Genomic DNA, 57,671 nt, shown 5'->3' on the forward strand with positions numbered 1-57,671 from the left:
TTTCCTGCTTCGATGACTTGAAGCTGACACTTTCGAAATCGTTTAACTCTTTGAATCTCAAGGAGTTTTCCGTTTCGACTGCGCCGGAAGTGGGGCGAATTATAGGCCGATGGAATTCTGAGTCAAGTGCTATGTTTGCTTTATTCGCAAGAAGTTCAAAAACTAATCCGCAACTTGATGCGCACTATATTGCACAACCTTGATTACTTGAGCATCATGCCCTTCATCACCAGACTGTCTATCACTCTTAGGCCACCCTTAAATGACCAAGCAGCCTCAAAGCCTTGCATCAGTTCTTTTCCCCGTTGGCTTACTTCTGATAGCCATGGCGTCTATTCAATCAGGCGCCTCACTCGCCAAGAGCATGTTTCCGATCGTGGGCGCACAGGGTACAACGACCCTGCGTCTTATCTTTGCCAGTTTTATCATGCTGCTCATTTTGCGCCCATGGAGGGCCAAACTCACAGCCAAGTCCTTAAAGACTGTGATTGTTTATGGGATAGCGTTAGGCGGAATGAATTTCCTCTTCTATATGTCACTGCGAACGGTACCTCTCGGTATTGCAGTGGCACTCGAGTTCACAGGCCCCTTGGCCGTCGCCATTTACGCGTCCCGCAGGGCGATCGACTTCGTCTGGATTGCACTTGCTATCACAGGCCTTCTACTGCTGATTCCTGTTGGCGAAAGCACTCACAGCATTGACTTGATTGGCGCCGGTTATGCCTTAGGTGCTGGCGTTTGCTGGGCACTGTACATCTTGTTCGGTCAAAAAGCGGGAGCGGACAACGGCGTGCAGACTGCCGCACTCGGCGTGATGATTGCAGCGCTTTTCATTGCTCCGATTGGAATCGTCCATGCAGGAGCAACTTTACTGACTCCAAGCCTGATCCCTATCGCTATCGGCGTGGCAATCCTGTCGACCGCATTACCCTATACCCTGGAAATGGTGGCACTTACCCGCATGCCTACCCGTACGTTCGGCACACTGATGAGCATCGAACCCGCTTTTGGCGCGCTGTCAGGCCTGCTTTTTCTCAACGAAATACTGTCTTTCGCCCAATGGATGGCCATTCTGTGCATCATCATGGCCTCAGTCGGTGCAACGTTAACCATGCGCGGCCACACAAAACCTGTGACCAAAGCCGAATGACAATCTAATCACTACAACCGCTGGTAATTGACCTTCATTTAAGCGATGTTTGATCACCGTGAGAGTCAATTGGGGCGGTTCTGGACAGGGAGATCTATAAATAGCCACGGCAAAGGCAGTTCGGCACCCACATCCGCAACCCGACGCTAACGCTTAAGGACAGGAATGAAACGCTTTTTGATAGGTTTGGCAGCATTGGCAATAGCAGGCTGTGCAGCAACCTCAGAAACCACTGTAAAACATGGCAAGCGAGGCATGCATATCAACTGCTCAGGTTTGTCGTCTTCATGGGACAAATGCTATGCCGAAGCAGCACGCTCCTGTGGCGAAAAAGGTTTCCGTACCATCGCAAAGTCAGGCGATTCTGCCGAAGAGCCCGGTGATTACCCCTTCGGCTTGAATCCAGCGGGCTACACCAGCCGCAGCTTGATCATCATCTGTAAATAAAACAGCCAGGCAATTCAGCCACGCAACTTTTTGATCGTTTGCGTGGCCACTCTCGTTATAAAACCGGTTTGGCCACAGCCTCAGTGCGCGCGTTCAGCCATTTCAGAGCATCGCCTGCAAGCAACGGCGACAAGCGCTCACGCACCTCTGCGTGATAAGCATTGAGCCAATTCAACTCCTCGCACGTCAACAAATCAGCGTGAAGGCAACGCGTGTCAATCGGGCACATCGTGAGCGTTTCAAACCTCAAGAAGGTACCAAACTCAGATACTCCCGCCTCCCTGTTCAAGACCAGGTTTTCAATCCGCACGCCCCAGCGGCCCGGCCTGTAAGTACCCGGCTCGATGGATGTAATCATGCCCGGCAGCATGGCGGTATGTGGAGCAGCAGCTGCCTGATAGGCGATCACTTGCGGGCCTTCATGTACATTCAGAAAGTAACCAACCCCATGCCCAGTTCCGTGTCCGTAGTCGACGCCGTCCGCCCAAATGGGTGCGCGCGCGATCGAATCCAGTAAAGGCGACAAAATACCTTTCGGAAAATGGGCCCTGGACAATGCGATCACGCCTTTAAGCACACGGGTACAGTCATGTTTTTGCTCATCACTGACATGGCCCACCGGAACCATCCGCGTGATATCGGTTGTGCCGCCTGAATACTGCCCTCCAGAATCAATCAGCAGCAGCCCGTCTCCCTCGATCACAGCATGTTCCTGCTGGGTCGCGTGATAGTGAGGCATTGCACCGTTTGCGTTAAAAGCTGCAATGGTATTGAAGCTCAACGAAACAAATCCCGGACGCCGAGCCCGCGCCGCCGTCAGTCGCTCATCAATGGTCAACTCGGTAATACGCTCGCGACCCCAAGCCGACTCCAGCCACGCAAAGAATTCGCACAGCGCTGCACCATCCTGCTCCATTGCCTGGCGGATATGCACTGCATCATCAGGACTCTTTTGGGCTTTAGCCAGCGTGGTCGGGTTTATCCCCTCAACCAGCGTAACGCCCTTGTGCACATTGGCAATCAACCCGCATGTGACCCGCGCGGGATCGAGCAATAACCGCGTTGACTCAGGCAATGCAGCCAACGCCGCTGCAATGTCTCTATAGTCACGTAGCGTCACGCCTTCACGCTGCAACGTACTCCGGAGTTCTGGACTCACCTTGTTCAGATCAACAAACAGGGAGGCTTGTCTTTGCTCAATCAATGCGAACGACAGGAAGACCGGATTAAAGGAAACGTCCGACCCTCGAAGGTTAAAAAGCCAGGCGATATCGTCGAGGGTCGCAATAAAGTGCGCATCGGCATGACGCTGTTGCAGCGTTTCACGCAATTGAGCCAGCTTTTGTACCCGACCTACGCTCGCCCAAGGTGCAACATGTTCATACAACGGCTGAACAGGCAGTGAGGGACGATCCTCCCAAGCCAGATTTAACAGATCGATATCGGTACGCAAGTTCGCACCGCGCTCTTTCAGCCTGTTCTCCAGCGTGCGTGAAGGGGCCAAGGCAAGCACTGAGCCATCGACCGAGACGGTTTCCCCCTTGGGGGTTTGCTCGGCAAGCCACTCAAGCGGCCCCGGTTGACCGGGCATCAATTTAACCAACTCGATACCGCTGCCTGCGAGCTCTTTGGTTGCTTGCTCCCAATAGCGGCTATCGGCCCACAAACCTGCAAATGTCGGCGTCACGATCAATGTGCCGACTGACCCCTGAAAACCCGACAACCACTGCCGCCCTTGCCAATACGCAGGCAAGTACTCCGATAGATGAGGATCGGCGGAAGGCACCAGCAACGCGTGGACTCCATGCTCGCTCATGACTGACCGGACCCGTGCCAGACGCTGCACAACCGATCCCTGATTCAACAACTGAGTACTCATCCTCTCTCCTGCAGGTCAATGGTCATTGTTATGAAGCCCCGATCATGTATCAGCCACTAAGGTTGAGCAACTGCCCAAAACGGGGCGGCGACCTGAGTCGCAGCGTGGATAGCCCTGGCCAGAGCATCGACATCTTCATCTGACGTAAAGCGTCCGAAACTCAAGCGAATGGTGCGCGCGGCCTCATTGGCATCTAATCCCAAAGCGAGCAGTACATGGGACGGCGCATGACTGGCTGAATTGCACGCCGAGGTTGACGAATACGCCACGGCAGCCCCCAGCACAGTACTGTCAAAATTGCCTTCAACAAATGTGAGGCTCAGGGTGTGAGCAATACGATGAGTCTGACAACCGTTACACCTCAACCCTGCAATACCGGCCAATTGACTCAGTAAACGCTCGCGCAGCCGAGCGATATGAGCCAGCTCTTCACTGAACTGCTGGTCTGCCAGCGCAAACGCTTTCCCCATCCCGGCAATCTGATGAGTGGCCAACGTGCCTGAGCGCAGGCCAAATTCATGACCACCACCATGCATCTGCGCCTGTAGCCGGTCCTGCGCCCCGGGACCAACGTACAAAGCGCCAATCCCTTTTGGCCCGTAAATCTTGTGCCCTGAAAAGGACATCAAATCCACTGGCCAGCGGCTGAGGTCAATCGCTAGCTTTCCTGCACCTTGTGCAGCATCCACATGAAACAGAGCCCCATGCTCCCGAACCTGTTGCCCGATGGACTGAATATCATTGACTGTTCCCAGCTCGTTGTTCACCAGCATCAAGGAAACCAGCAGGGTATCTTCGCGCAACGCATCCCGGACCTGCTGGGCACTGATCAGCCCGTTAGAGTCAGGCTTCAGCCAGGTCACATCAAAACCTGACTGCTGCAAAAACAACGCTGTGTCCAATACTGCCTTGTGCTCGATTTGACTGGTAATTATGTGCCCACGCGTCAAGCCACTGCCCAATACCGCACCTTTGAGTGCCAAGTTGTTGGACTCTGTAGCCCCGGATGTCCAGACAATCTGTGATGCCTTGGCCCTGACCAGCCGGGCGACGTGTTCCCGCGCCTGCTCAACCACAGCTCGCGCCTGGCGGCCATATACATGGGAACCTGAAGCTGGATTCCCGAAGTTGCCATCAAAACCGAGGCATTCAACCATTACCTGAATGACCCGAGGATCGGCGGGCGTAGTCGCTGCGTAATCGAAATAAAGAGGTCGCTTATCCATTGTGAACATCCACTGATCGAGTTCCGGCATCAGGCATTGCTTGATAACAGAGGCTGAAGGCAAACAGGTTTGAGGGCCTTTACAAGTACCCGATCGAAGCCTGCGAAAAAAGAGACGCGTATTAGAAAAATCGTAGGAGGTTTCCCAAATTCAAATTTTGCACGGCAATGACCTTTATAAAGCGCCAGAACCCGCATCTTGCGCAAGTCTTATATGCAATAAGGATATATAAATATGGAATTAGGTTAGTTTACGGAATATGTAAAGCCTCTTATAAAGCTGTTTCCGGCTTACCTTTTGTGGGCAAAGCCCCCTATAGAAGGCGTTGTCGATGCAGCTTTTAACATTACCTCCCACACCCTCTCTGGCCACCTCAATCCGGGCCACTGCGCAGGTGTTCGAAGATCCGTCCTCAAAAGCCTTGCTGGTCCATTTGCAACATATTGCCCCAAGCGATGCCAGTGTTCTGATCATGGGTGAAACCGGTACAGGCAAAGAGCTTGTTGCACGGCACATACATCAACTCAGCACGCGCCACCAGCAACCGTTTATAGCGGTGAACTGCGGTGCATTTTCAGAATCCCTGGTTGAGGCCGAGTTATTTGGTCATGAAAAGGGAGCCTTCACAGGCGCTCTCAGTGCAAAGGCCGGCTGGTTTGAGGAAGCCAATGGCGGAACTCTATTTCTGGACGAAATTGGCGATTTGCCTCTGCCCATACAGGTGAAGTTACTGCGGGTACTGCAAGAACAAGAAGTGGTGCGCCTCGGCTCACGTAAGAGCACGCCCATCAACGTGCGCGTGCTCGCAGCCACCAACGTCAACCTGGAACACGCCATTGAAGCCGGGCATTTTCGCGAAGACCTCTACTACCGCTTAAACGTCGTCAGCCTCTGCCTGCGCCCCTTACGTGAGCGACCGGGCGACATCTTGCCGCTGGCACGCCACTTTCTGCACACGTATCGCCAACGCTTGGCCCACGGTCCGACCTCCCTAAGCGCGTGCGCAGAAAGCGCACTGACTGACCACCCATGGCCAGGCAATATCCGCGAATTGGAAAACGTTATGCATCACAGTCTGCTATTAAGCCGCCAGGCCACCATGACAGTGGACGACCTGCGCATGCCGCAACCACGCAGCAAGCGAAGATCACCCGCCTCCGCCGCCCCGCCTGATTCTGCCAAAGAGTTGTTGCAACGGGCCTTGCGCAAGTTGTTTGAAGAGCATAACGAAGCGCTGCACGAAACCGTCGAAGACGCCCTGCTACGCGCCGCCTATGACTTCTGCCATCACAATCAGGTGCACACGGCAAAACTGCTGGGGCTCAGCCGCAATGTCACCCGTACCCGCTTGATCAAGCTTGGAGCATTGACCGTCAACACCCGTCGCCTTGAAACCGCGAGCACGTTTTAAGTCATCAGCAGCCGCAATGGGCAGCGGCTTCAAAAGATGTCAGGTCGTGCCGTCCAGCAAGCACCGTTCAGCTTGCGGCTTACGCAGCCAAGGTTTTACGCGCAGACCCAATACTGGATTCCCTCCTGAACATGCAGAAACCCGACGAGGATCAGGCACACGGCCAATGCCTTAAACGCCACGGTTATTGAATGCCTGTTGCCTGAGCAGCACATAGCAAATCGTCGACATGCCTGTCGCCGCCCTGTCGGGTTATGGGTAAGATGTTGGCCTTCCCGCGCAACTGCGCTGTACGTCCCGCCGAATTAAGTCGATACCATGCCTTTTGAACTCAGCGTAGATTTGACCACCCTCGCCATTCTGGCAGCCGTGGCCTTTGTGGCCGGTTTCATCGATGCCATCGCCGGCGGTGGCGGCCTGCTCACCACGCCTGCATTGCTCACCGCAGGGTTGCCGCCGCATTTGGTCCTGGGCACCAATAAGCTCAGTTCGACCTTTGGTGCCGCCACGGCCAGTTTCACTTTTTACCGGCGCAAACTGTTTCACCCACGCGAGTGGAAACTGGCGATTTTCGGCACATTGGTCGGCGCACTGATCGGCGCCATCGTCGCCCATTACATGCCTGCCGAGTGGCTCAACAAAATGCTGCCGGTGATTGTCTTCGCTTGCGGCCTATACCTGCTGTTCGGCGGCACGCCCAAAACACCGATCGACAACGATGCACCAATCAAAAAGAAGTGGCAGTTGCCTCAGGGTTTCAGCCTAGGATTCTACGACGGTGTTGCGGGGCCCGGCACAGGGGCGTTCTGGACCGTCAGCAGCATGCTGCTTTATCCGATTGATCTTGTGAAAGCCAGCGGGGTAGCCCGCAGCATGAATTTCGTCAGCAATATTGCAGCCCTGTCGGTGTTTATCTTTTCAGGGCACGTGGACTGGGTTATCGGCCTTAGCATGGGCCTTGCAGTGATGGTTGGCGCCTTCTTTGGCGCCCGCAGCGCAATCAGCGGCGGGGCCAAGTTCATTCGTCCGGTATTCATCACCGTGGTACTGGGGCTGACTGTACGTCTAGCCTGGCAGCACTGGTTCGGCCAAGCCTGAACGGCGCGCCACATACAGGTCGATGAGGTAGCGCGCGATTGAGCGCGAGGCCGGCAACGGCGGCAGTTGATGCACGTTGAACCACTGCGCATCTTCTATCTCATCGGCCTGCGGGACGATCTCTCCGCCTGCATACTCCGCGTGAAAACCCAGCATCATGGAGTGCGGGAACGGCCAACACTGGCTGCCCACATACTGGATGTTTTTGACCTCAAGTTGCACTTCTTCACGCACCTCGCGAATCAGGCACTCCTCCGCCGACTCCCCCGGCTCGGCAAACCCCGCCAAGGTGCTGTAGACACCGGGGACAAAGCGCGGTGAGCGTGCCAACAACACCTCATCACCCCGTGTAATCAGCACGATCATGCTCGGCGAAATGCGGGGATAACTGCGCAACTCACAGGGTGCGCAGTACATCGCGCGCTCCCCGGGCACTTGAGTCGTCGCCCGGCCGCAGCTCCCGCAGAACCGATGCTCGCGAGCCCACGTAGCAATCTGGGCCGCATAGCCCAATACCTTATAAAGCGTGTGATCGCCTTCCAGCATAAAGGCGCGCAACCCTTGCCAGCGACAGCCCTCCACCTCCACCGCACGTTCCAGCTCCAACACATACACCGGCTCGCCATCCAGATGACCGATCCCGTGTTCGGCCATCACCGGCAGCGGTTGTGAGCCAAGCCACTCACGCGAAAACAGCGGTCCATTATCGTTAACCAGAAAGCCTTCCGGGCTGCGCGCCACGGCAAGGCCGCCCGGAAGGTTGCTGTCCAGTACTGCAGTGGTCCAACGCGGTGTCATACAAGGTCCTTGTCAGGGTTAAACGCTGACGCCGCGCAGGCGTCAGTCGAGGAATTGCGGCGCTTTCTTGGACATGTGCGCCGTCATGGCTACCCGCAAATCAGTGGATTGGAGCATGGCTGCGTTCCAGGTGGCGACGTATTCCAACCCGTCGTCCACCCGATGGTCACGCATGTAACCAATCATTTGCTTGGTCCCTCCGATCGCAATAGGCGACTTGCCAGCAATCTCACGCGCGATGCCCATCACCCCGGCAAGCAGCGCCTCGTGGTCGGGGTAAACACGATTAACAAGTCCGATGGCACGTGCTTCTTCGGCACTTACCATACGCCCGGTGTAGGCCATTTCGCGGAGCATGCCATCGCCGATGATGCGCGGCAAACGCTGGAGAGTACCCACGTCGGCGGCCATCCCCATGTCGATTTCCTTGATCGAAAACTGCGCGTCTTCGGCGGCATAGCGCATGTCGCACGCGGCAATCAGATCAATTGCACCGCCCAGGCAGTAACCTTGAACCGCCGCCAGTACAGGCTTGCGACAACGATCCACGGCATTGAAGGAGTCTTGCATCTGCAAAATTTTGCGACGCAGCAGACGCGCATTGCGCCCGACGTCCTTGCCCATTTCGTTGGCAACCGAAGCCAGCAACATGAGATCGATACCCGCCGAGAAATGCTTGCCGGCACCACTGATGACCACAGCCCGAATAGCATCGGTTTCGTCGATCCAGCGGAAAATGTCGATGATTTCGGTCCAGAACGCGGCATTCATCGCGTTGACCTTGTCCGGTCGATTGATCCGCACGTGAGCGATATTACCGTCTAACTCAACCTCAAACGCCTGGTACTTGGACATCACTTGAATCCTTTGTTAAGTGCCGTTGCCGGACAATAAGCCAAGGACTATAACAAGCCACAAACCTCGCTAGCAGGCCGCGATCCTGCCAAACGCCGGACAAAATGACATGCTCCACGTTACGTGTGTTGAAGAATGAACCGCTCTAGCGCTTGAGCCACACCGTCTTGCACGTTGGTGCCTGTGACGTGGTCGGCCTGCAGCCGGATGGATTCATCCGCTTGCCCCATGGCAATGGAAAGCCCGGCCCTTTCAAACATAGCGGGGTCATTGCCCCCGTCACCGATAGCCATGGTCCGCGACAACGGCACATTCAGCCGCTGCGCCAGTGCTTTCAGCGCTTCGCCCTTGTTCGCCTTGAGCGCAGTGATATCGAGATAGAACGCCTGAGAACGGCTGGCCAACGCCTTGCCTGTCAACTCGCGCTGCAGGCGATGCTCAAGATCAATCAGCAGTTGTACGTTGTGACTGGCAGCCACGATTTTGTCGACGCGGTGCACATGAGGTTCGAAGCTGTCGACCCACACAGGCCCATAGCCGAGCGCGCTCTTCTCGTGCGCCACCATCGGCCCGTTTGGGTCGCGCAAATACCATTCATCATCGGCGAACACCCAAAGATCAACCGGGTGCGCTGCCAAAACCTTCAAACTATGGCGCACTGCTTCCACTGGTAAGTGGTGAGATTCCAGGTAGCGTCCATTAGCATCCACCAACACCGCGCCATTGAAGGCAGCCGTGGGCAATTTAATGTCGAGTTGTGCGATCTGGTCGAGCATCGCACGAGGCGGGCGTCCCGAGGCCAGCGTGAAATACACCCCGGTTTTCTGCAACTGCCTGACCGCCTTGACGGTTGCCTCGCTGAGGGTATGGTCCGGGCGCAGCAACGTACCGTCCATGTCACACAGCACCAATTCAATTGAATCGTGTTTCACGTCACTCATCCTATGTTCAGCCACACCCGGCCATCACGGGCCAGCAGGTCTTTAGCTGCTTCAGGGCCATCTTCGCCAGCCCTGTAGGATTGGACTTCAGTGTGCTCACGCCAGGCGTCCAGAAAAGGCTGCACGCCTCGCCAGCCGTTTTCGATATTGTCAGCACGCTGGAACAGCGTCTGATCGCCTGTCAGACAGTCGTAAATCAACGTTTCGTAACCCGAGGAAGGCTGGATCTTGAAGAAATCCTTGTAGGCAAATCCCAACTCGATCTTGGCCATTTTCAGGCCCGGCCCCGGCCGCTTGGCCTGCAAGTCAAACCACATGCCTTCATTGGGCTGGATCTGAATCCGCAAATAGTTGGGCTGCATGCGCTCAACCTCAGTGTCACGGAACTGCGCATAGGGCGCAGGTTTGAAGCAGATGGCAATTTCCGTGTCCCGGGCACTCATCCGCTTGCCGGTACGCAGATAAAACGGCACGCCCACCCAGCGCCAGTTATCGATCATCACTTTGAGGGCGACGTAAGTTTCCGTCGTGCTGTCGGGCGCTACATTGTTTTCTTCGCGGTAACCCGGCACCGGCTTACCACCCGACTCACCTTGGGTGTACTGCCCGCGAACCGAGTTTTTGCGCGCGTCCTCAATTGACCACGGACGAATCGCACCGATCACCTTGGCTTTTTCGCCCCGCACCGCATCTGCGCCGAACGCCGCGGGTGGCTCCATGGCCACCATGGCTAATAGCTGAAACAGGTGATTGGGCAACATGTCGCGCAACGCACCCGTGTGTTCGTAAAAACTGCCACGTGTCTCGACCCCCACGGTTTCGGCCGCGGTAATCTGCACATGGTCAATGTAATGATTGTTCCAAAAGGCTTCGAACAGCCCATTGGAGAAACGGCTGACCAAAATATTCTGGACAGTCTCTTTGCCCAGGTAGTGGTCAATCCGGTAGATCTGCTTCTCGCTCATCACCTGCAGCAGGCAAGCGTTCAACGCCTGAGCTGTTTCCAGATCCGAGCCAAAGGGTTTTTCAATCACGACCCGGCGAAATGCATCCGGGGCTTCGTTGAGTAACCCGCTGGCCCCCAGACGCTGCGCCACTTCGCTGAAGAAGCGCGGCGCAGTGGCCAGGTAAAACACCGCATTGCCCGTGCCGCTTGAAGCAATCTTCTGCTGCAGCGCTGCGTAAGTGCTGTCGTCGAGAAAATCGCCTTGCACGTAGCTGATGTTTTTTGCCAGCGAGGCCCATAACTCGGGATTCAAACCTTGGCCATCAGGATGATCGACTTTGCTGGAGGCTTCAGTACGGATGAAATCCTCCAGTTTTTTGGCAAAGCCTTGATCACTGATCGCATTGTGGTCTACGCCCACAATGCGCAGGCCATCGTCCAGCAAACCGTCACGACTCAAGTTGTACAGCGCAGGCATCAGCAAGCGCTTGACCAAGTCACCGTGCGCACCAAACAGAAACAGCGTGGTGGGCGGTGCTGGCTTGGCGTCGGGTTGGCTGGACAGGTCGGTCATTTTTTAGGGGTCTCCACATGGCCACCGAAACCAAAGCGCATAGCCGACAACATCTTGTCGCCGTACAGGCTTTGTTGACGGGAACTGTAACGGGCAAACAAAGCGCTCGACAGCACAGGAACCGGCGTCGATTGCTCCATGGCCGCTTCAATGGTCCAGCGACCTTCACCACTGTCAGCCACGGCGCCCGAGAAACCGTCCAGCGGCGCGTCGGTTGCCAGCGCATCGGCTGTCAGGTCCAGCAACCAGGACGACACCACGCTGCCACGGCGCCAGACTTCAGCGATATCAGCCAGATTCAGGTCAAAGCGCTGATCTTCCGGCAAGTTTTCGGAAGCCTTCATTTTCATCACATTGAAGCCTTCGGCATAAGCCTGCATCAGGCCATACTCGATACCGTTGTGGACCATTTTCACGAAGTGCCCCGAACCGGCAGGGCCCGCATGGATGTAGCCACGTTCGGCACGGTCATCGTCAGAGACACGGTCCTTGGTCCGCGGGATATCCCCCATGCCCGGCGCCAACGTAGCGAACAGCGGGTCGAGGTGCTTAACCACCTCAGTGTCACCGCCGATCATCATGCAGTAACCGCGCTCCAGGCCCCATACACCGCCGGATGTGCCGACATCCACGTAACGGATGCCTTTGGCGGCCAGCGATGCGGCACGGCGGATGTCGTCTTTATAGAACGTGTTGCCACCGTCGATGATGATGTCATCGGCGTCAAGCAGTTGGCTCAGGGTCTCGATGGTGTCTTCGGTGGGTGCACCGGAGGGCAGCATCACCCACACTGCACGTGGCTTGGACAGGCCGTCGACCAGCGCCTGCAGGTCGGCAACACCGGTTGCACCGTCCTTTTCCAGCGCGCTGACGAAATCGGTATTGCGGTCAAAAACCACGGTGGTATGCCCATTGAGCATCAGACGCCGTGCGATATTACCGCCCATACGGCCCAATCCAATAATTCCCAACTGCATGTACTGATGCTCCAAACACAAAATAAAAAAGGGTTACAACACTCTAGTGCAGCGATGCTTAAAGTGCCTCGCTGAGGATTAGTCCTAGCGCATGGCGCATAGTTTCGCACATGAGAGGTAACAGATTCCCTATTCAATACGTTCTGGCGACGGATGAAGGCACGCTGACAACAAAAAATATAAAAGTTCACTTCGCCAACAAAAGAAATCACAATTCACCCCGGCAGTGACCCACGACCCGCAGCGGGCCGTTCGGGTACGCGATCGAAGATGTCAAAAACGAGGTGAACCATGACCACAGTACTGTCCGCACGACCCGCGCAAACCCTCTATGTCACGATCCGTCGTGATGAGTTGCGTCAGCTCAAGGACGAACACGCACAGCTACTGCAACAGGTCGAGCAGTTACGCCAGCAACTGGCCCTCGGGCAATCGTCACTGTCCCTTGCGCACAAGACCGCGCATCTGAACTGATACCTGCCTGCCAGGGCGAGTGAATACTCGCCCTTTTCGCGACAAAGTTTTCACATCCCCTTGTTGATACTTGCCCCCTTGAATGCTGCTCAACTCTTGATGCAGCGCTGACGCGTTGGCCGCGCCTTGCTGTGCCAACCATCCAAGTGGTTATCAGCTGGAGCGCTGTATGGGGATGTTCAAACGCGGCACCACCTCGGTTAAAAGTTTCGACTGGGCAGGCCTGGGTTGGCTGTTTCTGTTCTTCTGGTACTTTTCCGGAATCACTCAACTGCTGATCCAGCTGACAGGCACCTCAGGGTTTTCGGGGTTCCGTCAGGCATTCGTCATGAGTGCAATCTGGCTGGCTCCGATGCTGCTCTTCCCTGCCCGCACCCGCTTGCTCGCCGCGATTATTGGGGTTGTGTTGTGGGCTTGTTCGTTAGCCAGTCTCGGCTATTTCTTCATCTATCAGCAGGAATTTTCCCAAAGCGTCATCTTCATCATGTTCGAATCGAACATCTCTGAAGCAGGCGAATACCTGACCCAATACTTTGCCTGGTGGATGCTGCTGGCTTTTGTGGCGCATACCGCTGTGGCCATCTTCCTGTGGACGCGTTTACGTCCGGTGTACCTGCCCCGCATTCAGGCATGGGCCGCTGCCGTCGGTATTTTGGTCGCCATCGTGGGTTACCCGCTGATCAAGCAAACACTCAAGCACGACACCCTGGCCGCGGCGATGGAAAGCTTTGAAAGTCGCGTTGAACCTGCGGTGCCATGGCAGATGGTCGTGGCGTATCGCCGTTACCTCGAGCAACTGGACAGCATGCAGGGCATGTTGGCCAGCGCCAGCAAAATTCCGCCGCTGACCCACCTCAAAGACAGCGAAGCCGGTAAGCCCGCGACCCTGGTGCTGGTGATTGGCGAGTCCACCAACCGCCAGCGCATGAGCCTGTACGGCTACAACCGTAAAACCACGCCCAATCTTGATGCACTGCGCGATCAGCTGTCGATTTTCGACAATGTCGTGACCCCGCGTCCGTACACCATCGAAGCCCTGCAGCAAGTGCTGACGTTTGCTGACGAAGAAAACCCGGACCTGTACCTGAGCACGCCGTCGCTGGTCAGTGTGATGAAGCAAGCTGGCTACAAAACGTTCTGGGTCACCAATCAGCAGACCATGACCAAACGTAACACCATGCTCACCACATTCTCCGAGCAGGCGGACGAGCAGGTCTACCTCAACAACAACCGCAATCAGAACGCCCGTCAGTACGATGGCGATGTGTTGGAGCCGTTTTCAAAAATCCTTGCCGACAGCGCGCCGCGCAAATTGATCGTGGTTCACTTGCTGGGCACGCACATGAGCTACCAGTACCGTTACCCGCCGACCTTTGACAAGTTCACAGACCGCACGGGCGTGCCTGCGGGCCTGACCGATGACCAGGTGCCGACTTACAACAGTTACGACAATGCGGTGCTGTACAACGACTTCGTAGTGTCGAGCCTGATCAAGGACTTCGCCAAGACCGACCCCAACGGCTTCCTGCTGTACCTGTCCGACCACGGCGAAGACGTGTTCGACTCGGTCGGCCACAGCACGCTTGGGCGTAACGAAGCCAAGCCGACGGCCCCGATGTACACCATTCCCTTCATGGCCTGGGCCAGCCCGAAATGGCGCGAAAACCACCCGTGGAATTTCACCCGTGACCTGAGTCGTCCGTACAGCAGCTCTCAGTTCATTCACACCTGGACCGACCTGGCCGGTCTGTCCGCCGATGAGCTGGACGATAAAAAGAGTCTGGTCAGCGACCAATTCGTCGCGCGCCCGCAACTGATCGGCGACCCGTACTCGCGCCCGCAAAAAGCTTTGATTGACTTCAGCCTCATCAAACCCAAACACCCGGCGCCCGGCGAAATCGCCAAGCAATAACCCGTCAGCGAGGCGGCCATGCCGCCTCGCTGACGTTGCGTTCCGCAAAGACATACGTTGAGATAAGAAGCCTTCTCATTTGGACGATTTGCACCCTTATCGCTTTTTCACAGGGCTGCCCCTCAAATGAGCGAAACCCTTCAATCCAAATGTTTGTTCCAGAACAGCATGCGCCCGTAAGCCGGATCCAGTTGGCCGTCGCTAAAGCCAAACTTGCGGTAAGACCCCTGCGCCACCGGGTTGCCTTCAAGTACCTCCAGGGTGATTTTGCAGCAACCGCGCTCACGGGCGATGGCTTCAACTTTCCCCAGCATTTTCTGGCTCAACCCCAATCCCCGAAAGGTACTAACTACCGACACGTCGTGTACGTTGACCAGCGGTTTGCCCGCAAAAGTTGAAAAGCCTTCAAAACAGTTAATCAGCCCTGCCGCCTGGCCATCCACAAACGCCAGCACGCTGAACGCATGCGGGCGCTTGGCCAGCTCAGCAGGCAATGCTTGCAACACCGCGTCCGATAACGCTTCGCCGCCACCCATTGGATCCTGGGCGTAGTGGTCGAGCACCTCCCTGACGGCCTGCGCATGAACAGGATTCAAATAGTCCGCTTGCACCACTACGATGTCTGACATACCACCGGCTCCTCTATGAGACCGCTTAAGAAGACCGGGACATTAACGCGGCCAGCGTCAGGCCGACAAGCCTCGCGAGGAAGCGGCGCCTTGCACATCAATGGCCTGCATCAGGGCGTTGAGTTGCTCAAGGATGGCGGGCGCACTGTCATACAGCAGCACGTGCTTGAAGTGCACTGACTCTTTACGCGCTTCGGGGCAGTCCAACCCCGCCAGATTCGCCATGCGTTGGCTGATGAGTAACACATCAAACGCATGTTTCTCGGCATCCCTCAGCCCCAGCAGGGCTTCAATGCGGTCCAGTGGCGCAATGCGGTAATAGCCCAATCCGTTAAGCGCCCTCTCTATCTTCAGAGCCTCTGTTCGCTCTGTATCGGCGATCAAGATTCGTAATGATTTAGTTGGCATTTCAGTTGAACCATCAGCAAGTGTGTCGTTGGAATGTTCTACCGGCGCCACACAGCTCTGCGTCACGGCAACAGCAAGATAAGTACAGCCCGCAGCATTTCAAGGGACCGCTTGTCTTTTCAAGCGGGTCAATCCTCTTGCTCCAGATAAGTCGCCAAGACCTCATCAAGCCTTTCCATGCTGTCATGCAGAGCGTCTACATACTCGGTCAGCAAGGGCGCATGACTGGCAGTACACGCCGCTTCAAGGCGCTCACAGCATTCAATGACAACCCGCGCATCAATTAGCCGCGCACCGCCCTTGATCCCATGCGCAAGCGCCATCAACCCTTTGCGATCATCTGCCACAAACAACGCCAGCAGCCGGGCCATGTCCTGATGATTACTCCCGACCAGCGCCTCCAGCATTTTTTGCACGTGTACTCGATTGCCCTGAGTTGTTTCGAGCAGGTACCTCAGGTCTATTTCAGACTGAGCGGTGAGTGGATCGGCCTCTTTACTCATCGCGCGCGAGGCCAGACAGTCGCTTAAATCTTTGAGGCTGATGGGTTTGAACAAACAGTTATCCATCCCGACTTCCAGACAACGCCCCACCTCTTCGGGCTGGGCATTGGCCGTGAACCCCAGGATCAAGCAAGGGTTGATCCCCAATAGCCGTTCTTGATCGCGTATGGCACGCGTCAGCTCATAACCGTCCATAACTGGCATGTTGCAGTCAGTGATGACCACGTCAAACGACCCCGCACGCCACGTTTCAAACCCCTGCGCACCATTTTCTGCATCGATCACTTGATGGCCCAGATAGCGCATCTGTTGAGCCAGCAACATGCGGTTCGCCGGGTAATCGTCCACCACCAGAATGGTTAACGAATGGCGTTGTACCGTTTGCGGGGCGGGTTCAACGCTGGTTGCCATGGGTTCCAGGCGCGGGACCTGCAACTGCACTTCAACTTGGGTCCCCATGCCCACTGCACTTTGCAAACGCAACGTACCGCCCATCATTTCGCAGAGGGTTCGGCAAATAACCAAGCCCAAGCCTGAACCGCTGCGGGCGGATTGGGTGTTGTTGCTGGCCTGGACAAACGGACTGAACAAACGTGACTGATCGGCTTCAGAGATGCCCATGCCCGTATCGCTGACGCGCACGCATACGCTGAGTTCAGACGGGTCACTGCCCTGGGTCACGCTCAAGACAAGTCTCACTTCACCGTTATCCGTGAACTTGATGGCATTGCTCAGCAGATTGGAAATAATCTGTTTGAAGCGCAGCGGGTCCATCCACACCTCGGTATCGGGTACCTCGCACACAATTTGACTGACCAGACTCAGGCGCTTTTGACGCGCCAACCCGTCAAACATACGCAACACAGACGCTATCAATGCCTGCACGTCCGCCCGCTCAGGACTCAAAGACAAGTGCCCGGACTCAATGCGTGCGATGTCCAGAATATCCCCAATCAGCGCCAGCAACTCTTGCGCCGAACTGGAAGCCACCTCAATAGCAAAACGGTCCAGCACACCCTGCTCGGCTTTTTTCATGGCCAGTTCGAGCATGCCGATCACGGCATTCATGGGCGTTCGAATCTCATGGCTCATGGTGGCCAAAAACGTGGTTTTCGCGCGATTCGCTTCATCGGCACTTTGTTTGGCGGCTTGCAGTTGCTCCAGCAAGTGCTGTCGTTTAACGACCGCGCGACGCAAATAGGCAATCCAGCACAGCGCCACCGCCAACAAAACAGCCGCAATCGCAAACCCTTGAAGAATCGCAGCACGGTTACGCAACCAATAACTGTCTGTTTCTGGCCCGGTGGTACGCCAGCGCTGCGTCAAGGTGGCCATTTCTTCAGGGCTGATACTCAACAGCGCCTTATCGAGAATGGAGCTCAATTCAGATGAATGGCGCGCCGTGGCGAAACCGATCTGCGCAGGCTGGGTGCCTACCGTACTGGTGATGTGCAATTGTTCGCTGAAATGGCGTGAAATCATGAAACGCGCGCTGATTAACGCATTCACCGCCGCATCGGCCTGACCTTGCGCCACCATGTTCATGGCTTCCCACGCATTTTGCGCCTCGACCACCTGAACCTTGGGGTAGTGATGCAAAACGAAATCGCGCAGTACATTGGCCCGTACCATGGCCACGCGCTGGCCGGCCATCTGGTCAAGGGTCGCCGGGCTGCCCGGCCCCACCCGCGTGACCAGTACAAACGGCGTTGTGAGATAAGGCCGCGTAAAGCGCAGCTGCCCTTCACGGACGGTGCTGGGTGTGAAGGCCCCCATCAGGTCGGCCTCCCCCGTGACCACCTGTTCGATCAATTCTTCAACCGACTTGCCGGTCACCGGTTCGAACACCAGCCCGGTTCGAGTGCTGATATTGCGTAATACATCGGCACTCACACCTTTGAAAGTGCCCTGCTCATCAATAAACGACAACGGCAGGTAGTGGTCGTTAATGGCCACTTTCAGTCGCGGGTGTTCATTCAACCAGCGCTGTTCATTGCTGCTCAGGTTCAATCGCCAATGGCCGCTCACCTGAGGCCCTTCGGAACTCCAGCGGCGCAGGATCGTCATGCGCTCGCTGGGCGGAATGGCGGACAGGGTCGCGTTAACAATGCGCAGCAGCCTGACGTTTTCGCGTTCCAGTGCAAACGAATAAGGCGTCACCTCGAGACGCGAGAAGTCCGCCAGTTGCACATTGTTCAGATAATTTCTGTTGATCAGGTAATTGGCCCCAATGAAATCGCCCAGGTAGACGTCTGCCTGCCCGAAGGCCACCGCGCCGATCGCGGTCAGGGTCGACGGGTACAGTTGCAGCGTGGCCTTGGGGTAGAACGCCTGGACTTTTTGCGGCTGCAAATAATGATCCAGCAGTGCCACCCGCAGTCCCGCCAGATCGGTGGGCAAATGACCTTTGCGCGCAGTTTGCGTCACCAGCGTGGGAGCGTCTTCGGCATACGCCTGGGTCAACTTGAGGGTGGAATCCTGGGCTTCAAAATCATTGGCACTGCCCAGAAGGTCAACTTCCCCCTGCTTGAGGGCTTGCACAGCCAGCGGTCTCGAGGGATAGCGCTTGACGTCAATAGCAATGTGCAACAACTCCGAGAGCAGCTCAGCGTAGTCAGCCGTAATGCCTTCAAGGTACTGCTCATCTTCGGTGAGCTCGAAAGGGACGTTGTCAGGGGCAGACACCCCCAACTTCAAGACACCCTTTTGCTGTAACCAGCGCTTATCTGCAGCCTCCAGCACCACGTTGTAGTCTTCAACATTCGAACGCCCCAAAAGCTGCAACGTCTGGACTGAAACCTCTGCATGCGCCTGCGGCCATCCGAACATCAGCAGCAACACGCCCACCCGGGCCTGGAGGATGAACGTGTTCATTCAGATCAGGTTATTACGTTTGGCAAACTCGGCCAGGTACACAACCGACTTCATGTTCAACTTTTCTTTCAGGCGTGACTTATAAGTACTGATGGTTTTACTACTGAGCGTCATGTTGTTGGCAATTTCAATGTTGCGCTGGCCTCGCGCAAGCTTGATCAAAATTTCTAACTCGCGGGGGGATAACAGCTGGATCAACTCTTTTTCAGACACGCCGCAGTCGCTGGTGCGCACCGAGCTATCACTCAAATCAGGAAAAAAAGTGTAGCCCCCCAAGACAACCTTCACCGCCTGCAGCACCTCGGACAGCCCCTTGGTTTTGGTGATAAAACCGGTCGCTCCGGCGCTCATGCAACGCTTTGAATAATGCAGCGCGGGCTGGGAAGTCAGTACCAGGATACGGCTTTGTAGCCCTGAGAGGCGTATGCGTTTGATAACTTCAAGACCATCGAGCCCGGGCAGACTGAGGTCCAGAATGATCAGATCAATAGAATGTTCGCGGGCAAGCTGGACAGCATCAATTCCGCTGTCTGTTTCAGCCACCACGTGATAGCCATGGTTGCTCAACATTGCGCTGACGGCAGAACGGATCAACGGATGATCGTCAACAATCAAAATTTTAGTCATGCGTACCCCAGCCAGTGGCTTCAATGCCGGTGTACACCGAGCGAAAAATATCGTTTTGAATGGACACGATTCAATATCAACTCAAACAGACAATATTATTGAGACATAAACTGAGTATAGGAAAAATCCTACAAAGCGCTCGTACCCATCTCAACACTTGCTGGCTGCCCGGCTTTAACCTTCATCCAGCCAAGCTGCAAATAATGGCTAATTAAAAGCCTTGGAGAGGAAGGGCATTGGTGACTCTTGTTGTAAGAATTCCCTTAAGAAGTCATTCGTTATCCCGGATTTACTCTGTGGTACTCGGGCTCCAAAAGGCTTGAACCACCAACGTGGAGGTGGAGATGCGTGCGACCAATGCGTCCAGCTCGTCACCGTCCACTGACGTGGCGACCAGTGTGCATTCAATCTCGACATCCTCCTGACCAAACGCGTGTATATCCAGATCCCGCGCCGGGTAATTGCTGCGCTCAAGCTCGGCTTCCAGCAAGGCGAGTACGGCTTTTTGCTGATGACGGCGCGCTATGACATAGACCATGTAAGTGACTTCAGACGAAATAACGTCCAACGGCTGACGGTTAATGTTGTTCACAATCGGGCGCAACAAGGTGTTTGCCGCCAACACAAACAACGTGCCCAGAAGGGCCTCGAGAATCAGGTCGGCTCCTGCACAGGCGCCCACGGCGGCAGAAGCCCATAACGTGGCGGCCGTGTTAAGCCCGCGCACATTGCCTTCTTCACGCATGATGACGCCGGCGCCCAAAAAACCGATGCCGGACACCACATACGCCACCACCCGCACGGCGCCTTCGGCACCGCCCAGGCGGTTGGCCATGTCGACAAAAATGGCCGCCCCCACCGCCACCAGCACGTTGGTGCGCAAGCCTGCGGTGCGTTGGCGGTATTGACGCTCGAAACCGATCAATCCGCCCAACACAAACGCTGCGCTAAGGCTGACCAACGTGTCGACCAGTGAAACCAGGTTGATATTGTTGAGTGCTTGCATAGCTTTCATCCTTGACTCAATCGCTGGATATCATCGCCGCCTTACCAGGCGGCGATGGAAGAACACTGACGTTACTGCCAGCCGAACTTGCGGATGTAAAACCCTTTCACCGCCTGGGTCAGCCCCATGTACGCCAGCAAAATCACAGGCAAGAACACGAAGTACAACGGTGGCAAAGCTTCAAGCTTAAAGTAGCTGGCCAATGGCCCCATTGGCAGGAAAATCCCGATGGCCATGATGACCCCCGTCATCACCAGCAACGGCGTGGCGGCGCGACTTTGCAGGAACGGAATCTTCGGCGTGCGGATCATGTGCACGATCAGGGTTTGAGTCAGCAGGCCAACCACGAACCAGCCCGACTGGAACAGCGTCTGATGCTCGGGGGTATTGGCCTGAAACACGTACCACATCAAGCAAAACGTCAGGATGTCGAAGATCGAGCTGATCGGTCCGAAGAACAGCATGAAACGTCCGACATCCGCCGGCTGCCAGCGCTGTGGTTTTTTCAACAGGTCGTCATCGACGTTATCGAACGGGATCGCAATCTGCGACACATCGTAGAGCAGGTTCTGTACCAGCAGGTGCATTGGCAGCATCGGCAGGAACGGGATAAAGGCGCTGGCCACCAATACCGAGAACACGTTGCCGAAGTTCGAGCTGGCGGTCATTTTGATGTACTTGAGCATGTTGGCGAAGGTGCGACGCCCTTCCAGCACGCCCTCCTCCAGCACCATCAGGCTCTTTTCCAGCAGGATGATGTCAGCGGCCTCCTTGGCAATGTCCACGGCACTGTCGACCGAGATCCCGATGTCGGCGGTGCGCAAGGCCGGGGCGTCATTGATCCCGTCGCCCATAAAACCGACCACATGGCCATTGGCTTTGAGCAAGCGCACGATGCGCTCCTTGTGTGTGGGCGTCAGCTTGGCGAACACATTGGTGGTTTCCACTGCAACCGCCAGTTCAGCATCGCTCATGCGCTCAATGTCATTGCCCAGCAACAAGCCCTGCTGGTCCAGCCCCACTTCCCGGCAGATTTTCGCCGTCACCAACTCGTTATCACCGGTCAGCACTTTGACCGCCACGCCGTGCTCAGCCAAGGCTTTAAGCGCAGGCGCCGTGCTCTCCTTGGGCGGATCAAGGAATGCCACGTAGCCAATCAGGGTCAGCTCCTGCTCATCCGCCAGGGTATAAGTGTCGCGCCCCGGCTCCATTGAGCGCGCCGCCACCCCCACCACCCGCAACCCTTCTTCATTGAACGCTGACGTGACGCGGCGAATGCGCGCCAACAGTTCATCCGTCAGAGCTTCTTCCGAGTCGCCATGACGAACCTTCTTGCACACGGACAGGACTTCTTCGACAGCGCCTTTGCAAATCAGCACGTGCGGGCGGTCTTGCTCGGCCACCACCACCGACATGCGACGGCGGGTAAAGTCAAAAGGGATTTCGTCGACCTTGCTGTAGGCCGTGCCTACGTTCAACTCACGGTGCACCTCAACATGCTCCAGCACTGCGACATCCAGCAGGTTTTTCAGGCCGGTCTGGTGATAGCTGTTCAGGTAAGCCATTTCCAGCACGTCGTCGGACTCTTGCCCCCAGATATCCACGTGACGGGCGAGGAAAATTTTGTCCTGGGTCAGGGTCCCGGTTTTATCGGTGCACAACACATCCATTGCACCAAAGTTCTGGATCGCGTCCAGCCGTTTGACGATGACCTTTTTACGCGACAGAAACACAGCGCCCTTGGCCAGCGTCGAGGTAACGATCATGGGCAGCATTTCGGGGGTCAAGCCCACGGCCACCGACAGTGCAAACAGCAGGGCCTCTGGCCAGTCGCCTTTGGTGAAACCGTTGATGAACAGCACCAGCGGCGCCATCACAAACATAAAGCGGATCAGTAACCAGCTGACTTTATTGACACCGGTCTGAAACGACGTCGGGCCACGGTCCGTGGCGCCGACCCGTTGGGCCAATGCACCAAAATAGGTGTTGTTGCCGGTGGTCAGCACCACGGCAGTTGCCGCACCGGACACCACGTTGGTGCCCATGTACACGATGTTTTCCAGTTCCAGCGGGTTGCGAGTGTCACGGTCTGCCTGGTGCGGGAATTTTTCCACAGGCATGGATTCGCCGGTCATGGCGGCCTGGCTGACAAACAGGTCCTTGGCGCTGAGCACGCGGCAATCTGCCGGAATCATGTCCCCGGCCGACAACACGATCAGGTCGCCCGGCACCAGTTGCTTGATCGGCAGCTCGATGCGTTGCGCGCCCTTGATGTGCAACGACGCCCCATAAAACTTGCCAAACACCGGCGCCGCATCGGCGCTGAAGTCGCGGCGCATCACTGTGGCGGTGTTACTGACCATGGCTTTGAGCGCATCTGCGGCCTTGTTGGATTTGGCTTCCTGCCAAAAGCGCAACACCGTGGACAAGACCACCATCGTGCCAATCACCACAGCGGCCTGGACGTCATCGGTGGCCAGCGACACGGCCGCCAGCAGCGTCAGCAACAAGTTGAAGGGGTTTTTATAGCAGTGCCACAGGTGCACCCAACGGCTCAAGGGCTGTTCGTGCTCTACCTCGTTAAGCCCGTGTTGCTGGCGCAGTGCCTGGGCTTCGACCTCGCTCAGGCCATCGGTGTGAGTACCGAGACTGTCGATCAACTGCGCGCTGTCGCGGTGGGCGGCCGCCACCAGGGTTTGCGCCAGGGTGGGCGGCACTTCGCGGCTGACCGTGGTGTCTGTCACGCTGTCCAGCAATGCCAGGCGGCGAAAGTGCCGTGCAATGTGACGCGTACGCAGAAAACCTGCGAAAAATTCTTTCAGGGTGAGTTTCATCGTGCTACTCCTGCGCCGCCTGCGCTCACCCTGATCGGGGCTTACGCAGGCGGCCTTAATCTCGAACCGTCATTCATGGTGTCAATACTCGTATGCAGGTCGGATACCTGCGTTTAACGGGGCAATCGCCCCCGGCCCGGCAATGCAGGTCGATGATGGCGACGGCGGATTGGCATAAGGGTGTGGCCCATGGTGAGTCCTCTGACTTACAACGTCAGCGGTGTTCCACGGCAGGTGCAGACGAGCACAGGCGCTACGCCGCAAACGCGGGGCATGGGCCTGCTTCCTGAGGCAACCGGCCTGGCGAAAGGCGTTGGTCACACAGGTTTAAGTGTCGAAGAGAGGGCTTGCCGGATCAGGTCACAGGGGACCGGTTCTAGACGCCATTTCTCGCTGTTCAGCAAGAAACGGCAGGGGAATCTGCGCGTTAACTTGCCGAATGTTTGCCAGTCTTGAAGACCGGCCGACTACTGTCACTCGAACTGGTACCCACTGAGGGACTCCGCTATGGATGAAAACGCCGGCAGCTTACGCCTGACGCTTTAGAGAGTAAACCGCAGGCATACGTCCGTGCGGTAAATCGGAAAACCCTTCAGGAAGGGTTCAGATTCCAGTGAGGGTTCAAGTGCCCCCCCCTGAACCCTCAACCGCAAAAGCCCCTTCAATGAGTGACACAGCCCGTTTGTTTAAAGGCTATACAGCCGCCAACAGCTGCTCGGCGTTGAGGTGGCTTTGGGTATGGCGTTTAACGTGGGCATACAACGACGCGGCTATTTCCTCGGAACGAATCGCCAGCACCGACAACAAGGTGTCGCTCAATCCATGGCTGGCCTGGCAAAAGCCCTGCATGTAAATCCCGGCTTTGCAGCGCTGGTCGGTGACAATGCGGTAATCGCGGTCCACCTCGAAGTCGCCCAGGTACTCGGCCAGCGGTGCCAACAAATGCCGGTGCAACTGGCGCTCATAGCCTGTGGCCAAAATCACCGCATCGTACTGCTGCGCGCTGAGGTCACCCGTGGCGGTGTTGCGCAGCGCCAGGGTGATGCCCTGCGCATCTGCAACGGCCCCTTCAATACTGGTCAGGCTACGAAACGCATGGCGGGCAATACCCGACACTTTTTGACGGTAGAAAATCCCGTAAATACGCTCGATCAGGTCAATGTCAACCACCGAATAGTTGGTGCTCTGGTACTCGGTAATCAGGCGCTCACGTTCGGTGGTGTTCTGTTGATACACCAGGTCGGTAAACGCCGGAGAAAACACTTCGTTGACGAACGGGCTGTCATCGGCCGGTTTGAGGGCCGAGCCGCGCAGGATCAAATCCACCTGCGCCGACGGGAAGCAGTCATTCAAATCAATGAATGCTTCGGCGGCACTCTGGCCACCGCCAATGATCGCGATACGCATGGGCTTGCCGCTCACGCAAGGTTGCGCAGCCATGCGCTCCAGGTACTGCGAGTGATGGAAGACGCGGCTGTCACTGTTGAGTGCCTTGAATGCTTCAGGAATACGCGGTGTACCACCGGCACTGACCACCACCGAACGCGTCGTGCGCACGTGCTGCTGGCCTGACATATCGCGGGAAATCACGCGCAGCGCCTGGACCTGTTGCTGATGCAACACCGGCTCGATGGCCAACACGTCCTCGCCGTAGCGGCTTTGGGCCTCAAAGTGCGACGCCACCCAGCGCAGGTAGTCATTGAACTCCATGCGGCACGGGTAAAAGGTGCCGAGATTGATGAAATCAACCAGACGACCGTGGGCATTGAGGTAATTGACGAACGAGTACGGGCTGGTCGGGTTACGCAATGTGACCAAATCCTTGAGGAAGGAAATTTGCAGCTCACTCTGGGTGACCAGCGTATTGCCATGCCAGCGGTAGTCCGCCTGCTTGTCCAAAAACAGCACATCCAGCGGGCCTTGCACCTGCCCGCGTTCTTCCAGGGCGATGGCCAAGGCCAGATTGGAAGGCCCGAAACCAATGCCGATCAGATCATGAACGACGGCCGAAGCGATTGCCTGTGTCATTTCCAGTGTCCTCTGGATTACCCCTCAACAGGGGGGAGAAAAAGCCCATGACCCGATTGCGCTGTGGCAGCACGGCAGGTCGTCTGTTGAGTAGGAACGAGACTACAGAAATAAAATTTAGGCGTTGTCCCACTGCCGAATCCGTATCCGGCAATGCTTCATGGCGTTGACAATATGCTTTTCGACCACGCTGCGGGAGACACCGAGGCGCTCGGCAATTTCCGGATGTGACAAGCCTTCAAGCTTGCGCAGCAAGAAACTGTCGCGGCATGCCGCAGGCAATTCATTCAGCGCACGCTGCACCATTTCCAGACGCTGGCCCTGCGCCAGGGTGGCGTGAGGGGATGGGCTGTAAAAGCGCTCGTCGGTGTCCAGCGCCTCAAGTGGCTCGATCTGGCGCAAGGTGTTGCGTCGATGCCCGTCGATCACCAGGTTGAGGGCCGTGCGGTACAAAAAGGCCCGCGGCTGCTCAATCGGCTCATCGCTGGAACGCTCAAGAACGCGTACATAGGCGTCATGCACCACATCTTCGGCGGCCTGCGCATTGCCCAGTCTGGCACTCAAAAAGCTGACCAGCTCGCGGTAGTAGTTTTCCAACGTAACTCCTGACCGCAACCGGTGCGGCAACTTTCCATGAGCGCTGAAACAAGGCCGAATCAGATGGCGGCATGATGATGGCACTTAAGGGGACGTAATTTATAGTAATTCTCATATAGATTTAAAGTCCGGCTGTTGAGACGAACAGGAAATATTCAGAAATAACCTGTTCTGCCCCGCCTTAAATTCGTTGTTCAGCTCTACGTCTACTCAACAGCTCCCCGTAACTGTCAGCTCGTGACAGCGTTAGCTGTAGGGCATTTCGGCTCGACGACCTGACGACGGGCCAAATCCCATTGGCCGGAACCCTGCATGAAACGCCCCCGACAGACCCGCCACGCTGTACTGATCGCATTTTCTTCACTGCTGGTCGGTGCCTTTGTTGCCTGGCCCTTTCTGACACCCGGCCGCGAAGCGTATGACACGGTGACGGTGACGCGCGGCAACATTGAAAACAGCGTCACGGCACTTGGCACGCTGCAACCACGTCAGTACGTGGATGTCGGCGCTCAGGCGTCCGGGCAAATCCGCAAGATCCACGTCGAGGTCGGCGCCGAGGTCACGCAAGGTCAGCCGCTGGTGGAGATTGATCCGTCGACACAAACCGCAAAGCTCGACGCCAGCCGCTTCGCCATTGAAAACCTCAAGGCTCAACTGCACGAGCAGCGCGCCCTGCATGATCTGGCGCGGCAGAAATTCCAGCGCCAGCAGCGCCTCGCCCAAGGCGGCGCCACGCGCGAAGAAGACATACAAAGTGCCCAGGCAGAGGTGCGCACTACTCAGGCGCGCATCGACATGTTCCAGGCGCAGATCCGTCAGGCCCAGGCCAGCTTGCGCAGTGACGAAGCCGAATTGGGCTATACGCGCATCTTTGCGCCCATGTCCGGCACTGTCGTGGCCATCGACGCCCGCGAAGGACAAACCCTCAATGCCCAGCAGCAAACGCCGCTGATCCTGCGGATCGCCAACTTGTCGCCCATGACGGTCTGGGCCGAAGTCTCGGAAGCCGACATCGGCCACGTCAAACCGGGTATGCAGGCCTATTTCACAACATTGAGCGGCGGCAACCGGCGCTGGACCAGCACTGTGCGGCAAATCCTGCCCGTGCCGCCCAAGCCCTTGAACGAGGCCAGCCAGGGCGGCGGCAGCCCTGCCAGTTCAGGCAAAAGCGGCAGCGCAAGGGTGGTGCTGTACACCGTGCTGCTCGATGTCGACAACACCGATCAAGCGCTGATGCCCGAAATGACGACCCAAGTGTTCTTTGTCGCCGATCAGGCCCGAGATGTCCTGCTGGCGCCCATCGTGGCCCTGCAAGGCAGCAACGACGGCGATCGCCAGACAGCCCAGGTGGTGGCCAAAAACGGTGACATCGAAGCCCGCCAGATCCGCACCGGTATCAGCGACCGCTTGCGCGTACAGATCCTTGAAGGGCTCAACGAGGGCGACCACCTGCTGATCGGCCCCACCCCCGGCGACGGAGGTTAAATGACCACGCCCCTGATTGAACTGCATGCCATCCGCAAGGTGTACGGCGGCGTCGACACCCCGCAGGTGCAGGTGCTCAAAGGCATCAGCCTGTCGATCCATGCCGGCGAATTCGTGGCCATTGTCGGTGCCTCGGGTTCCGGCAAGTCGACGTTGATGAACATCCTCGGTTGCCTCGACCGCCCGACCTCCGGGCGCTACCTGTTTGCGGGCCAAGACGTGGCTGGCCTCGACACCGATGAACTGGCCTGGCTGCGCCGTGAAGCGTTCGGCTTTGTGTTTCAGGGCTATCACCTGATTCCCTCTGCCTCGGCCCAGGAAAACGTCGAAATGCCCGCCATTTATGCCGGCATACCTGCCGCCGAACGCCATGCCCGCGCGGCTGCCCTGCTGTCGCGCCTGGGCCTGGCCGAGCGCACCGGCAACCGGCCGCACCAACTGTCCGGCGGCCAGCAACAACGGGTTTCCATCGCCCGCGCCTTGATGAATGGCGGGCACATTATCCTGGCTGACGAACCCACCGGCGCACTCGACAGCCACAGTGGCGCCGACGTCATGACGCTGCTCGACGAACTGGCCAGTCAGGGCCATGTGGTGATCCTGATTACCCACGACCGGGAAGTCGCGGCACGGGCCAAACGCATCATCGAAGTGCGCGATGGCGAGGTCATCAGCGACAGCGCCCACGGTGCACAACCGCTCACGGACACCCCCAACACCCTGCAGGCCATCGACCTGCGCCAGCGCCTCAATCAAGGCAGCGAAGCCCGTGGCGCCTGGAAAGGCGAGCTGCTGGATGCCGTCCACGCGGCCTGGCGGGTGATGTGGATTAATCACTTTCGCACCGCCCTGACCTTGCTCGGTATCGTCATTGGCGTGGCGTCGGTGGTGGTGATGCTGGCCGTGGGTGAAGGCAGCAAGCGTCACGTCATGGCCGAAATGGGCGCGTTTGGCTCCAACATCATCTACCTGAGCGGCATGTCGCCGCGCCCACGGGCGCCGCTGGGGATTGTCACGCTCAATGACGTGGCCGCGCTGTCCACGCTGCCGCACGTGAAGATGATCATGCCGATCAACGGCGCCGAGATCGGTGTGCGCTATGGCAATGTCGATCACACGATGTACACGGGGGGCAACGGTATCGACTTCCCGGCCATTTTCAATTGGCCGGTGGTGCAAGGCAGTTTTTTCACCCAGGCCGACGAGGATGCCGCGGCCGCCGTGGCCGTGATCGGCAAGAAAGTGCGGGAAAAGGTACTCAAGGACGTGCCCGACCCGATCGGGCGCTACATCCTGCTGGAGAACGTACCGTTTCGCGTGGTGGGGATTCTGGCCGAAAAAGGCGCCAGCTCCGGGGATTCTGACAGTGACTCGCGCATCGTGGTGCCCTACTCCGCGGCCAGTGTGCGCCTGTTTGGCACCCACAACCCTGAGTACGTGGTGATCGCCGCGGCCGACGCGAGCAAGGTCAATCAGACCGAAAAAGCCATTGAGCAATTGATGCTCAAGTTGCACGGCGGCAATCGTGATTTCGAAATCACTAACAACGCGGCAATGATTCAGGCCGAAGCCAAAACCCGCAACACCCTGTCGTTGATGCTCGGCTCGATTGCTGCGATCTCGCTGCTGGTGGGCGGCATCGGGGTGATGAACATCATGCTGATGACGGTGCGTGAACGCACCCGTGAAATCGGCATTCGCATGGCCACCGGGGCGCGCCAACGCGACATCCTGCGCCAATTCCTCACCGAAGCCCTGATGCTCTCGGTGGTGGGCGGTGCGACCGGGGTCGGCCTGGCATTTATCGTCGGCGCCGTGTTGTCTCTGTGCGATGTCGCAGTCGCGTTCTCGTGGGTTGCCGTCCTCGGCGCCTTTGGCTGCGCACTGGTAACTGGCGTCATTTTCGGCTTTATGCCGGCCCGCAAAGCTGCCCGGCTCGACCCGGTCACGGCCCTGACCAGTGAATAAACAATTGATGAAGCCGTCCTTGAGTGTGTTCTCCGTGTGCCTGTTACTGGGCGCCTGCAGCCAGAATCCTGCAGGCGACGATAAGGCCGTGGTGCCACCGGCGACGTGGCAATCCGCAGCTGTCCGCGCCTCTCTAACCGTCAGCCAACAGTGGTGGCAACAGTTTGGCAGCCCCGAATTGAATCGCTTGATTACCCGGGCCCAAGCGGACAGCTACGACCTCGCGGCCGCCGTCGCCCGCGTGCAGCAAGCCCACGCCAGCGCCGTGATTGCCGGTGCGCCGCTGCTGCCGGAGGTCAAATTCAGCGGCAGCGGCAACCGGGAGAAACTCCTGCGCGGCAAAGGCTACAGCCAGCTGGATGCCACCGATGACAATAAAGCCGTGGACTACTTTGATGCCAACCTGACCGCCAGCTATGAAGTGGATTTCTGGGGGGGCAAAGCCGCTGCCCGGGACAGTGCCGTACAGGCGCTTCGGGCCACCGAGTTCGATCGTGCAACCGTAGAACTGACGCTGCTCAGCAGCGTCGCCAATGGTTATGTGCAGACCCTGGCCCTGGAGGAACAACTGCGTATCGCCCGCCTCAACCTCGCTAACGCTCAACGGGTGCTCAAGGTGGTGCAAACGCGCCATGACGCAGGCTCGGCCACGGGGCTGGAACTCGCCCAGCAAAAGAGCCTGGTGGCCAGCCAACAACGGCAGGTGCCGCTTGTGCAACAACAAGCCCAAGAAGCACGCATTACCTTGGCGGTGTTGCTGGGCAAACCCGTGCAACAACTGCACCTGGGGGAGACGTCTTTCGCCCGCCTGCACTGGCCAACCCTCGGCAGCGGCGTGCCCAGCGACTTACTCAGCCGACGCCCGGACATAGCCAGCGCCGAAGCCAAACTGGCGGCGGCACACGCCGACATCACGGTCGCGCGTGCTGCCATGCTGCCCAGCCTGACCTTGAGCGCCAGCCTGGGCTCGGGCGCCGACCGCTTGAGTGACGTGCTGCGCAGCCCGTTTTATAACCTTGCGGCAGGGCTGGCCGCGCCGATCTTCAACAACGGCCGCCTGAGCGCCGAACGTGACAAAGCCAGCGCCCGCCAGCAGGAACTGCTCTACACCTACCGCGCCAGCATCATCAGCGGGTTTGCCGATGTCGAAAAAGCCCTGAACAACGCTATCGGGCTGGACCGCCAACGCCAGTGGCAAGACGAAGAACTCAAGCAGGCGCAACAGGCGTTCGACATAGCCCAACACCGCTATGAAGCCGGGGCGGAAGTGTTGCTCACGGTGCTGGAAACCCAGCGCACGCTGTACCAGGCGCAAGACCTGCACGTGCAACTGCGCAGGGCGCGCTTGCAAGCCAGCATTGCCTTATACAAAGCACTCGGCGGGGGCTGGCACGCCAAGTAAGTTGTGCCGGCATTCACTTTTTTCTGAACGCTTAACTATGTATCCCCAAGGCGGGTTCATTGCGCCTTATTGTTTCGACACCCAGCGATGTGCGCGGTGTTGAAACACCCCAATCATGACGTTGCACGGCGACCCATGATCCCGCTGACATTTATCCCCCACGCGCAGCGCACATACATTTCGTACAGCACCCAGTTAAATACTCAGCACATTGCGCGCACGAGGCATGACCATGAACGCCACCCCTGATAAAAACGTTGACTTAACTACCCTGCCAAACACGCTCGCTTGCCAGCCATGGGAATTACTTATCCCGATTGAAGGAAGCGGTATTAACAGTGGTGTTTCAGCCGTTGAATTCAAAGGCAAACTCTATGCGTTCTATCTCAAATCAAACCCCGGGCAACCGACGACAATCGGTTATGCCACCTTGTCCAAAAACATTAAAAACAGACTCTTTGTAGAAAGCCTTGATGAACTCACTGCCAAGGACGTGGCTCACTTCAGACCCGCCGTTACGGTTTACGACGATCATTTATTTTGCTTTTTTACAGCCACCGACCAAACCCTGCGCTATCACGTATTTACGGGAACCGACTGGTCCGCTGTGGATACCGTGCCCTATACGTTAACTGCCGACGCACCCTCTGTCGCCACGCACGGCAACCGCTTGTATTTGGTGCTGCGCGGAACCGTGGGGAATGTGTTCTATCACAACGTGTTCGAAAACTTCAGTTGGGGCACGAACATCCCCAGCTATCACATCCTTTTCAACGACAGCCCGTCACTGTGCATGTATGAGGAAAAACCCCACGTGGCAATCAATGGCCTGGATGGACAACTGCATGTATTTGTATTCACCGACAATCAATGGCGACCTGCTTTAAGGCTTTCTCAACGCAACCTATACGGCGCGCCCGCACTGCATGCGTGGGCAAAATTCATCGTTACTGCCACGCGCAGTAGCGTCACCCACCGTTTTTTAACCGAACTTATCCACCCTCCCGCAGCCAGGCCGCAGCTGTACAAAACAGCTGGCCCTTACGTGTCGCCTCCGTGCCTGACGACCTACGACCATGATTTATATTTACTTGGACAACGGCCGTGCAATGACTTGGGTATTTCGCGGTTTAACCCTGATTAAAATCCCGGAGTGAACCGTCATTCCCGCCCCCTCTTCACGCGAACGGAAACTAACCGTTGCCGCCCCCCAACTTGCAGCCAAGCCAAAAAGACGCCCCATGAATCATTTATCCAATAACAATTCAGATGCGCCAATACACAATTCGGGTTGCCCAACCTGGGAATTGATCATGCCCATTGAAGGCACGGGTATTTCCAGCGGTGTGTCGGCCGTCGAGTTCAAAGGTAAGTTGTATGCGTTCTATACCCGCCATAAAACCCCTGACGCCGTGACGCTGGGTTATGTTGTGCTGAACAAAAACGCGGACAACGACTTAAGACTGGAAAGTATCAATGAGCTACCGGCCCCGCAAGTTGCGCATTTTCGACCGGCCGTGACGGTGTACGCGCAACACCTGTATTGTTTTTATACCGCGACCGATCAAACCATACGCTTGCTTAACTATTCAGGCGCTGAGTGGTCATCGACTGAGTCAGTGCCCAACGTATTAACGTCTGATGCACCTTCTGTCGCAAGTAATGGCGCTAGTTTGTACCTCGCCTTGCGCGGCACACGGCAACACGCGCTTTACCACAAGGTTCTGGATCACACCGGCTGGCAACCGCATGTACTTGATCCTGATATAGACACCGCAGAAAGTCCTTCACTGTGCATTTACGAGAACGTGCCTTATGTGGGAATAAGAACCCCGGCCGAGCAACAACTTATATGCCGTTTATCCAGCTACTGGCACCCCATACACCTCTCCAAACAGCGCGGCACCTATGGCGCTCCGGCACTTGCTGCACACGATAAATGCTTTTTTTCCGCGGCTCGTCTGCGCGACAGCAACCAGTGCACCATTGACAGGTTTCAACCCAAGCAGGGGATGGAGCACGTAGACAAAACTGCAGGCGCTTACTTGTCACCACCCTGCCTCACACAGTACTCGGACGATCTTTATTTGATCAGTCAGCGGCCTTGCAATGATCTCGCCATTTTAAAATTCAACCCCGACTGATACCTGATGTACCCCTCATGCCGATTGGCTGCGAGGGGCTTATATCGCCAGGTGCCGGGCATACCAGGGACGACGTGGAACCTTGCGCTGCAACGTGTCCAGCACCTGTTCATCAGCGAAAGTAATACGTAACGCCAGCTTCATGGTCTCAGGGTCCATTTCCACCGTTTTGCCCTCTGCCAGCCCCGGCGTGGTGCTGCAACCATGGGTGATGGGCCCCAGCCAGGGATCGCCCACTTCCACCCAGCGGCCCGGCGCAAACCACGGCACACCGCTGACGTCCACGCAGGTCACTTCGCCCGGGTGAAAACGCTGGTGGGCGCGGTACCAGTCTTCAAGGCGGTCATCGATCCAGCCGTGAAAGCACCAGAACACCGGATTGACGTGGGAGGAAAACGGATCACCCAAAAAGTCATTCTCGGGGGCGTACCAACGCGCGGAAAAATCGGCCGGATCACGAGCATAGGGCACAGGCGCCCCATTGGACGGGTCGCGCGGCACAGAAGCCCAGCGCATGTGCAGCCAGTCGTGCAGCCCCAGCTCAACCTCCGAACCGAACTGGCCGAGGGTCAATCTCGACAGGTAACGCGGATCGCGATACCGCGACTCCCACACCTCAAAATTACTGTGGAAGGTCTCAGGCTGTTTGATGTCGCTCAACCATTGGGTATACAGCGCGTCGCCCTCCGCCAGCCAGGTCGGTGGCAAGGCGCTGCCGTCGTGGTTGTCAAAGTAACGCGCAAACCCCGCGCGGTCGCGTTCCAGCTCCGGCTGGGGCAACGGGAGCGCGGACCACGAGGGCAAATGCTGCATCGAGCGCGCCGTGCGCAACATGTGTCGGTGCATGAAAAAGAAATCCACCCCCGAGCCATTGCGGTCCTTGCGTGGCCCCCGGGCGTCGCGCTCCTTGTTGCGCTGACCGGGCTGCCAGCCGATGCCGCGCAGGGCATTGCGCTTGGTCTCGGACAGGTCGTGCCAGGTGTCGCGTGAGGCATGCCAAAGCTGGTGAAAAAGCCGATGCTGCGGCGACACCAGCCATGCCAGCAGGGTCGGGTTCAGGCCGATACGCGCGCGGGCTTCAGGAAAGGTGCACTTGAGCGCGACAAAGTGGTTGTCCTGCTCGGGCAATGCCAGCGGGCGATCCAGACGCTGCACCCGGCCACTCAAAGTGCCACTGCCCGCATTGCCATACAGGCCCCACACTTCATCAAGGCTGAAACTCAATTCGTAATCGGGTAGCCCATGAGCAGCATCACTGCGGGTCAGGCGCCAGTGCATGCGCCGGGCTTGGGGCTCAACCAGATCGCCCAGGATGCGATAGCGCGGGGTCTGCTCGCTGTGCAACACCTGAGCCGTGTCCAGAAAACCCCGGACCCCTCGCCCCCGCGGCGCAATGTCCAGCCACACTTCGAGGTCGCCGGACGGCAAACCGTGCAGCCCGGCATCCTGGCCGCTGAACCGGATCGTCCATAGACCGCGCAACTGATCGGCCAGTTGCTGCCCGGCCGTGTCTGCCAGATCGACCGTTGCCTCGCCAGGGGTGATCGGTTCGTCCACCCGTGTCAACGCGCGATGTCCATAGAACGCTGCAGGCGCGGCAGCCCCGGTGATCGCTAAACCTGCGATGAACCCTCGTCGAGAAATCGTCATTGCCCTACCTGTCCCAGCCTGAATGCAGGCGTTATCCAAGCTAGAACGTGTGCGCATCGACGAAATTTAGGCCTCGGGCCCGGGTCACCCAGCAGGAACTCCCACGCCTGAACGAACTCAGTGATTCATGACCTGTGCTCAAGAGAGCTTTGCCTCAGGACGGGTGTTTCACCCCCACAAGGGCAGCGATACTCACCCTCATTCTTACGACCTCCAAGGAGTTATCCATGACAGTTCCAGCCTTCGGCCTCGGCACTTTTCGACTTAAAGGCCAAGTGGTGGTCGACTCGGTTAAAAATGCCCTTGAGCTGGGTTACCGCGCTGTGGACACCGCGCAGATTTACGAGAATGAAGCCGATGTCGGCCAAGCCATTGCCGAGAGTGGCGTGGCACGGGATCAGCTGTACATCACCAGCAAGATTTGGGTCGATCATTTCAGCCGCGAAACATTGGTTCCGAGCCTGAAAGAAAGCCTGAAGAAACTGCGCACCGACCACCTCGACCTGACCCTGATCCACTGGCCTTCGCCGGCTAACGAAGTGCCTGTCAGCGAATTCATGGCCGCGCTGCTGGACGCCAAGCAACAGGGGCTGACCAAAGAAATCGGTGTGTCCAACTTCACCGTCGCGCTGATGAAAGAAGCGATTGACGCAGTCGGCGCCGAGCACATTGCGACCAACCAGGTCGAACTGCACCCGTACTTGCAAAACCGTAAGGTGGCTGAATTCGCCAAGAGCCAAGGTATTCACATAACGTCCTACATGACGCTGGCCTATGGCGACGTGTTGAAAGACCCGGTCATTCAACACATTGCAGAGCGGCACAACGCCACCCCGGCGCAAGTCACGCTGGCGTGGGCCATGCAACTGGGTTATTCGGTGATTCCGTCGTCTACCAAGCGCGCCAACCTTGAGAGCAACCTCAAGGCGTGCGAGCTGACACTGACCGAAGCCGACATGCAGCACATTGCAGCGTTAGACCGTGGCCATCGTCTGACCAGCCCAGAACGCCTGGCGCCTGAATGGGACTGAACCGAAGGGCAGCAGCCTCGTGCTGGCCAGCGCTGTCAGTGAACGCCGAACCGCTGCAACTGCATCTCCCGCAACCGGCTCAAGGTGCGGCGAAACGCAAATGACAGATAGCCCTGTGTGTACAGCTGCTCCATAGGTACGTGCGCCTCGATGCACACGGGCACTTTGCGGTCGTAACACTCATCGACCAGCGCAATAAAACGCCGCACGCTGTCGTCATACTTCGACAGCTGCGGCAGCTCCCGATCCCCCGCCTCGACTTTTACCGCGCCATCCTCAGTACCGCGTGCAATCTTGCCTTCGCGTTGTTCGGCACTCAGGCAGGGGACTGCGCTGAGTACAATGACCTTGAAACGGTCACACAACACCATGAATTCGGTGGCCGCCAACGGCTGTTCGCAGAGCGCATGAAAGCTGCACCACAGCACGCTTTCACTGGCGCCCAGAACATCAAGCGAGCGATGCCCGAGCACAATCGGTTGATGGGTGCAAGCCCGCCCTTGCGTCAAGTGCTCGAACAAAGGCCCCATGACGCTGGGGTGCCCCACAGGCGTTACCCAATAACGCTGTTCGGCGATGCCCGGGTGCAGGCGATGATCCTGGGCTCCGTCCACCGAAACCACATCCATGTGCTTGAGAATCGCGGTAATCGCCGGCGTAAAGCGCTCACGGTTGAAGCCGTGGCCGTACAACTGCTCGGGCGGCTGGTTGGAAGTGCACACCAACACCACGCCTTCATCGAACATCACCTGAAACAGACGGCCGAGAATGATCGCGTCACCGATGTCATTGACGAACAGTTCGTCAAAACACAGCACCCGCACCTCTTGAGCCAGGCCTTTCGCCAATGCAGTGAGCGGGTCTGCCGTCCCGATCAACTGAAACAAACGCTGGTGCACCCACTGCATGAAGTGATGAAAATGCTGGCGTCGAGCTGGTACGCGCAGGCTCTGGAAAAACTGATCCATCAACCACGTTTTGCCACGCCCGACCGGGCCCCACAAATACACCCCTTTGACGGGGTTCACGTCCCGATTCAGTTGCTCATGGCAGCGCTGCAAGGCCTGCACCGCGCACCACTGCGCGGGGTCGTGAACAAAACCGTGTTGTGCAACGGCCTGCTCCCAGGCGCTGAGGGGGGAATCCACGTGCATGCGATGGCTGGCTCCAGAATCTGACGGGCCAGTATGCCAGCAAGGCCTCGACGACGCGCCCTTGAAAATGGGCTCGACGTCACCACATTGTTACCCATGCGGTAACACAGCCTTTTGCCATCAGGGCTTTTTCAGAAGTTTGAACGGCGTAAACTTGGCGACATGTAATACACAACCTATGCACTTTCCAACCGGTACTTCGTACGGGCTTATTGAATAATCAACGGGCGCCGTAACTTCTTCCCGCCCCATGGCAAATGAAGTCAGTCAGTGTTACCCCTTGATTACTTTAGAGGCCACATAAATGAAACAGTTAATTGCTTTACTTATGGCTGGCATGGCGACTGTTGCCATGGCCAGTGAAACAACCCAACCATCGCAACCCGAAGTTGAACATTATTCCTACGGGTCGACATTGGACATTGCCAACGTCATCAGTTTGTCGACTATTCCAAAAGTGTGTGAAGTGGTACCCGCACAGATGACGTACGAAGACCACCAAGGTCAGCGTCACACCGTCGAATACCAAGTGATGGGCGACGGCTGCAGCACCCACTAAACCCGTGCGCTGCCCCCATGGTTGCACGCACGGATGCGACCCCAAGCCCCCTCTTCGGAGGGGGCTTTTTAGTGCGCGTGGGAACCCCCCCATTGTTACCAATCCGGAAAAACTGCTTGGCGATCTTTTGACTTTAATCAATACAAGGGGGCGGTATTCTATGTACATCCCTGGACGAAACAGTGAAACAGGGCACGGTACTTCGTGTTACGCCATACCGACTTAATGACGTAACAACTTCTCCCGCCTGCACGGCAATGGAAGTCAGTGATACGTGATTGTTTTAAGGTCTTAAATAAATGAACCGTTTGATCGCACTTGCTTTGATGGGTATTTCGACACTGGCCGCTGCTGAAGATATTCAAGTGGCACAGGCCCAACCGGTGGTTGAACAGTACACCTACGCTACCGATCTGGACGTTGCCAAAGTTATCAGCGTGACGCCCACTGCCGATGTATGCGAAGTGGTTCCGGCGCAAATGACCTACGAAGACCATCAGGGTCAGCGCCACATTCTTGAGTACCGCATCATGGGTAACGGCTGTTCGAACGGCTAAGACCGGCACAACAGGGGCAAATTGCAAACCAAGCCTCCGGTATTCGGGGGCTTTTTAGGGCGCGTCAAGCGCACTGGCTTGGAGCCCGGCCCTGACGTGCAGGACCGGGCTTTAGAGGCAGTTCAGACGCTGAAGAATCAGTCTTTTTTCTCTTTGATGATTGTCCCATTGTGATCAAACGTCGTTTCGACCTCTACTTCGACACCGTCGATCTTCTTCACGCCTTCAGCTTTCCAGATACCCGTCGCCGGGTTTTCCAGTTCGATTTTCTTGATGGTGATGTAGCCATTTTTAGTCTTGAGGACTTCAATGGCTTCTTTGGAGAACGCCCAGTTTGCATCAGGCGCCGCCATCGCAGCGCCAGCGCTCAACAGAACAGCAGCAGTGATTGCAGCAGTAAGGGTTTTTTTCAACATTGTCTTAACTCCATTAATTGATGTTGCGTCTGTTACGTAGCTTGCCGCAGTAAACGTAGCAGAGAAAAAACCAGCCATGAGGGTGAAATGACATGCTTTTGACATGCCTCATGTTCTCGTTCGCTCTGGCACAGGGGTAGAATGCCCAAAACCAGGAAGAGCCAATGAGCGAAACACCCCTCACCGAAGCCCAATACGATGCCATCACCGAGGCCGCTGCCCAGTGGTGCATGCGTTTGCATGAGCCCGATTGCACAGATCAGGAACGTAAAGCTTTCACGGTGTGGCTGAACGCCGACCCCCTGCACGCGTTTGAATACGAAGCGATGCAAGATATCTGGGAGGTCAGCGAACACTTGCCCAAGCCCGAGCCTGTTGGGTCGCAGGTGATTGCCTTGGTGCAACGTCCTCGCCAGCCCGCCTGGCAAAAACTGGCCATCGCAGCGGCTATCACCTTGCTGACCGTTCCGGTCGCGGCTTACAGCGGCTGGGAATTGGGCTGGGTGCCCAACGCCTACGAGCACGTGCAGGCGGATACCACTTTGCGCACGGTGACCCTGCCGGACGGCAGTGAAATTGAGCTCAACCTGGGCACTGAACTGACCTACGCCAACTACAAAGACCAGCGCCGGGTCACGTTGAGCAAAGGTGAAGCTTTTTTTAAGGTCAGTCATGACGCCACGCACCCGTTCGTGGTTCAGGCGGCCGAGGGCCGTGTACGCGTAACGGGCACTCAGTTCAACGTCTGGATGTATGAAGATCAGGTCAAAGTGACGTTGCTGGAAGGCTCGGTGCTGGTCACCAGCAATAAAAAACTCAGTGGCGACGGGCTGCGGCTGGAACCGGGCATGCAAGCCCGCTACAAGGCTGGCGACTATGCCGCACAAATCAGCCAGACCTACGCCAACTCGCCGGATCTGGCATGGCGCAACGGCAAGCTGGTGCTGGACAACCTGACCCTGGCCGATGCCCTGCCCCTGATCAACCGCTACCTGAGTACGCCACTCGTGCTGGCAGACAGGGCCACCGGCGCCCTGCGCGTGGGCGGCGTGTTCAACACGAAAGAAATCAACAGCCTCGTGACCTCCCTGCCGAAGGTGTTACCGGTCTACCTGACCCTGAGTCAGGACGGTAAACCGGTCCTCAACGCCCTGCCCCGCGGTTAACGGCTCTGCCGGATCTGAATCAGTTGGTAGTTCGGATCAGCCTTGATCTGCGCCTCGGTGAAGGGCAAGGTTTGCCAGTGTTTTTTCGAGAACGCTTGCGTCTGATCCGCAGCGTGTGGGGACGTCGGGTCGCTTGACAGCGAGAACGCCAGTAAGCCTTGAGCCTGCGGGCCGTTTTCGTCGAAGGTCACCGTTTGCAAATAGCTGGTGCCGCTGACCACCTCTTGCTTGCCACCCTCCCCCGGCACGCTCTGCATGGCGTTATAAACCCCCAAAGTCGCCGGGCCGCCGTGGATCGGGGTGCGCTGGTCACCCACGCTGACACCTTGAATCTGGCCCCACGTCATGTCCGCACTCAACCCTGCTTCAGCCACCTGCGCGGCCGAGGCCTTGAGCGCTTCGTGTACGGCTTGGCGCACGGCCGGTTGATCGATATTCAGCCCGCGCGGCGTATGCTGCGGATCGTGCGCACTGAAGGGCACCCGCCACACATCCGGCACCTCGAGCAGGCGCGCCATGAGGTGCTCGAAATGCAGCAGGCCGATGCCGCTGTCCAGGTTCGCGTGTTGATCCCATGCCTTGAGGCTCGCACACACTGCAACCTGCGGCGCCTGGTGCTCCGTCTGGCAGACGTGAAGCAGATCAGGCATCACCTGACCGGCCAGGTACACCCGGTTATCCATCACCATCCCTTGCAGATCGGAAACACCCAGCGTTCCGGGCTGACTCAGGCGCTGCAAGGCAAAACGCGCGCGCGGCCCCAAGGGCTGCCCGTCCTGACTGATCAGCGGGGAAAACCCGCTCAAAGGCGCCTGCGGGTTGGCCATCCACGCCGAATCGTTGGAATGCTGCACGTAATCATTGCGCCGCAACTGCGGCAGTTGGCTGGCCGGGTAGATCCCGGCTTGGGCCGCGTCAGGGTCATCAGTCCAGGCGCAGGCACGGCGGCTGCCATCGAGGAGGATCATCTCCAGCCCGACTGAAGGGTCACTGCACGCCGCCAATTTGGCCTGATCGACATACGGCACCACCGACAGGTTCATGTACAGCGCCTGCCCCTTGTCATCCACGGCAAGGGTGTTAACCCACGGGATTCCTTGAAGGGTATTTACCGAGGCTTGCAGGGCATCGAGGCTGTTCGCCTGATTGATCGCATACCACTGCTGCAACACACGATCGTTGTCGAGGTTGGCGTCGCGCAGGCTAAAGGCCACGTGATCGTCCCAGTCCAGCTTGCCCGGCCATTGCACGACCGGCCCGAATACCGAGCTGTACATCACCTGTGAGTGCGGCTTGAGAGTGCCATCAGCCTGCTTGACCTCAACGCTGACGGTTTGCTCGTGCAACGGCAGAGACTTACCGTCCAGCAGGTAGCGCTTGGGGTCCTGCGGGTCGAGGGTCAGCCGGTACAGCGTGAAGTGTTTCGAGGTGTCGACGGTATGGGTCCAGGCCATGTGCTGGTTGAAACCAATATTGATCAACGGCAGGCCGGGCAAGGCGGCCCCCATCACATCGAGCTTGCCGGGGATGGTCAGCTGCATCTCATAAAAACGCATGCCGCCCACCCACGGAAAATGCGGGTTGGCCAGCAACAGAGCACGTCCGGTTTGTGAGCGCTCACTGCCGATGGCAACTGCGTTGCTGCCCCGTTCCAGGGCGAAACGCTGCATGCGCCGGTAGGCCTCGTTGAAGCCCTGCGTGTTGTCCACCAGTCGGGCGCTGGCCTGAGGTGGCGTCGCCCCCACCAATGCGTCGGCAAACTGACCCGCCCCACCCTCGACCAGCAAACGACGGGTCATCTTGACCAAATCCTGTGCCGTGAGCGGACGCACCGAAGGGTTGTCACACAGCGCCGGCAATGCGTGGCGTTCGCTGAGCTGGCGGTTGTAACCGGCCACATAGCCCTCAATCAGCTCACGTACCTCTGGGGTTTGTGCCTGCCAGAACGCGTCTACGGCCTGCGGCGTATTCAGCCATTTGAAAAAAACGTCGCTGGACAGGTTGTCACGCTGCTCCGGGGTCAGCGCATCCGGACCAAAATATTTCGAGCGTTCACCGTTTACCGTGGTCACTTCATTGGCCAGCAAGCACAGGTTGTCGTGCGCGTAGGCGTACCCGATGCCGTAACCCAGACCGCGCTCGTCGTCGGCCTTGATATGTGGCACGCCGAACGTGGTGCGGCGAATGTCAGCACTCACGTCCCGGGCGGGCGGCTGAGCCAGGGCTGAAACACTCAGCCCCAGACACAGCCCTGCAAGGCATGTTTTGCTCAATGGCCTGGAAATAATCACGCGCACTCCTGCTCTGTCGTAAGAAAGGCCCCGCAGCGCTGACATTCACGCGCAGTGACCCGGCCTGTGCCTGCACTAAAGACGAAGCCGGTGAAAAAAAATTAATCAACCCGCGCAACCTTGTGGGGACGGGGGGTTCGCGCATAGGCATCGGTCTGACGACAAATTTTCTACATCCCAATGTTCATGATTTCGGCAGCTCATTCGTCTAGTCACTTAAGAGCATTTTTTTTATTTTCCGGATCAAGCTCTGAAAAAGGAGTTTTTTGCATGCACGACTCGCACATACCAGCGGACGGTCATCCACAACGCCAATCTGCTTTTCAGCCCGACAACGGGTTGCCGGAGGCACAGGTGCAACTGCACGGCAATGAACGTATTCGTCACTTACTGAAATTTTTCGGCCTGCGCACCAGCCTGGTGCGGCTCAAGGTGATCGACGCGCTGTTGACGGCCGCCGGCAATGACCGCCGACTGGGGGTGCGCGGCATGCACAGCCATTTGCAAGCGCTGGACATTCCGCTGTCGTTTCTGAGTGTGCGCGAGGTGCTCAAGCGCTTGTGCAGCGAGGGGGTGGTGGTGCTTAACAGTGACAAGAGCTACAGCCTGCATCCACAGGCTGAAGCGGTGCTGACGGGCAAAATCGAGGCTTAAAGCTTGGTCTTGCGGCGCATGACGCCATTGATGACCACGACCACCACGGCCACACCGATGGCAATGTACTGGAACATCTTCTCGGTGATCATGCCGGCGTTTTGCATGTACGAAAGACCAAACATGATCCCCAGCACGACCAGAGAGATCAGAATCGAGTATTTCAAGCGCTGCGAAGGAGTCATTACCTGTTCCTGAATGTAAGGCGGAAAACAAAGGCCGGAATTTAACAAATATGTGCGGCTCATGGAGATGAATTGAAACAATCCTGGTCTCATCTTACAGCCGGAGAAGCGTTTTCGCTTGAGCCGACGTTCACCATGAGGATTGATCCATGTTCCGTCGTACTGCCCGCCCGCTTGCACTCTTGCTCATACTGACCCTGAGCGGGTGCGTCTTCCATCCAGATCATGGAAGGCACCATGATCATCGGCATGACCAACGCTACGATCAGCGTTATGACCAACGATATGACCAGCGCTACGATCATCGCTATAACGAGGGTCGAGCGGATTATTACCGCCGCTGAGTCGTTTGCGGGTTAACGCCTGAAACCACTGGTGGGCCTGGCGCACAGGTCCACCAGCCAGTCGACAAACACCCGCACCCGCCGTGACAGTTGCCGGTGCGGCGGGTATAGCGCCGTCAGCGCCATTCTCGGCGGCGGGCAATCCGGTAACACTTCCTGCAGGCGCCCTTCGCGCACCAGGTGCGCCACGTGGTAGTGCGGCGCCTGCACCAGCCCATAGCCCGCCACACAGGCCGCCAAATACCCTTCGTCGCTGTTGACCGCCACCTGTTTGGGCAAATTGATCAACTGCACCTCCCCGCCTTGTTGAAATTCCAGCCCGTAGCGCTTGCCTGACACCCCGCTGAAGTACTCCACCATCTGATGGCGACTCAAGTGCGCAAGGGTGCGCGGCACGCCATGGGCGTGTAAATAGTCAGGGCTGGCGCAGGTCACCTGGTCCATCTGCACCAGCGGCCTGGCCACCAGCGAATCGTCCAGCGTGAGGCCACCGCGAATCACGCAGTCCACCCCTTCGCGAATCAAATCCACCGGGCGGTCATTCAGGCCGATTTCCAGTTCGATCTGCGGGTAGCGCCCCGTGAACTCCGGCAACGCCGGAAATACCACCAACCGCCCGACCGCCGCGGGCATCTCGACCCGCAGTGTGCCTTTGGGCTGGCTGGTGCTGAACAGCCCTTCCGCCTCGTCAAGGTCAGCCAGCAGGCTGACGCAACGCTGATAGTAGGCCGCGCCATCCAGTGTCGGGCTGACCTGACGCGTGGTGCGGTGTAACAATTGCACGCCCAGGTGCGCTTCGAGTTGTTTGATCAGCACGGTCACTGAAGCGCGGGGCATTTGCAGGCTGTCAGCCGCCTTGGCAAAACCGCCCAGCTCGACGATGCGGGTAAACACCCGCATCGCATTGAATCGGTCCATATCCGCTCCCGTCGTGGCATGGATTATTCGGATTATCCGAATAGTGATAGCGTTTTTACCCGGTTTATCTTGCAGGTGTCGAGGTCAAGAATAGGCCACCCACTCAGGAGTACTTAACATGCACACCCGCTCACTCGGAAAGAATGGCCCCCAGATCAGCGCCATTGGCCTTGGCTGCATGGGCATGACTGACTTCTACACCACCGGCAGCGATACCCGGGAAGCCGTGGCCACCTTGCATCGTGCGCTGGAGTTGGGGGTCAATTTTCTGGACACCGCCGACATGTATGGCCCGCACACCAACGAAGCCCTGATCGGCCAAGCCATTCGTGGCAAACGTGACCAGGTGTTCCTGGCCAGTAAATTCGGCATCGTGCGCGACCCGGCCAACCCCAAGGGTCGGGCATTGTGCGGTCGCCCTGAGTACGTTCGGCAATCTATCGATGGCAGCCTGCAACGGTTAGGCGTCGACACCCTCGATCTGTATTACCAACACCGCATGGACCCCGAAGTGCCGATTGAAGAAACCGTCGGCGCCATGGCCGAGTTGGTCAAGGCCGGCAAGGTCCGTTATTTGGGCCTCAGTGAGGCCTCAGCGGCCACACTGGAACGCGCGCATAAGGTGCATCCCATCAGCGCCCTGCAAAGTGAATACTCACTGTGGAGCCGCGATCAGGAAGACAACGGCTGCCTTGCGGCTTGCCAGCGCCTGGGGATTACCTTTGTGCCCTACAGCCCCTTGGGACGCGGTTTTTTGACCGGCGCCCTGAAAAGCCCTGAAGACTTCGCCGCCGATGACTACCGACGCGCCAACCCGCGATTTCAGGCAGATAACTTTGCGAAAAACCTGCGACTGGTTGAACAGGTAACACAACTCGCCGCCGACAAAGGCGTCACCGCCGGGCAATTGGCGCTGGCCTGGGTCTTGGCGCAAGGCGATCACCTGATCCCGATTCCGGGCACCAAGCAACGTAAATACCTGGAAGAAAACATCGCAGCGCTTGAAATCACATTGAGCACTGACGAGCTGGACGCCCTGCAAACCATCTTCCCGTCAGAGGCCGTGGCCGGTTTGCGCTATGCCGAAGAAAACATGAAGCAGCTTAATCGTTGATTGCTGTTCACAGCTTCACGCTGGCGGGTAGCGTGAGGCTGTGACAGGTCACACGCGGGCGCTAAAAATCACGCTTGTAGAAGATGTCCAGCGAACTGGCAAAGCCGCTGGCAACTTCGACATACACCCGTTTGCTTAACTTGTAACGCAAGGCAATGGTGCTCGCCGGTTCAAACACCCCGACGCCATAACGCACACTCAAACGCTCATTGATCTTGCCACTGGCAACCACTGACGTGCTGTCGCCGCTGCCTTCGGTATCGAGTTCAAAGTCTTTGATGCCCAGATGATTGGCCAGGCCCGAAGTAATCCCCGAACTGCCCATCAAGCCCAAGCCCAGTGCGGCCTCCGCCAGCATGTTGTTGTCTTCGCCAGTGCCCGACAGCGGACGCCCCAGAATCAGGTAGGAAAGCGCCTGTTCCTGGCTCATGGCCGGTTCGGAGAAGATCTGCGTGGTTGGTTGTTCCGCGCTGCCCGTCAGGCGAATACCCGCAATCACGTCATCCGTCTGGCGAATCGCCTCGATGTCGAGATACGGCTGCGCAATTGGCCCGGCAAACAGCAAGCGCGCGCGGCGTATGGTCAGGCGCTGGCCGTAGGCTCGGTAGCGGCCGTTGTTCAGGCGCAATTCGCCGCGGGTGTCCAGGTTGTTGCCGATGTGCACCTGCCCCACCAGATCGGCGTTCAGACCGAAGCCCGAAAACGTCAACAGTTCTTGCCCGACGATGACGTCAATGTCCATGTCGACCACCATCGGTGCATCGGCCTCCGACGTTTGCTGGCCAACGATAACGGTGTCGTCAGATACCTTGACCGTTGACGGTGGCAGTTCGCGCACGGTGATTTCGCCCTTGGGCACGTTCACTTTGCCGGCGATCAGCAAGGTATTGTCGGGGTTGAGCGAAATTCTCAGGTCCGGCGCCACGTCCAGTTTGGCATAGGGTTCCACGGTCACCGGCAGGTGGCTGCCCTTGACCAGCACGTTGACGGCCATGGTTTTGCCCCACGCCACATTCCCGCTGATGCTGCCCTGTCCCAATTGGCCGCTGGTCCAGCCGCCGTTGAGCTGAGCCGTTTCGCCAACAATGTTGGCGGTCAGTTGCAGGTTCTCGACGTTGGTCGGCAGTTGCGGTCCGGAAATCTGCCCGCCACTCAGTGCTACCGTGCCGTTGATGTGCGGCGCCAGCAACCCGCCCGCGATCGTGCCCGTGCCGTTCAATTGGCCAGCGAGTGTTTCAACCATAGGTACAAACGGACGAAGCACCGACACATCCAGCCCGCTCAAGCGGAAATCGCCGGTGACCGGCTTGCTTTTGGGCAAGGGATTGATGCGCGCATTGAGCATCAGTTGCCCGAGTTTGCCGCCGTTGAAATCAAAGCGGGTTTCAACCCGGCTCGGCGTCAGGTTGCTGGTCAAACGCAAGGCTTGGTACGGGAAGTCCAGCCACTGGCCTTTGTCCTTGATGCGCAACGTGCCACCACTGGCGTCTACCACCACTTGCCCCTTAGGCCCGCTGGCTGGCAGGTCGAGGGATACATCTGCAGTGAGCTGGCCTTGCCACTGGAAGTCGTTGGGAAACCACTTGGCCAGGCTGTCGAGCGGGAACTGCTTGAGGTGCAAACGCAGTTTTGGGTCCGGCATCAAGCGCTGCTCTTCACTGCACAGGCTGGCAGGCCCTGATATCCAGCACTGGGCGCCCATGTTGATACGACCATCGGCCAGGCGCTCCAGACGCGCCGGGTTTTGCAATGCCCAGTCCTGGCCGCCTGCCTTGACGTCCCCGCTGAGCAAACGTCCACGCCAATTGTCCTTGTCCAGGCCGCCATCCAGGGCCAAGGCGAGTTGCAGCATCGGCCCTTGCAGGGCGAGTTTCAGTTGCTGGCGTTTCAGGTCCCCGCTGCCGTTGGCGGTCAGCACACCCAGTTGGGTATCGCCGCTCTTAATCCCGCTGCCTTTGAGGTCAATCCGCCCGCGCTGATTACGATCCAGTGCGGCATCCAGGGTCAGGTTTTGCAGGTGGTTGTCTGCGAACGCCAGTTGCTGGCCATTGAGTACCAGCTTGCCCTGTGGGGCCTTGAGGGTGCCGTCCACATCGACCCGGCCCTTGAGCTGACCGCGCAGGTCTGGCCACAGCTGCCCAAGACGCGGGAGGTTCAGGTCCAGTTGCGCCTTGAGTTGTTGCTGCAAACGGGCGGTGGCCTGGATGCGATTGTCCCCCAGGCGAATGTCCAGCGCACTGAGGTTCCAGTCCTCGCCCGCTCCCTGAGCCTTGGCCTGCAACACAGCCGGCAGGCCGCGCAGACGGCCCTTGAGGTCGAGGTTGGCATTCAGTTCCAGACGCTCATGCTTGAATGAACCCGTGCTGCGCAGTGGCCCCCCGAGATTGCCCGGCAGCTCGGCCACCCAATACGCAGGGTCGAGTGCGCTCAGATCAAGCGCGGTATCCCATGCCACGCCATCGGCAAACTGCACATTAACGTGGCCTTGGGCCTTGCCCTGACCGGCCACCAGTTCCAGTTGTGGCAGGTAGATTTTGCTCAGGTCACCGCTGAATGGGCTGGCCAAGCTGAACGCCCCGGCCGGGCCATCCAGGTTGGCCTTGAAATGACCCAGATAGTTGCCATCGGTGTAAGACACCTCGCCCTTAAAAGTGCGCAGGTCCACATCCGGCTTGTCGATGACGGGGTACAGGTTGTGCCAAGGAAATGCCAGCCAGTCGATCTTGGCGTCGGCCTTCACCCCTTCCTGCCAGTCGACTTGCCCCGACACTTTCACGCGCTGCTCGGGGTTCACCGTCAGGTCCAGGGCCGACACGTGGGCACCGTTCGCGTCTACCCGGCCTTTGAGCAACACGCTGACCGGCGCCTTTTCGGCAGGCAGGGTGGCGCTCCCGTCCACTGCATAACCGGCCTTGAGGTCGCCGTTGACGGTCAGTACAAGCTGGTTGACTTGCAACGTGTCCGGCAGCGCGGGGCTGGCCTTGAACGCGTCAGAAGTAATACTGACCTGCGCAGGCAAGTTCTCAGCGAGCGGTTGTAACTGACCCTTTAGCTGTGCGTTGAGATACCCACTACTGTCGACGGTCAGGTTGAGGGAGGAGCGCAAATTGCCGTCTACCTTGAGCGCCAGCGCCCAGGGCGCTTGATCAGGCGCTGGCAGGTTGATGTTGCCTTGCAGGGTCAACGGCCAGTCGCCGTTGGGCTGCAACAGCCCTGACAACTCGACATTCACGTCCTCACGGTCCACGTGCACCGAGTCGATCTGCAACCCGCTGGAAGTCCACCGGGCCGCCATCTGCAGGCCCTTGAGCTGCTCGATACCGTTGAACAGCACATTGCCGACTTTGATAACGCCCACTTCAATGGCCACCGGCAGCTTCAACTCAGGCAGGCTGATCGGGCCGCTGTTACTGTCTTCACTGGGGGGAAACTGCAGGCTGACACGGTCGGCCTGCAACTGATCGATGCACAAGGTCATGCGTGTCAGGCAAGACGGCGACCAGGCAAAGATTGGCCGGTCTACTTCAACCCGACTCGTGCCCTGCTCCCAGAGCACATGATCGGCGCTCCACTGCCCTCCCAATCGCCCGGCAAAGTTGTCGACTTGCAAACCTGGCACCATGCCCAACACCCAGCGACTGCCCGCTTGAGTCCCGAGCACCAGCCCCAGCGCCAACACCAGCATCAACACAAGGCCAAGCAACACCAGACCCGCTATTTTCACACCACGAATCACAGTTCTGGCCCCATGGAAAAGTGCAAACGAACGCCGCCGTCATCCTCCAGCGCGTGGGCCAGGTCGAGGCGGATCGGACCGACCGGCGAGACCCAGCGGATCCCCACCCCGACCCCAGTTTTCAGGCTGGGAAAATCAAGATTGTTGAACGCGTTACCTTTGTCGACAAAGGTTGCCCAGCGCCACTTATCTGCGAACTGATATTGGTATTCGACGCTGCCGGCAACCATATAGCGACCACCGATTCGGTCACCTTCTGAGTTTTTCGGTGACAGGCTCTGGTAGTCATACCCGCGCACGCTCTGGTCACCACCGGCGAAGAAACGCAGCGATGGCGGCACTGATTTGTAGCCGTTGGTGGCGCTGCCGCCGAACTGAACCCGGCCGAGGAAACGGTGTTTTTCCCACAGGGTTGTCAGGGCCTTGAATTGCGCGTTGCCGTGCAACAAGTTGGTGTCCGACATCAGCCCTTCCTTCGCCACCTGCGCATCCAGCGACACGCTGTATCCGTGGGTCGGGTCGATGCGGTTGTCGCTGCGCAACACGGCATAGCTGACGCCCGGCATCAACAGGGTGCTGAGCCCCGAGTCATCGCCCAACCGGTACTCTTCGTGCTGCCAGCGCAACGACACAATGCGTGTCCAACCGTTGTCCAGCTTGCTGTGCCACTCCGGGCCTACAGTCAGCAATTTACTTAACGTGTCGGTGTTGGCGATTTCTTCGTACTGATACCCGGCCGCAAAACGCAATTTGTCTGTCAACGGTGGGTCGAGCGGAATGTCATACCAGGCGCCAACGTTTTGCTTGGGTTGTGAAATTTCGGACTCAAAACCGTAACTGTCCCCACGGGCATTGTCCCAATGACGCGTCCAGCTGGCCTTACCTCGCGGTCCGGTGTCGGTCGAGTAGCCCAGGCCCAAGGTCATGGTGCGTGGTTTGCGGGTATGCAGGTCAACGTCAACCGGGATGACCTGCCCCACCGCCGTACTGGGTGCGGCATCTACCCGCACCACTTCAAAATAGCCGCTCGATTGCAGGTTCTGGTTGAGTTGGTTGACCAGTTCTGAATCGTAGGGCGTGTCCGGCGTGAAAGGCACCATGCGCTGCAACAGCACTTCATCAAACGGGGTATCACCGGCAAAACTGACGCGGCCGAGCCGATAACGCGGCCCACTTTCGTAAACAAGGTTGATGTCCGCGTAGCCCCCCTTGGGGTCGACTAGCACCTCGTGGCGGGTAAATTTGCCGTCGAAAAAACCGTAGCGCAGCGCCCGGTTCTGAATCATTTGCTTGGCGCTTTCATAATTGCCCTGGTTAAGCACGGCCCCGGGTTTGAGGTCGTCGCTGGCAGGAATCTGAAAGGCCTTGAGCGAAGCGGCCGCGCCTTCGACGCGCACATTGACGTTGCGCAGATGCACCGGCTCGCCAGGATCAATGCTCAACACCAGACGCGGCGGATTGCCGGATTGGACTTCACTTTCAATGGTGGGGTTGTAGTACCCCAAGGCTTGCGATGCTTTAAGGGCCTGCTCTTGCGCGCCGCGCTTGAAGCGTAGCAAAGCCGCCTCGTCGCGATCGCCGAGGCTGCCTATGTAGCCTTCCACATTGGCCTTGAGGGCGTTATTGGCGGGCTTGACCCTGACCACCAGCTCGCTTTGCGCAAAGGCTGCAAAGCTGCTGAGCAGCAGGACCACACCGCTGGTAAATCTTCCTGGAAACGTCATAGGCGCGGATGCTAACACGGGCAAGGAGCGTCATAGAGCACACCTGAGGACTGAAGTTCGCCCTTAAGACGTTGCCGTATGTAACACCTGCGGATTGGCGTGAAAAAAAACGTGCTCGCGCACGGGCCCGATCGCAACTTCTCCAATTTCCACGTAACCCTGCTTTTTATAAAACGCCAGGTAACGCGGATTGCCCGTATCCAGCACCACCCCTTCGGAATGTTCGTCTTCAGCGCACCAGTTATGCACCGCTTCGAGCAACTGTTCACCATAATGCTGGCCCTGAAATTCAGGGTGAATACCCAGCAGCGGCAACATGTGCACGGCATCGCCCGGTACACAGGCCAGCACGGCCTGATGGTATTCCAAGTAACGCCGGGTACAACGCAAGCCGGTACTGAGCACCATGCGCAACTGCCATGCCCAGCTTTCAGTGATGTCCAGACGCCGCATCGGCGGCGCGATCAGGGCCACCCCAACCAGCCGATCATTGACCAGCAGGCCCAGCCCGGGGCGGTCTTGCAAAAAATGCTGTTTGACCAATTCACGCACCGTCGCCCTGACCCGCTGTTCGTAACCTGGACGGTCTGCATCGAACAAAAAGCGGAAAGTCGGTTCATGCCGATAAGCCTGATACAGCAACGACCGCGCCTCGCGCGAGTAACCGCCATCGAGCAGCTGGATCTGGCCTGTAGCAATCGACGTTTGCGTCATGACGTTTTATCTCCCTGGCGGCGCTTGGATGGCGGCGCTTCTAGTGAGTACGAGCCCCCGACCGCCACAACAGTTCCATCGTGGCGCATGCGAACTACGTTAGCAGTGCATTTGCCCTACTGCACGCTGGCCGCTGAGGCGTCAGTCCGCTAGCATCGCGGTTTTTGCTCAGGACTGCCCGCCCATGAAAATTGTGTCATTCAACATCAACGGCCTGCGCGCTCGGCCTCATCAGCTGGCAGCGCTGATCGAAAAGCATCAGCCGGACGTCATCGGCCTCCAAGAAACCAAAGTCAGCGACGAGCAATTCCCGTTTGCCGACATCGAAGCACTGGGCTATCACGTGCATTTTCATGGTCAAAAAGGCCATTACGGCGTCGCCCTGCTGTCGCGTCAGGCGCCGTTGAGCATTCACAAAGGCTTTGCCTCGGATGAAGAAGATGCCCAGCGACGGTTCATCTGGGGCGAATTCGCCGATGAACATGGCCAGCCAGTCACCATCATGAATGGCTATTTCCCACAAGGTGAAAGCCGCGATCACCCGACCAAGTTCCCTGCCAAACAACGCTTTTACAGCGATTTGCAGCAGTTGCTAGAAAGCCGGTTCAGCAACGAGCAACCGCTGGTGGTGATGGGCGACATCAACATCTCACCGCAGGATTGCGACATCGGTATCGGCGAGGTCAACGCCAAGCGCTGGCTGAAAACTGGCAAGTGCAGCTTCCTGCCGGAAGAGCGCGAGTGGATGGAACGCCTCAAGGGCTGGGGCCTGGTGGACAGCTTCCGTTACCTGCACCCGGACGTTACCGACCGCTTCAGCTGGTTCGACTACCGCAGCCGTGGCTTCGAAGACGAGCCCAAACGTGGCCTGCGCATCGATGTGATTCTGGCCTCCCAAGGGCTGGTGCCGCGCATCAAGGATGCGGGCGTCGACTACGACCTGCGCGCCATGGAAAAACCGTCTGACCATGCGCCGATCTGGCTGGAACTGAGCTGAACCCTCCCACCCGCTGCGCAGTCGGGTGTCATCGCGCTGCAACGTAGTTGTCTTAAATTACCGGCACTTTCATGGCCCCTGGAAGGTGCCGGAACATGCTGCGTTTCACGTCATTAATCTTGCTCTGGGGGGTGACCGCCCTGGCCTGCGCCGCGCCTGATGCCGACCTGCGGATTCAAGGTTCCAACACCATTGGCGCCAACCTCGGCCCGGCGCTGGTCGCCGCCATGCTGGCCGAACACGGTTTACGCGATATTCATCGCGTGGCGGCGGCGCCCCCCAACGAACACACAATCATTGGCACTGACGCCCAAGGCCATGAGGTGCGTGTGGACGTGGCGGCCCATGGCTCCGGGACCGGATTCGCCGCACTCAAGGCCGGTCAAGCCGATGTTGTGGCGTCCTCACGCCCGATCAAAGATCGCGAGCTGGTGGAACTGGAACGCCTGGGTGACCTGAAAAGCCAGGCGGCCGAACACGTGATTGCGATTGATGGCCTGGCAATCATCCTCCACCCGCACAATCCCCTCACTGCCTTGAGCACCGAACAACTGGCGCAGGTGTTCAGCGGCCAGATCAAAACGTGGGAAGCGTTAGGCGGCAGCGGTGGGGGTATTCATCTGTATGCGCGTGACGATCAGTCCGGCACATGGGAAACCTTCAAGGAGTTGGTGCTCACTCGCGGCGCTCACGTGTTAAGCCCGACCGCCCAGCGTTTCGAGTCCAGCGAACAATTGTCCGATGCCGTCAGCCAGGACCCGCAAGCCATCGGGTTTATCGGTTTACCCTACGTGCGCGCGGCCAAAGCAGTGGCCATCGTTGACGGCGAATCACAACCGATGTTGCCGCTGGACAGCCTGATCGCGAGCGAGGATTACCCGTTGTCACGTCGATTGTTCTTTTACCTGCCGCCCGGCGCGAGCAATCCCTGGGCCAAAGCTCTGATTGCTTTCACCCAGAGTGCAAAAGGCCAGGCCGTGGTCGCGCATAACGGTTTTGTAGCTCAAAGCGTCGTGGCAGGCCACGTGGCTGCGGGACCGCACATGCCGGCCGATTACCGGAAACTGACGCAACAGGCTCAGCGGTTGTCCGTGAATTTTCGATTTGAAGAAGGCAGCGCCTCACTGGACAACAAGGCACGTCAGGATATGTTGCGTGTAGTGGACTATTTGCGTGCCCACGCCAAGCTCGACAAACAGGTGACGCTGGTGGGCTTTGGCGACGAGAAAGACGACCCCGAGCGTGCGCAGTTGCTGTCAAAGTTGCGGGCAATGGCCGTGCGCCGCGAGTTGCTGAAGAGCGGGGTCATCCTGCGCGAAATACGCGGTTACGGCGCGCAAATGCCGGTGGCAGCCAACACAGAAGATGAAGGCCGCCTGAAAAATCGCCGGGTGGAGGTGTGGGTGTACTGAATGTACGCCCCACCGCAGACGCGCAACGCCACTTCCCACATAACAGGTAAAGAATCTGACTCAACCTGATAGCTTGGCGTACTTGTCCAACTCAAACTTGCCCACAGCGGCGCGGTGCACTTCATCGGGTCCATCGGCCAGGCGCAGGGTGCGCTGCATCGCATACATGTAGGCCAGCGGAAAATCCCCTGAGACCCCGGCACCGCCATGCATCTGAATTGCCCGATCAATGACCCGCAGCGCCACATTCGGTGCGATCACTTTGATCTGCGCGATCTCGCTTTTCGCCACCTTGTTGCCCACGGTGTCCATCATGTACGCCGCTTTGAGGGTCAACAGGCGTGCCATGTCGATCTCCATCCGTGACTCGGCGATTTTGTCGATGTTGCCGCCCAAGCGTGCCAGCGGCTTGCCAAAAGCGGTGCGTTTCAGCGAGCGTTTGCACATCAATTCCAGTGCCCGCTCGGCCATGCCGATCGAGCGCATGCAGTGGTGAATCCGCCCCGGCCCCAGTCGGCCCTGGGCAATTTCAAAGCCCCGGCCTTCACCCAGCAATACGTTGTCATAAGGCACGCGCACGTTGTCGAACTGCACTTCAGCGTGCCCGTGGGGCGCATCGTCGTAACCGAAAACAGGCAACGGGCGCACAATCTGTACACCGGGCGTGTCGACGGGTACGAGGATCATCGAATGCTGCTGATGGCGCGGGTTCTGCGGGTTGCTCAGGCCCATGAAAATCATGATTTTGCAGCGCGGGTCACAGGCACCGGACGTCCACCATTTGCGGCCGTTGATGACCCATTCATCGCCATCACGTTCGGCGCGAGCCTGCATATTGGTCGCGTCCGACGACGCCACGTCCGGCTCGGTCATGGCAAACGCCGAACGGATTTCCCCGCGTAGTAACGGCTCGAGCCATTGTGCTTTCTGCGCCTCAGTGGCGTAACGCACCAACACTTCCATGTTGCCGGTGTCCGGCGCGGAGCAGTTGAACGGCTCAGGCCCGAGCATCGAGCGCCCCATGATTTCAGCCAGCGGTGCGTACTCAAGGTTGGTCAGCCCTGCGCCGCGTTCTGACTGGGGCAGAAACAAATTCCATAACCCTTCGGCTTTGGCCTTGAGCTTGAGGGTTTCCATGATGGCTGTTGGCTGCCAGCGATCACCTTGCGCCACCTGTTGATCAAAGATCGCTTCCGCCGGGTACACATGAGCGTCCATAAAGGCCGTGACCCGCTCACGCAGCGCCTGAACGTTGGGGGAATAAGCGAAATCCATGGGTGGCTACCTTCTACCGGGAATGTGGGAACGTGTTACCCGATGCTAGTCCAGCCGCCTATCATTTACCCTGTCTATTTGCAGCGTGTATTACCATTCATAAGCAATATATGATTCGCCGCCAACCTCCCTTCGATAACACGAGTTGCGTGCCATGAACCTGAACAAGGTCGATCTCAATCTGTTTGTCGTGTTCGATGCCATCTATACCGAAGCCAACCTGACACGCGCCGGGCAGATCATCGGCATCACTCAGCCAGCAGTGTCCAATGCGCTGGCCCGCCTGCGCGAAAGCTTCAACGACCCGCTGTTTGTACGTACCGCCCAAGGCATGGTGCCGACCCCGATGGCGCAAAACATCATCAGCCCGGTGCGCAGTGCACTGGCCTTGCTGCGCGTATCGGTACAAGAGAGCCGCACCTTCAACCCATTGCAGGCCAACAAAACCTTTCGCATCAGCATGACCGACCTGACAGAAGCCGTGGTCTTGCCGCCGTTGTTTCAGCGTTTGCGCAAGCAGGCTCCATCGGTGGTGGTTGAAAGTTTTTTGTCCCATCGTCGTGAGACCACCAGCGATCTGGCGGCAGGACGCCTGGATTTCGCCATTGATGCGCCGCTTAACACCGACCCGCAAGTGCGCCACGTCAAGCTGATGGAAGACCGCTACGTGTGCGCAATGCGCCCTGCCCATCCGTTGGCAGGCCAGCCGTCTGTTTCACTCGATGAGTATTTGGGGCTGACGCACATTCACATATCGACGCGCCGTAACGGCCTTGGCCAGGTTGACCTGGCACTGGGCAAAATGGGCCTGCAACGCAAGATCACCCTGCGCTCGCAGCATTACCTGATGGCCTCCAACGTGTTGCAACACACCGACATGGTGATGACTGTGCCCGAACGCTTTGCACGCCGTCATGCGCTGCATTTTGTAGCGCTGCCGCTCAACGAACTGCCAAGCGTGGAAACCCATTTGTATTGGCACGAAAGTACCGAGCAAGACCCGGCCAACCGCTGGATGCGTGAACTGTTGATCGAGCTGTGCGAACAACAAGTGGCGCAAGAAACTAAAAACCGGGCTCAGCCCCTGCTTGACGTAAACGTCAACCTGCCAGTAGCTTAATCCCACCCACCTTTCAGAGCCCACCCATGAGCAGCCCGACGTACAGTATTTCCGACCTTGCCCGCGAGCTGGACATCACTACCCGTGCGATCCGCTTTTATGAGGAGCAAGGGTTGCTTGCTCCTGAACGCCGAGGTCAGGAGCGGGTGTACTCCGCCCGCGACAAGGTCAGTCTGAAGCTGATTCTGCGCGGCAAGCGCATCGGCTTTTCATTGGCCGAGTGCCGCGAGTTGATTGAGCTGTATGACCCCAGCAGCGGCAATCAGAAACAACTGACCAGCATGCTGGCCAAAATCACAGAACGCCGCCAGCAATTGGAGCAACAACTGCTGGACATTCAGCAGATGCAACTGGAGCTGGACACCGCTGAAGAGCGCTGCACGCACGCACTGGAACAAACCATAAAAAGCCAGACAGCCTGACCCTGCCGTCGCGGCAGGTACGCGACAGCAGCCACTTCCACTCACACCCGGTGACCCCATGACATTACCCGCCCATGTGCGCCTGATTGAAGTCGGCCCCCGCGACGGCCTGCAAAACGAAGCCCGCCCTATCAGCGTGGCCGACAAGGTGCAGTTGGTTGACGCCCTGACCGATGCCGGCCTCGGTTACATCGAAGTGGGCAGTTTCGTTTCGCCCAAATGGGTGCCGCAAATGGCCGGCTCGGCCGAGGTCTTCACCCACATCCAGCGCAAACCAGGCGTGGTGTACGGCGCGCTGACGCCCAATATGCGCGGCTTTGAAGACGCAGTGGCGGCCGGGGTCAAAGAAGTCGCGGTATTTGCCGCCGCGTCTGAAGCCTTCTCGCAACGCAACATCAACTGCTCGATCAGTGAAAGCCTGGCGCGTTTCGTGCCGCTGATCGACGCCGCACACCGTCACGGCATCACGGTGCGCGGCTATGTGTCCTGTGTGCTCGGTTGTCCCTACGAAGGGGACGTTGCGCCGCAACAGGTGGCGGCCGTGGCCAAGGAGCTCTATGCCATGGGCTGTTACGAGGTATCGCTTGGCGACACCATCGGCACCGGCACCCCCACCGCAACCCGCACGTTGATTGAAGCCGTGAGTGCCTCTGTGCCCCGCGAAAAACTGGCCGGCCATTTCCATGACACTTACGGCCAGGCGCTGGTCAATATTTACGCCAGCCTGCAGGAAGGCATTGCCGTGTTCGACAGCTCCATTGCGGGGCTGGGTGGCTGTCCTTACGCCAAGGGCGCCAGCGGCAATGTGGCCACCGAGGACGTGCTGTACATGCTCAACGGCATGGGCATCGAAACCGGTATCGACATGGACAAACTGTTGCTCGCCGGTGAACACATCAGCCGGGTTGTGGGCCGGGTAACCGGTTCACGCGTTGCCCGCGCCCGACAGGGCTAAAAAGTGTGCCACAGTGTTACCGGGCGGTAACCCACACGAGTAACAAGGAAACAAACCGACCCCACGCAAGGTCGGTTTTTTTAT

General features: G+C 57.9%; 49 protein-coding genes. 24 read left to right on the forward strand and 25 right to left on the reverse strand.

What is annotated here, in order from left to right; translation table 11 throughout:
* From HBN68_RS22055 to HBN68_RS15300, 3 genes are all read left to right on the forward strand, one after another.
* On the forward strand, positions 1-203 hold a 203-nt coding region (locus HBN68_RS22055; protein WP_222931628.1), incomplete at its 5' end, for a hypothetical protein.
* 59 nt (positions 204-262) lie between these two features.
* Positions 263-1,150: a threonine/homoserine exporter RhtA gene (gene rhtA, locus HBN68_RS15295; protein ID WP_169965122.1), complete on the forward strand. Its 888-nt coding sequence runs from the start codon at positions 263-265 to the stop codon at positions 1,148-1,150.
* Positions 1,151-1,315: 165 nt separating this feature from the next.
* Complete coding sequence (locus tag HBN68_RS15300) at positions 1,316-1,597, forward strand: hypothetical protein (protein ID WP_094993410.1); 282 nt, start codon at positions 1,316-1,318, stop codon at positions 1,595-1,597.
* Between the two features lie 55 nt (positions 1,598-1,652).
* Here HBN68_RS15300 and HBN68_RS15305 read toward each other — a convergent pair whose 3' ends face one another.
* On the reverse strand, positions 1,653-3,476 hold the full coding sequence (locus HBN68_RS15305) for an aminopeptidase P family protein (protein WP_094993411.1): 1,824 nt from the start codon (positions 3,474-3,476) through the stop codon (positions 1,653-1,655).
* A 56-nt stretch (positions 3,477-3,532) separates the two neighbouring features.
* The gene (locus HBN68_RS15310; protein ID WP_094993500.1) at positions 3,533-4,702 is read right to left on the reverse strand and encodes an aminotransferase class V-fold PLP-dependent enzyme; all 1,170 of its coding nucleotides are present in this window, start codon (positions 4,700-4,702) and stop codon (positions 3,533-3,535) included.
* A gap of 331 nt (positions 4,703-5,033) precedes the next feature.
* Between HBN68_RS15310 and HBN68_RS15315 the strand changes: the two genes are divergently transcribed.
* Positions 5,034-6,113, forward strand: coding sequence for a sigma-54 dependent transcriptional regulator (locus HBN68_RS15315; RefSeq protein ID WP_169965124.1), 1,080 nt, complete (start codon positions 5,034-5,036; stop codon positions 6,111-6,113).
* Between the two features lie 318 nt (positions 6,114-6,431).
* Positions 6,432-7,211 (forward strand): TSUP family transporter, encoded by a 780-nt coding sequence (locus HBN68_RS15320; protein WP_169965126.1) that lies wholly within the window; start codon positions 6,432-6,434, stop codon positions 7,209-7,211.
* On the opposite strand, the gene nudC is transcribed toward HBN68_RS15320, so the two are convergent.
* From nudC to gnd, 5 genes are all read right to left on the reverse strand, one after another.
* Entirely contained in the window at positions 7,179-8,009 is an 831-nt protein-coding gene (nudC, locus tag HBN68_RS15325) for an NAD(+) diphosphatase (RefSeq protein WP_094993414.1), read from the reverse strand. The two genes, HBN68_RS15320 and nudC, sit on opposite strands and share 33 nt — an antisense overlap.
* A 42-nt stretch (positions 8,010-8,051) precedes the next feature.
* Positions 8,052-8,864: a crotonase/enoyl-CoA hydratase family protein gene (locus tag HBN68_RS15330; RefSeq protein ID WP_094993415.1), complete on the reverse strand. Its 813-nt coding sequence runs from the start codon at positions 8,862-8,864 to the stop codon at positions 8,052-8,054.
* Between the two features lie 119 nt (positions 8,865-8,983).
* Positions 8,984-9,805: an HAD family hydrolase gene (locus HBN68_RS15335; protein WP_169965128.1), complete on the reverse strand. Its 822-nt coding sequence runs from the start codon at positions 9,803-9,805 to the stop codon at positions 8,984-8,986.
* Positions 9,802-11,325: a glucose-6-phosphate dehydrogenase gene (gene zwf, locus HBN68_RS15340; RefSeq protein WP_169965130.1), complete on the reverse strand. Its 1,524-nt coding sequence runs from the start codon at positions 11,323-11,325 to the stop codon at positions 9,802-9,804. Before zwf ends, HBN68_RS15335 begins: the two co-directional genes overlap by 4 nt.
* The gene (gene gnd, locus HBN68_RS15345; protein ID WP_094993417.1) at positions 11,322-12,302 is read right to left on the reverse strand and encodes a phosphogluconate dehydrogenase (NAD(+)-dependent, decarboxylating); all 981 of its coding nucleotides are present in this window, start codon (positions 12,300-12,302) and stop codon (positions 11,322-11,324) included. The genes zwf and gnd overlap by 4 nt, the downstream gene beginning before the upstream one ends.
* Positions 12,303-12,593: 291 nt before the next feature.
* Between gnd and HBN68_RS15350 the strand changes: the two genes are divergently transcribed.
* Positions 12,594-12,776 carry a DUF6026 family protein gene (locus tag HBN68_RS15350; protein ID WP_094993418.1) on the forward strand — a complete coding sequence of 61 codons (183 nt, stop codon included), beginning with the start codon at positions 12,594-12,596 and terminating at the stop codon, positions 12,774-12,776.
* A gap of 169 nt (positions 12,777-12,945) precedes the next feature.
* Positions 12,946-14,688 (forward strand): phosphoethanolamine transferase CptA, encoded by a 1,743-nt coding sequence (locus HBN68_RS15355; RefSeq protein WP_169965132.1) that lies wholly within the window; start codon positions 12,946-12,948, stop codon positions 14,686-14,688.
* Positions 14,689-14,828: 140 nt separating this feature from the next.
* Here HBN68_RS15355 and HBN68_RS15360 read toward each other — a convergent pair whose 3' ends face one another.
* The 8 genes from HBN68_RS15360 to HBN68_RS15395 form a co-directional block, all read right to left on the reverse strand.
* Positions 14,829-15,317, reverse strand: coding sequence for a GNAT family N-acetyltransferase (locus tag HBN68_RS15360; protein WP_169965134.1), 489 nt, complete (start codon positions 15,315-15,317; stop codon positions 14,829-14,831).
* A 57-nt stretch (positions 15,318-15,374) separates the two neighbouring features.
* Entirely contained in the window at positions 15,375-15,725 is a 351-nt protein-coding gene (locus HBN68_RS15365; RefSeq protein ID WP_169965136.1) for a hypothetical protein, read from the reverse strand.
* Positions 15,726-15,853: 128 nt separating this feature from the next.
* Positions 15,854-19,102 carry a transporter substrate-binding domain-containing protein gene (locus HBN68_RS15370; RefSeq protein WP_169965138.1) on the reverse strand — a complete coding sequence of 1,083 codons (3,249 nt, stop codon included), beginning with the start codon at positions 19,100-19,102 and terminating at the stop codon, positions 15,854-15,856.
* Positions 19,103-19,729 carry a response regulator transcription factor gene (locus HBN68_RS15375; protein ID WP_094993422.1) on the reverse strand — a complete coding sequence of 209 codons (627 nt, stop codon included), beginning with the start codon at positions 19,727-19,729 and terminating at the stop codon, positions 19,103-19,105.
* Positions 19,730-20,018: 289 nt separating this feature from the next.
* A complete protein-coding gene (locus HBN68_RS15380) occupies positions 20,019-20,735 on the reverse strand; it encodes an MgtC/SapB family protein (protein WP_094993423.1) in 717 nt (238 codons plus the stop codon).
* Between the two features lie 71 nt (positions 20,736-20,806).
* On the reverse strand, positions 20,807-23,569 hold the full coding sequence (mgtA, locus tag HBN68_RS15385; protein ID WP_169965140.1) for a magnesium-translocating P-type ATPase: 2,763 nt from the start codon (positions 23,567-23,569) through the stop codon (positions 20,807-20,809).
* Positions 23,570-24,262: 693 nt separating this feature from the next.
* Positions 24,263-25,597, reverse strand: a complete 1,335-nt coding sequence (locus HBN68_RS15390) for a SidA/IucD/PvdA family monooxygenase (protein WP_169965141.1) — start codon at positions 25,595-25,597, stop codon at positions 24,263-24,265.
* 117 nt (positions 25,598-25,714) lie between these two features.
* Positions 25,715-26,194, reverse strand: coding sequence for a sigma-70 family RNA polymerase sigma factor (locus HBN68_RS15395; protein WP_169965142.1), 480 nt, complete (start codon positions 26,192-26,194; stop codon positions 25,715-25,717).
* 312 nt (positions 26,195-26,506) lie between these two features.
* Here HBN68_RS15395 and HBN68_RS15400 point away from each other — a divergent pair, with 312 nt between their 5' ends.
* The 5 genes from HBN68_RS15400 (at position 26,507) to HBN68_RS15420 (ending at position 33,193) form a co-directional block, all read left to right on the forward strand.
* A complete protein-coding gene (locus HBN68_RS15400; protein WP_169965143.1) occupies positions 26,507-27,679 on the forward strand; it encodes an efflux RND transporter periplasmic adaptor subunit in 1,173 nt (390 codons plus the stop codon).
* Complete coding sequence (locus HBN68_RS15405) at positions 27,680-29,647, forward strand: MacB family efflux pump subunit (protein ID WP_169965144.1); 1,968 nt, start codon at positions 27,680-27,682, stop codon at positions 29,645-29,647.
* Between the two features lie 7 nt (positions 29,648-29,654).
* Positions 29,655-31,049 (forward strand): efflux transporter outer membrane subunit, encoded by a 1,395-nt coding sequence (locus HBN68_RS15410; protein WP_169965145.1) that lies wholly within the window; start codon positions 29,655-29,657, stop codon positions 31,047-31,049.
* A 232-nt stretch (positions 31,050-31,281) separates the two neighbouring features.
* Positions 31,282-32,193 (forward strand): hypothetical protein, encoded by a 912-nt coding sequence (locus tag HBN68_RS15415; RefSeq protein WP_169965146.1) that lies wholly within the window; start codon positions 31,282-31,284, stop codon positions 32,191-32,193.
* 97 nt (positions 32,194-32,290) lie between these two features.
* Positions 32,291-33,193, forward strand: coding sequence for a hypothetical protein (locus HBN68_RS15420; protein WP_169965147.1), 903 nt, complete (start codon positions 32,291-32,293; stop codon positions 33,191-33,193).
* Positions 33,194-33,232: 39 nt separating this feature from the next.
* Here the strand turns inward: HBN68_RS15420 and HBN68_RS15425 are convergent, their stop codons facing one another.
* On the reverse strand, positions 33,233-34,843 hold the full coding sequence (locus HBN68_RS15425) for a PvdJ/PvdD/PvdP-like protein (RefSeq protein ID WP_094993432.1): 1,611 nt from the start codon (positions 34,841-34,843) through the stop codon (positions 33,233-33,235).
* Positions 34,844-35,070: 227 nt separating this feature from the next.
* Between HBN68_RS15425 and dkgB the strand changes: the two genes are divergently transcribed.
* Entirely contained in the window at positions 35,071-35,874 is an 804-nt protein-coding gene (gene dkgB, locus HBN68_RS15430; RefSeq protein ID WP_169965148.1) for a 2,5-didehydrogluconate reductase DkgB, read from the forward strand.
* Positions 35,875-35,909: 35 nt separating this feature from the next.
* On the opposite strand, the gene zapE is transcribed toward dkgB, so the two are convergent.
* Positions 35,910-37,028 (reverse strand): cell division protein ZapE, encoded by a 1,119-nt coding sequence (gene zapE, locus HBN68_RS15435; protein WP_169965149.1) that lies wholly within the window; start codon positions 37,026-37,028, stop codon positions 35,910-35,912.
* 304 nt (positions 37,029-37,332) lie between these two features.
* On the opposite strand from zapE, the gene HBN68_RS15440 reads away from it, so the two are divergent.
* Together HBN68_RS15440 and HBN68_RS15445 are read left to right on the forward strand one after the other, a co-directional pair.
* Positions 37,333-37,587, forward strand: a complete 255-nt coding sequence (locus HBN68_RS15440) for a DUF2790 domain-containing protein (protein WP_169965150.1) — start codon at positions 37,333-37,335, stop codon at positions 37,585-37,587.
* A gap of 299 nt (positions 37,588-37,886) precedes the next feature.
* Complete coding sequence (locus HBN68_RS15445; RefSeq protein WP_094993436.1) at positions 37,887-38,144, forward strand: DUF2790 domain-containing protein; 258 nt, start codon at positions 37,887-37,889, stop codon at positions 38,142-38,144.
* A 137-nt stretch (positions 38,145-38,281) separates the two neighbouring features.
* On the opposite strand, the gene HBN68_RS15450 is transcribed toward HBN68_RS15445, so the two are convergent.
* On the reverse strand, positions 38,282-38,560 hold the full coding sequence (locus HBN68_RS15450) for a PepSY domain-containing protein (protein WP_094993437.1): 279 nt from the start codon (positions 38,558-38,560) through the stop codon (positions 38,282-38,284).
* A 164-nt stretch (positions 38,561-38,724) separates the two neighbouring features.
* Here HBN68_RS15450 and HBN68_RS15455 point away from each other — a divergent pair, with 164 nt between their 5' ends.
* Complete coding sequence (locus HBN68_RS15455; RefSeq protein WP_094993438.1) at positions 38,725-39,726, forward strand: FecR family protein; 1,002 nt, start codon at positions 38,725-38,727, stop codon at positions 39,724-39,726.
* On the opposite strand, the gene HBN68_RS15460 is transcribed toward HBN68_RS15455, so the two are convergent.
* Entirely contained in the window at positions 39,723-42,017 is a 2,295-nt protein-coding gene (locus tag HBN68_RS15460) for an acylase (protein ID WP_346010213.1), read from the reverse strand. The genes HBN68_RS15455 and HBN68_RS15460 overlap by 4 nt on opposite strands.
* Before the next feature lie 270 nt (positions 42,018-42,287).
* On the opposite strand from HBN68_RS15460, the gene HBN68_RS15465 reads away from it, so the two are divergent.
* Complete coding sequence (locus tag HBN68_RS15465; protein ID WP_094993440.1) at positions 42,288-42,671, forward strand: fe2+ zn2+ uptake regulation protein; 384 nt, start codon at positions 42,288-42,290, stop codon at positions 42,669-42,671.
* Here the strand turns inward: HBN68_RS15465 and HBN68_RS15470 are convergent.
* The gene (locus HBN68_RS15470) at positions 42,668-42,856 is read right to left on the reverse strand and encodes a hypothetical protein (RefSeq protein ID WP_047276524.1); all 189 of its coding nucleotides are present in this window, start codon (positions 42,854-42,856) and stop codon (positions 42,668-42,670) included. The two genes, HBN68_RS15465 and HBN68_RS15470, sit on opposite strands and share 4 nt — an antisense overlap.
* Before the next feature lie 237 nt (positions 42,857-43,093).
* Here HBN68_RS15470 and HBN68_RS22275 point away from each other — a divergent pair, with 237 nt between their 5' ends.
* Complete coding sequence (locus HBN68_RS22275; RefSeq protein WP_262373556.1) at positions 43,094-43,216, forward strand: hypothetical protein; 123 nt, start codon at positions 43,094-43,096, stop codon at positions 43,214-43,216.
* Here HBN68_RS22275 and HBN68_RS15475 read toward each other — a convergent pair.
* The gene (locus tag HBN68_RS15475) at positions 43,213-44,118 is read right to left on the reverse strand and encodes a LysR family transcriptional regulator (RefSeq protein WP_169965154.1); all 906 of its coding nucleotides are present in this window, start codon (positions 44,116-44,118) and stop codon (positions 43,213-43,215) included. The two genes, HBN68_RS22275 and HBN68_RS15475, sit on opposite strands and share 4 nt — an antisense overlap.
* 118 nt (positions 44,119-44,236) lie before the next feature.
* On the opposite strand from HBN68_RS15475, the gene HBN68_RS15480 reads away from it, so the two are divergent.
* Positions 44,237-45,232: an aldo/keto reductase gene (locus tag HBN68_RS15480; protein ID WP_169965156.1), complete on the forward strand. Its 996-nt coding sequence runs from the start codon at positions 44,237-44,239 to the stop codon at positions 45,230-45,232.
* A 61-nt stretch (positions 45,233-45,293) separates the two neighbouring features.
* Here HBN68_RS15480 and HBN68_RS15485 read toward each other — a convergent pair whose 3' ends face one another.
* From HBN68_RS15485 to HBN68_RS15495, 3 genes are all read right to left on the reverse strand, one after another.
* Positions 45,294-48,968 (reverse strand): translocation/assembly module TamB domain-containing protein, encoded by a 3,675-nt coding sequence (locus tag HBN68_RS15485; protein ID WP_169965158.1) that lies wholly within the window; start codon positions 48,966-48,968, stop codon positions 45,294-45,296.
* The gene (locus HBN68_RS15490) at positions 48,965-50,692 is read right to left on the reverse strand and encodes an autotransporter assembly complex family protein (RefSeq protein WP_169965159.1); all 1,728 of its coding nucleotides are present in this window, start codon (positions 50,690-50,692) and stop codon (positions 48,965-48,967) included. Before HBN68_RS15490 ends, HBN68_RS15485 begins: the two co-directional genes overlap by 4 nt.
* A 63-nt stretch (positions 50,693-50,755) precedes the next feature.
* Positions 50,756-51,406: a GNAT family N-acetyltransferase gene (locus HBN68_RS15495; RefSeq protein ID WP_094993445.1), complete on the reverse strand. Its 651-nt coding sequence runs from the start codon at positions 51,404-51,406 to the stop codon at positions 50,756-50,758.
* A gap of 184 nt (positions 51,407-51,590) precedes the next feature.
* On the opposite strand from HBN68_RS15495, the gene xthA reads away from it, so the two are divergent.
* Together xthA and HBN68_RS15505 are read left to right on the forward strand one after the other, a co-directional pair.
* A complete protein-coding gene (gene xthA, locus HBN68_RS15500; RefSeq protein WP_094993446.1) occupies positions 51,591-52,403 on the forward strand; it encodes an exodeoxyribonuclease III in 813 nt (270 codons plus the stop codon).
* 95 nt (positions 52,404-52,498) lie between these two features.
* Positions 52,499-53,815 carry a phosphate ABC transporter substrate-binding/OmpA family protein gene (locus HBN68_RS15505; protein WP_169965161.1) on the forward strand — a complete coding sequence of 439 codons (1,317 nt, stop codon included), beginning with the start codon at positions 52,499-52,501 and terminating at the stop codon, positions 53,813-53,815.
* 60 nt (positions 53,816-53,875) lie between these two features.
* Here HBN68_RS15505 and HBN68_RS15510 read toward each other — a convergent pair whose 3' ends face one another.
* Positions 53,876-55,090, reverse strand: a complete 1,215-nt coding sequence (locus HBN68_RS15510; protein WP_094993448.1) for an acyl-CoA dehydrogenase — start codon at positions 55,088-55,090, stop codon at positions 53,876-53,878.
* Between the two features lie 154 nt (positions 55,091-55,244).
* Between HBN68_RS15510 and HBN68_RS15515 the strand changes: the two genes are divergently transcribed.
* The 3 genes from HBN68_RS15515 to HBN68_RS15525 are packed head-to-tail and all read left to right on the forward strand — an operon-like array spanning position 55,245 to position 57,587.
* Entirely contained in the window at positions 55,245-56,210 is a 966-nt protein-coding gene (locus tag HBN68_RS15515) for a LysR family transcriptional regulator (protein WP_094993449.1), read from the forward strand.
* Between the two features lie 26 nt (positions 56,211-56,236).
* On the forward strand, positions 56,237-56,632 hold the full coding sequence (locus HBN68_RS15520; protein WP_094993450.1) for a MerR family DNA-binding transcriptional regulator: 396 nt from the start codon (positions 56,237-56,239) through the stop codon (positions 56,630-56,632).
* 58 nt (positions 56,633-56,690) lie between these two features.
* Positions 56,691-57,587 (forward strand): hydroxymethylglutaryl-CoA lyase, encoded by an 897-nt coding sequence (locus HBN68_RS15525; RefSeq protein ID WP_169965163.1) that lies wholly within the window; start codon positions 56,691-56,693, stop codon positions 57,585-57,587.
* Positions 57,588-57,671: the final 84 nt, after the last annotated feature.

It is taken from the genome of Pseudomonas sp. WS 5078 (genome assembly GCF_012985745.1).
GTDB classification, from domain to species: domain Bacteria; phylum Pseudomonadota; class Gammaproteobacteria; order Pseudomonadales; family Pseudomonadaceae; genus Aquipseudomonas; species Aquipseudomonas lundensis_A.

Excerpts from the sequence above, each read along its gene's own strand:
- HBN68_RS15330 (WP_094993415.1), bottom strand. The coding sequence starts at position 8,864 with ATGTCCAAGTACCAGGCGTTTGAGGTTGAGTTAGACGGTAATATCGCT.
- HBN68_RS15360 (WP_169965134.1), bottom strand. The coding sequence starts at position 15,317 with ATGTCAGACATCGTAGTGGTGCAAGCGGACTATTTGAATCCTGTTCAT.
- HBN68_RS15415 (WP_169965146.1), top strand. The coding sequence starts at position 31,282 with ATGAACGCCACCCCTGATAAAAACGTTGACTTAACTACCCTGCCAAAC.
- HBN68_RS15310 (WP_094993500.1), bottom strand. The coding sequence starts at position 4,702 with ATGGATAAGCGACCTCTTTATTTCGATTACGCAGCGACTACGCCCGCC.
- HBN68_RS15470 (WP_047276524.1), bottom strand. The coding sequence starts at position 42,856 with ATGACTCCTTCGCAGCGCTTGAAATACTCGATTCTGATCTCTCTGGTC.
- HBN68_RS15445 (WP_094993436.1), top strand. The coding sequence starts at position 37,887 with ATGAACCGTTTGATCGCACTTGCTTTGATGGGTATTTCGACACTGGCC.
- HBN68_RS15480 (WP_169965156.1), top strand. The coding sequence starts at position 44,237 with ATGCACACCCGCTCACTCGGAAAGAATGGCCCCCAGATCAGCGCCATT.
- HBN68_RS15525 (WP_169965163.1), top strand. The coding sequence starts at position 56,691 with ATGACATTACCCGCCCATGTGCGCCTGATTGAAGTCGGCCCCCGCGAC.
- HBN68_RS15300 (WP_094993410.1), top strand. The coding sequence starts at position 1,316 with ATGAAACGCTTTTTGATAGGTTTGGCAGCATTGGCAATAGCAGGCTGT.
- HBN68_RS15355 (WP_169965132.1), top strand. The coding sequence starts at position 12,946 with ATGGGGATGTTCAAACGCGGCACCACCTCGGTTAAAAGTTTCGACTGG.
- HBN68_RS15520 (WP_094993450.1), top strand. The coding sequence starts at position 56,237 with ATGAGCAGCCCGACGTACAGTATTTCCGACCTTGCCCGCGAGCTGGAC.
- HBN68_RS15450 (WP_094993437.1), bottom strand. The coding sequence starts at position 38,560 with ATGTTGAAAAAAACCCTTACTGCTGCAATCACTGCTGCTGTTCTGTTG.
- HBN68_RS15405 (WP_169965144.1), top strand. The coding sequence starts at position 27,680 with ATGACCACGCCCCTGATTGAACTGCATGCCATCCGCAAGGTGTACGGC.
- HBN68_RS15375 (WP_094993422.1), bottom strand. The coding sequence starts at position 19,729 with ATGACTAAAATTTTGATTGTTGACGATCATCCGTTGATCCGTTCTGCC.
- HBN68_RS15510 (WP_094993448.1), bottom strand. The coding sequence starts at position 55,090 with ATGGATTTCGCTTATTCCCCCAACGTTCAGGCGCTGCGTGAGCGGGTC.
- HBN68_RS15365 (WP_169965136.1), bottom strand. The coding sequence starts at position 15,725 with ATGCCAACTAAATCATTACGAATCTTGATCGCCGATACAGAGCGAACA.
- HBN68_RS15390 (WP_169965141.1), bottom strand. The coding sequence starts at position 25,597 with ATGACACAGGCAATCGCTTCGGCCGTCGTTCATGATCTGATCGGCATT.
- mgtA (WP_169965140.1), bottom strand. The coding sequence starts at position 23,569 with ATGAAACTCACCCTGAAAGAATTTTTCGCAGGTTTTCTGCGTACGCGT.
- HBN68_RS15320 (WP_169965126.1), top strand. The coding sequence starts at position 6,432 with ATGCCTTTTGAACTCAGCGTAGATTTGACCACCCTCGCCATTCTGGCA.
- HBN68_RS15515 (WP_094993449.1), top strand. The coding sequence starts at position 55,245 with ATGAACCTGAACAAGGTCGATCTCAATCTGTTTGTCGTGTTCGATGCC.
- HBN68_RS15495 (WP_094993445.1), bottom strand. The coding sequence starts at position 51,406 with ATGACGCAAACGTCGATTGCTACAGGCCAGATCCAGCTGCTCGATGGC.
- HBN68_RS15490 (WP_169965159.1), bottom strand. The coding sequence starts at position 50,692 with ATGACGTTTCCAGGAAGATTTACCAGCGGTGTGGTCCTGCTGCTCAGC.
- HBN68_RS15305 (WP_094993411.1), bottom strand. The coding sequence starts at position 3,476 with ATGAGTACTCAGTTGTTGAATCAGGGATCGGTTGTGCAGCGTCTGGCA.
- HBN68_RS15400 (WP_169965143.1), top strand. The coding sequence starts at position 26,507 with ATGAAACGCCCCCGACAGACCCGCCACGCTGTACTGATCGCATTTTCT.
- HBN68_RS15380 (WP_094993423.1), bottom strand. The coding sequence starts at position 20,735 with ATGCAAGCACTCAACAATATCAACCTGGTTTCACTGGTCGACACGTTG.
- HBN68_RS15335 (WP_169965128.1), bottom strand. The coding sequence starts at position 9,805 with ATGAGTGACGTGAAACACGATTCAATTGAATTGGTGCTGTGTGACATG.
- dkgB (WP_169965148.1), top strand. The coding sequence starts at position 35,071 with ATGACAGTTCCAGCCTTCGGCCTCGGCACTTTTCGACTTAAAGGCCAA.
- HBN68_RS15315 (WP_169965124.1), top strand. The coding sequence starts at position 5,034 with ATGCAGCTTTTAACATTACCTCCCACACCCTCTCTGGCCACCTCAATC.
- HBN68_RS15420 (WP_169965147.1), top strand. The coding sequence starts at position 32,291 with ATGAATCATTTATCCAATAACAATTCAGATGCGCCAATACACAATTCG.
- nudC (WP_094993414.1), bottom strand. The coding sequence starts at position 8,009 with ATGACACCGCGTTGGACCACTGCAGTACTGGACAGCAACCTTCCGGGC.
- zwf (WP_169965130.1), bottom strand. The coding sequence starts at position 11,325 with ATGACCGACCTGTCCAGCCAACCCGACGCCAAGCCAGCACCGCCCACC.
- xthA (WP_094993446.1), top strand. The coding sequence starts at position 51,591 with ATGAAAATTGTGTCATTCAACATCAACGGCCTGCGCGCTCGGCCTCAT.
- HBN68_RS15475 (WP_169965154.1), bottom strand. The coding sequence starts at position 44,118 with ATGGACCGATTCAATGCGATGCGGGTGTTTACCCGCATCGTCGAGCTG.
- HBN68_RS15410 (WP_169965145.1), top strand. The coding sequence starts at position 29,655 with ATGAAGCCGTCCTTGAGTGTGTTCTCCGTGTGCCTGTTACTGGGCGCC.
- HBN68_RS15425 (WP_094993432.1), bottom strand. The coding sequence starts at position 34,843 with ATGACGATTTCTCGACGAGGGTTCATCGCAGGTTTAGCGATCACCGGG.
- HBN68_RS15440 (WP_169965150.1), top strand. The coding sequence starts at position 37,333 with ATGAAACAGTTAATTGCTTTACTTATGGCTGGCATGGCGACTGTTGCC.
- HBN68_RS15505 (WP_169965161.1), top strand. The coding sequence starts at position 52,499 with ATGCTGCGTTTCACGTCATTAATCTTGCTCTGGGGGGTGACCGCCCTG.
- zapE (WP_169965149.1), bottom strand. The coding sequence starts at position 37,028 with ATGCACGTGGATTCCCCCCTCAGCGCCTGGGAGCAGGCCGTTGCACAA.
- HBN68_RS15455 (WP_094993438.1), top strand. The coding sequence starts at position 38,725 with ATGAGCGAAACACCCCTCACCGAAGCCCAATACGATGCCATCACCGAG.
- HBN68_RS15350 (WP_094993418.1), top strand. The coding sequence starts at position 12,594 with ATGACCACAGTACTGTCCGCACGACCCGCGCAAACCCTCTATGTCACG.
- HBN68_RS15465 (WP_094993440.1), top strand. The coding sequence starts at position 42,288 with ATGCACGACTCGCACATACCAGCGGACGGTCATCCACAACGCCAATCT.
- gnd (WP_094993417.1), bottom strand. The coding sequence starts at position 12,302 with ATGCAGTTGGGAATTATTGGATTGGGCCGTATGGGCGGTAATATCGCA.
- rhtA (WP_169965122.1), top strand. The coding sequence starts at position 263 with ATGACCAAGCAGCCTCAAAGCCTTGCATCAGTTCTTTTCCCCGTTGGC.
- HBN68_RS22275 (WP_262373556.1), top strand. The coding sequence starts at position 43,094 with ATGATCATCGGCATGACCAACGCTACGATCAGCGTTATGACCAACGAT.
- HBN68_RS15370 (WP_169965138.1), bottom strand. The coding sequence starts at position 19,102 with ATGAACACGTTCATCCTCCAGGCCCGGGTGGGCGTGTTGCTGCTGATG.